Source organism: Ruegeria sp. YTSA105 (genome assembly GCF_059610225.1).
In genome coordinates this window covers 1-56,718 of sequence record NZ_JBXWNE010000018.1, presented here as the reverse complement: position 1 = coordinate 56,718, position 56,718 = coordinate 1, and the positions used below count along the sequence as shown (strand labels likewise).

Annotated in this window: 52 protein-coding genes and 3 tRNA genes (1 of these 55 only partly in view); 33 read left to right on the top strand and 22 right to left on the bottom strand. The window is 56.2% G+C overall.

Translation table 11 applies throughout. The features are described from left to right. From AC2FH2_RS17990 to fabI, 4 genes are all read right to left on the bottom strand, one after another. A protein-coding gene (locus tag AC2FH2_RS17990; protein WP_281994571.1) for a peptidylprolyl isomerase crosses the window boundary here: on the bottom strand, positions 1-1,376 show its 5' portion. It extends 466 nt beyond the left edge of the window; the window shows 1,376 of its 1,842 coding nt (coding positions 1-1,376); it begins with the start codon at positions 1,374-1,376; its stop codon lies beyond the left edge, outside the window. 81 nt (positions 1,377-1,457) lie between these two features. Next, on the bottom strand, positions 1,458-2,633 hold the full coding sequence (locus AC2FH2_RS17985) for an aminotransferase (RefSeq protein WP_496824694.1): 1,176 nt from the start codon (positions 2,631-2,633) through the stop codon (positions 1,458-1,460). A 36-nt stretch (positions 2,634-2,669) separates the two neighbouring features. After that, the gene (gene gpt / locus AC2FH2_RS17980) at positions 2,670-3,179 is read right to left on the bottom strand and encodes a xanthine phosphoribosyltransferase (RefSeq protein WP_142633622.1); all 510 of its coding nucleotides are present in this window, start codon (positions 3,177-3,179) and stop codon (positions 2,670-2,672) included. 3 nt (positions 3,180-3,182) lie between these two features. Then, a complete protein-coding gene (gene fabI / locus AC2FH2_RS17975; protein WP_142633624.1) occupies positions 3,183-3,989 on the bottom strand; it encodes an enoyl-ACP reductase FabI in 807 nt (268 codons plus the stop codon). 135 nt (positions 3,990-4,124) lie between these two features. On the opposite strand from fabI, the gene pdxH reads away from it, so the two are divergent. The 4 genes from pdxH (at position 4,125) to AC2FH2_RS17955 (ending at position 5,973) form a co-directional block, all read left to right on the top strand. Beyond that, positions 4,125-4,730 carry a pyridoxamine 5'-phosphate oxidase gene (gene pdxH / locus AC2FH2_RS17970; protein WP_271947254.1) on the top strand — a complete coding sequence of 202 codons (606 nt, stop codon included), beginning with the start codon at positions 4,125-4,127 and terminating at the stop codon, positions 4,728-4,730. Between the two features lie 142 nt (positions 4,731-4,872). Beyond that, positions 4,873-5,379: a cold-shock protein gene (locus AC2FH2_RS17965; protein WP_282021219.1), complete on the top strand. Its 507-nt coding sequence runs from the start codon at positions 4,873-4,875 to the stop codon at positions 5,377-5,379. A gap of 6 nt (positions 5,380-5,385) precedes the next feature. Next, positions 5,386-5,853, top strand: coding sequence for a DUF192 domain-containing protein (locus tag AC2FH2_RS17960; protein WP_496824692.1), 468 nt, complete (start codon positions 5,386-5,388; stop codon positions 5,851-5,853). Between the two features lie 43 nt (positions 5,854-5,896). Beyond that, positions 5,897-5,973: transfer RNA gene (locus AC2FH2_RS17955), tRNA-Pro, on the top strand. Between the two features lie 12 nt (positions 5,974-5,985). Here the strand turns inward: AC2FH2_RS17955 and AC2FH2_RS17950 are convergent. Continuing rightward, on the bottom strand, positions 5,986-6,420 hold the full coding sequence (locus tag AC2FH2_RS17950) for a hypothetical protein (protein WP_496675753.1): 435 nt from the start codon (positions 6,418-6,420) through the stop codon (positions 5,986-5,988). Positions 6,421-6,953: 533 nt separating this feature from the next. Here AC2FH2_RS17950 and AC2FH2_RS17945 point away from each other — a divergent pair. Both AC2FH2_RS17945 and AC2FH2_RS17940 read left to right on the top strand, forming a co-directional pair. After that, entirely contained in the window at positions 6,954-10,574 is a 3,621-nt protein-coding gene (locus AC2FH2_RS17945; protein WP_496824690.1) for a vitamin B12-dependent ribonucleotide reductase, read from the top strand. A gap of 539 nt (positions 10,575-11,113) precedes the next feature. Continuing rightward, the gene (locus AC2FH2_RS17940) at positions 11,114-11,359 is read left to right on the top strand and encodes an EF-hand domain-containing protein (RefSeq protein WP_281972051.1); all 246 of its coding nucleotides are present in this window, start codon (positions 11,114-11,116) and stop codon (positions 11,357-11,359) included. Between the two features lie 53 nt (positions 11,360-11,412). Here AC2FH2_RS17940 and AC2FH2_RS17935 read toward each other — a convergent pair whose 3' ends face one another. After that, complete coding sequence (locus AC2FH2_RS17935; protein WP_142633641.1) at positions 11,413-12,957, bottom strand: trimethylamine methyltransferase family protein; 1,545 nt, start codon at positions 12,955-12,957, stop codon at positions 11,413-11,415. A gap of 409 nt (positions 12,958-13,366) precedes the next feature. Between AC2FH2_RS17935 and AC2FH2_RS17930 the strand changes: the two genes are divergently transcribed. From AC2FH2_RS17930 to AC2FH2_RS17915, 4 genes are all read left to right on the top strand, one after another. Continuing rightward, a complete protein-coding gene (locus AC2FH2_RS17930) occupies positions 13,367-13,879 on the top strand; it encodes an outer membrane protein (protein ID WP_142633643.1) in 513 nt (170 codons plus the stop codon). Positions 13,880-14,197: 318 nt separating this feature from the next. Next, the gene (gene cysS / locus AC2FH2_RS17925) at positions 14,198-15,598 is read left to right on the top strand and encodes a cysteine--tRNA ligase (RefSeq protein WP_496688172.1); all 1,401 of its coding nucleotides are present in this window, start codon (positions 14,198-14,200) and stop codon (positions 15,596-15,598) included. Next, positions 15,595-17,229 carry a citramalate synthase gene (gene cimA / locus AC2FH2_RS17920; RefSeq protein WP_496688170.1) on the top strand — a complete coding sequence of 545 codons (1,635 nt, stop codon included), beginning with the start codon at positions 15,595-15,597 and terminating at the stop codon, positions 17,227-17,229. The genes cysS and cimA overlap by 4 nt, the downstream gene beginning before the upstream one ends. A 2-nt stretch (positions 17,230-17,231) precedes the next feature. After that, positions 17,232-18,008: a squalene/phytoene synthase family protein gene (locus AC2FH2_RS17915; protein ID WP_282027478.1), complete on the top strand. Its 777-nt coding sequence runs from the start codon at positions 17,232-17,234 to the stop codon at positions 18,006-18,008. A 3-nt stretch (positions 18,009-18,011) separates the two neighbouring features. On the opposite strand, the gene AC2FH2_RS17910 is transcribed toward AC2FH2_RS17915, so the two are convergent. Then, complete coding sequence (locus AC2FH2_RS17910; protein ID WP_282027388.1) at positions 18,012-19,238, bottom strand: MFS transporter; 1,227 nt, start codon at positions 19,236-19,238, stop codon at positions 18,012-18,014. 96 nt (positions 19,239-19,334) lie between these two features. Between AC2FH2_RS17910 and AC2FH2_RS17905 the strand changes: the two genes are divergently transcribed. Genes AC2FH2_RS17905 through AC2FH2_RS17890 form a run of 4 tightly spaced genes read left to right on the top strand, consistent with a single transcriptional unit; the run spans position 19,335 to position 21,432 of the window. Continuing rightward, on the top strand, positions 19,335-19,967 hold the full coding sequence (locus AC2FH2_RS17905) for a DNA-3-methyladenine glycosylase family protein (RefSeq protein WP_496824686.1): 633 nt from the start codon (positions 19,335-19,337) through the stop codon (positions 19,965-19,967). Then, positions 19,964-20,629, top strand: a complete 666-nt coding sequence (locus AC2FH2_RS17900) for an alpha/beta hydrolase (protein ID WP_142633653.1) — start codon at positions 19,964-19,966, stop codon at positions 20,627-20,629. Before AC2FH2_RS17905 ends, AC2FH2_RS17900 begins: the two co-directional genes overlap by 4 nt. Before the next feature lie 3 nt (positions 20,630-20,632). Further along, positions 20,633-21,136: a GNAT family N-acetyltransferase gene (locus AC2FH2_RS17895; RefSeq protein WP_496693490.1), complete on the top strand. Its 504-nt coding sequence runs from the start codon at positions 20,633-20,635 to the stop codon at positions 21,134-21,136. Then, a complete protein-coding gene (locus AC2FH2_RS17890) occupies positions 21,130-21,432 on the top strand; it encodes a putative quinol monooxygenase (RefSeq protein ID WP_496824683.1) in 303 nt (100 codons plus the stop codon). Before AC2FH2_RS17895 ends, AC2FH2_RS17890 begins: the two co-directional genes overlap by 7 nt. 2 nt (positions 21,433-21,434) lie before the next feature. Here AC2FH2_RS17890 and AC2FH2_RS17885 read toward each other — a convergent pair whose 3' ends face one another. Both AC2FH2_RS17885 and AC2FH2_RS17880 read right to left on the bottom strand, forming a co-directional pair. After that, on the bottom strand, positions 21,435-21,860 hold the full coding sequence (locus AC2FH2_RS17885; protein WP_281994582.1) for a VOC family protein: 426 nt from the start codon (positions 21,858-21,860) through the stop codon (positions 21,435-21,437). A 31-nt stretch (positions 21,861-21,891) separates the two neighbouring features. Continuing rightward, positions 21,892-22,497 (bottom strand): pseudouridine synthase, encoded by a 606-nt coding sequence (locus tag AC2FH2_RS17880; RefSeq protein WP_496710308.1) that lies wholly within the window; start codon positions 22,495-22,497, stop codon positions 21,892-21,894. 210 nt (positions 22,498-22,707) lie between these two features. Between AC2FH2_RS17880 and AC2FH2_RS17875 the strand changes: the two genes are divergently transcribed. After that, a complete protein-coding gene (locus AC2FH2_RS17875) occupies positions 22,708-23,295 on the top strand; it encodes an HNH endonuclease (RefSeq protein WP_142633663.1) in 588 nt (195 codons plus the stop codon). Here the strand turns inward: AC2FH2_RS17875 and AC2FH2_RS17870 are convergent. Beyond that, on the bottom strand, positions 23,292-23,759 hold the full coding sequence (locus tag AC2FH2_RS17870; RefSeq protein WP_496824681.1) for a disulfide bond formation protein B: 468 nt from the start codon (positions 23,757-23,759) through the stop codon (positions 23,292-23,294). The two genes, AC2FH2_RS17875 and AC2FH2_RS17870, sit on opposite strands and share 4 nt — an antisense overlap. Further along, a complete protein-coding gene (locus tag AC2FH2_RS17865; RefSeq protein WP_281972062.1) occupies positions 23,756-24,334 on the bottom strand; it encodes a YqaA family protein in 579 nt (192 codons plus the stop codon). Before AC2FH2_RS17865 ends, AC2FH2_RS17870 begins: the two co-directional genes overlap by 4 nt. 145 nt (positions 24,335-24,479) lie before the next feature. Between AC2FH2_RS17865 and AC2FH2_RS17860 the strand changes: the two genes are divergently transcribed. The 4 genes from AC2FH2_RS17860 to AC2FH2_RS17845 all read left to right on the top strand — a co-directional run bounded on the left by AC2FH2_RS17860 (position 24,480) and on the right by AC2FH2_RS17845 (position 29,071). Continuing rightward, positions 24,480-24,565, top strand: a tRNA-Leu gene (locus AC2FH2_RS17860). A gap of 398 nt (positions 24,566-24,963) precedes the next feature. Next, on the top strand, positions 24,964-25,932 hold the full coding sequence (locus AC2FH2_RS17855; RefSeq protein ID WP_142633669.1) for a TAXI family TRAP transporter solute-binding subunit: 969 nt from the start codon (positions 24,964-24,966) through the stop codon (positions 25,930-25,932). A gap of 101 nt (positions 25,933-26,033) precedes the next feature. Continuing rightward, entirely contained in the window at positions 26,034-28,643 is a 2,610-nt protein-coding gene (locus AC2FH2_RS17850) for a TRAP transporter permease (protein ID WP_496707788.1), read from the top strand. Next, complete coding sequence (locus AC2FH2_RS17845; RefSeq protein ID WP_142633674.1) at positions 28,640-29,071, top strand: universal stress protein; 432 nt, start codon at positions 28,640-28,642, stop codon at positions 29,069-29,071. Before AC2FH2_RS17850 ends, AC2FH2_RS17845 begins: the two co-directional genes overlap by 4 nt. Before the next feature lies 1 nt (position 29,072). On the opposite strand, the gene AC2FH2_RS17840 is transcribed toward AC2FH2_RS17845, so the two are convergent. The 3 genes from AC2FH2_RS17840 to AC2FH2_RS17830 are packed head-to-tail and all read right to left on the bottom strand — an operon-like array spanning position 29,073 to position 33,161. After that, a complete protein-coding gene (locus AC2FH2_RS17840; protein ID WP_496824678.1) occupies positions 29,073-30,113 on the bottom strand; it encodes a lipocalin-like domain-containing protein in 1,041 nt (346 codons plus the stop codon). Further along, a complete protein-coding gene (locus AC2FH2_RS17835; protein WP_496824676.1) occupies positions 30,103-32,517 on the bottom strand; it encodes an ABC transporter permease in 2,415 nt (804 codons plus the stop codon). Before AC2FH2_RS17835 ends, AC2FH2_RS17840 begins: the two co-directional genes overlap by 11 nt. Then, complete coding sequence (locus AC2FH2_RS17830) at positions 32,514-33,161, bottom strand: ABC transporter ATP-binding protein (protein ID WP_496824674.1); 648 nt, start codon at positions 33,159-33,161, stop codon at positions 32,514-32,516. Before AC2FH2_RS17830 ends, AC2FH2_RS17835 begins: the two co-directional genes overlap by 4 nt. 160 nt (positions 33,162-33,321) lie before the next feature. Between AC2FH2_RS17830 and AC2FH2_RS17825 the strand changes: the two genes are divergently transcribed. Next, positions 33,322-33,756, top strand: coding sequence for an ion channel (locus tag AC2FH2_RS17825; RefSeq protein ID WP_142633682.1), 435 nt, complete (start codon positions 33,322-33,324; stop codon positions 33,754-33,756). Here the strand turns inward: AC2FH2_RS17825 and cls are convergent. Together cls and AC2FH2_RS17815 are read right to left on the bottom strand one after the other, a co-directional pair. After that, entirely contained in the window at positions 33,753-35,165 is a 1,413-nt protein-coding gene (cls, locus tag AC2FH2_RS17820; protein WP_142633684.1) for a cardiolipin synthase, read from the bottom strand. The two genes, AC2FH2_RS17825 and cls, sit on opposite strands and share 4 nt — an antisense overlap. A gap of 59 nt (positions 35,166-35,224) precedes the next feature. Then, entirely contained in the window at positions 35,225-36,313 is a 1,089-nt protein-coding gene (locus tag AC2FH2_RS17815; RefSeq protein WP_142633686.1) for an AI-2E family transporter, read from the bottom strand. Positions 36,314-36,460: 147 nt separating this feature from the next. Between AC2FH2_RS17815 and AC2FH2_RS17810 the strand changes: the two genes are divergently transcribed. Next, on the top strand, positions 36,461-37,324 hold the full coding sequence (locus AC2FH2_RS17810; protein WP_496748908.1) for a YihY/virulence factor BrkB family protein: 864 nt from the start codon (positions 36,461-36,463) through the stop codon (positions 37,322-37,324). Between the two features lie 120 nt (positions 37,325-37,444). After that, positions 37,445-37,630: a hypothetical protein gene (locus AC2FH2_RS17805; RefSeq protein ID WP_142633690.1), complete on the top strand. Its 186-nt coding sequence runs from the start codon at positions 37,445-37,447 to the stop codon at positions 37,628-37,630. 2 nt (positions 37,631-37,632) lie between these two features. Here AC2FH2_RS17805 and AC2FH2_RS17800 read toward each other — a convergent pair whose 3' ends face one another. Both AC2FH2_RS17800 and AC2FH2_RS17795 read right to left on the bottom strand, forming a co-directional pair. Then, positions 37,633-38,349 (bottom strand): RlmE family RNA methyltransferase, encoded by a 717-nt coding sequence (locus AC2FH2_RS17800; RefSeq protein ID WP_142633692.1) that lies wholly within the window; start codon positions 38,347-38,349, stop codon positions 37,633-37,635. Further along, entirely contained in the window at positions 38,349-39,461 is a 1,113-nt protein-coding gene (locus AC2FH2_RS17795) for a Ppx/GppA phosphatase family protein (protein WP_142633694.1), read from the bottom strand. The genes AC2FH2_RS17800 and AC2FH2_RS17795 overlap by 1 nt, the downstream gene beginning before the upstream one ends. A 241-nt stretch (positions 39,462-39,702) precedes the next feature. Between AC2FH2_RS17795 and AC2FH2_RS17790 the strand changes: the two genes are divergently transcribed. The 4 genes from AC2FH2_RS17790 (at position 39,703) to AC2FH2_RS17775 (ending at position 42,229) form a co-directional block, all read left to right on the top strand. Further along, positions 39,703-39,999 (top strand): virulence factor, encoded by a 297-nt coding sequence (locus AC2FH2_RS17790; protein WP_142633696.1) that lies wholly within the window; start codon positions 39,703-39,705, stop codon positions 39,997-39,999. A 26-nt stretch (positions 40,000-40,025) separates the two neighbouring features. Continuing rightward, complete coding sequence (locus AC2FH2_RS17785) at positions 40,026-40,952, top strand: methylenetetrahydrofolate reductase (RefSeq protein WP_281995000.1); 927 nt, start codon at positions 40,026-40,028, stop codon at positions 40,950-40,952. A 9-nt stretch (positions 40,953-40,961) separates the two neighbouring features. Beyond that, positions 40,962-42,023, top strand: a complete 1,062-nt coding sequence (locus tag AC2FH2_RS17780) for a methyltetrahydrofolate cobalamin methyltransferase (protein WP_496824672.1) — start codon at positions 40,962-40,964, stop codon at positions 42,021-42,023. Between the two features lie 132 nt (positions 42,024-42,155). Then, a tRNA-Gly gene (locus tag AC2FH2_RS17775) sits at positions 42,156-42,229 on the top strand. A gap of 1 nt (position 42,230) precedes the next feature. Here AC2FH2_RS17775 and AC2FH2_RS17770 read toward each other — a convergent pair. Together AC2FH2_RS17770 and AC2FH2_RS17765 are read right to left on the bottom strand one after the other, a co-directional pair. Beyond that, positions 42,231-43,088, bottom strand: coding sequence for a class I SAM-dependent methyltransferase (locus AC2FH2_RS17770; protein ID WP_496688152.1), 858 nt, complete (start codon positions 43,086-43,088; stop codon positions 42,231-42,233). Between the two features lie 24 nt (positions 43,089-43,112). Next, positions 43,113-45,158, bottom strand: a complete 2,046-nt coding sequence (locus tag AC2FH2_RS17765) for an ASKHA domain-containing protein (RefSeq protein ID WP_496824670.1) — start codon at positions 45,156-45,158, stop codon at positions 43,113-43,115. Between the two features lie 217 nt (positions 45,159-45,375). On the opposite strand from AC2FH2_RS17765, the gene guaB reads away from it, so the two are divergent. The 3 genes from guaB (at position 45,376) to AC2FH2_RS17750 (ending at position 50,458) form a co-directional block, all read left to right on the top strand. Beyond that, positions 45,376-46,824 (top strand): IMP dehydrogenase, encoded by a 1,449-nt coding sequence (gene guaB, locus AC2FH2_RS17760; RefSeq protein ID WP_496675678.1) that lies wholly within the window; start codon positions 45,376-45,378, stop codon positions 46,822-46,824. 78 nt (positions 46,825-46,902) lie between these two features. Further along, positions 46,903-48,060: an RsmB/NOP family class I SAM-dependent RNA methyltransferase gene (locus AC2FH2_RS17755; RefSeq protein ID WP_496688148.1), complete on the top strand. Its 1,158-nt coding sequence runs from the start codon at positions 46,903-46,905 to the stop codon at positions 48,058-48,060. A 106-nt stretch (positions 48,061-48,166) separates the two neighbouring features. After that, positions 48,167-50,458, top strand: a complete 2,292-nt coding sequence (locus tag AC2FH2_RS17750; protein ID WP_496824667.1) for an ATP-binding protein — start codon at positions 48,167-48,169, stop codon at positions 50,456-50,458. Positions 50,459-50,462: 4 nt separating this feature from the next. Here the strand turns inward: AC2FH2_RS17750 and AC2FH2_RS17745 are convergent, their stop codons facing one another. After that, on the bottom strand, positions 50,463-51,056 hold the full coding sequence (locus AC2FH2_RS17745; protein ID WP_281972075.1) for a sulfotransferase family 2 domain-containing protein: 594 nt from the start codon (positions 51,054-51,056) through the stop codon (positions 50,463-50,465). 192 nt (positions 51,057-51,248) lie between these two features. Here AC2FH2_RS17745 and recA point away from each other — a divergent pair, with 192 nt between their 5' ends. The 4 genes from recA to AC2FH2_RS17725 all read left to right on the top strand — a co-directional run bounded on the left by recA (position 51,249) and on the right by AC2FH2_RS17725 (position 56,444). Further along, positions 51,249-52,313 (top strand): recombinase RecA, encoded by a 1,065-nt coding sequence (recA, locus tag AC2FH2_RS17740; RefSeq protein WP_142633714.1) that lies wholly within the window; start codon positions 51,249-51,251, stop codon positions 52,311-52,313. A 175-nt stretch (positions 52,314-52,488) separates the two neighbouring features. Continuing rightward, a complete protein-coding gene (gene alaS, locus AC2FH2_RS17735) occupies positions 52,489-55,161 on the top strand; it encodes an alanine--tRNA ligase (protein ID WP_496688143.1) in 2,673 nt (890 codons plus the stop codon). 4 nt (positions 55,162-55,165) lie between these two features. After that, a complete protein-coding gene (locus tag AC2FH2_RS17730) occupies positions 55,166-55,453 on the top strand; it encodes a DUF1330 domain-containing protein (RefSeq protein ID WP_142633718.1) in 288 nt (95 codons plus the stop codon). A 316-nt stretch (positions 55,454-55,769) separates the two neighbouring features. Then, on the top strand, positions 55,770-56,444 hold the full coding sequence (locus AC2FH2_RS17725) for a transglutaminase-like cysteine peptidase (RefSeq protein ID WP_496824665.1): 675 nt from the start codon (positions 55,770-55,772) through the stop codon (positions 56,442-56,444). A 79-nt stretch (positions 56,445-56,523) separates the two neighbouring features. Here AC2FH2_RS17725 and AC2FH2_RS17720 read toward each other — a convergent pair. Then, positions 56,524-56,718 (bottom strand): hypothetical protein (locus AC2FH2_RS17720; protein WP_496824663.1); only part of this gene is annotated, 195 nt, incomplete at its 5' end.

Sequence of the window (56,718 nt, the reverse complement as noted above, 5' to 3'; positions counted from 1 at the left end):
GGCAGCGTTTCGTTCAGGCGCAGCGCAAAGATCGAACCGTCCTCCAGGAATGCAATCTCGGGAAAATCCCCGTCTTGCACGGCTTCGGCTGCACTGCGGAAACCGTCATATGCGGCCACGCCATCCTGACTGGCGCGAGTCCAGTCGATCTGTCCCAGCTCCATCCCGGTCTCGGCTGCTAACTCCTCGAGTGTTGCCCCGCCTGCAAGCAGGTCATTGATGTCTTCGGACTGAGCCTCGATCTGGCGGCGCGCACGGTCTGCGGCCAACTCTTCGCGCAGAGCTGGGGCGGCGTCTTCGAAGGGAGTGTTGTTCTCAGCCAGCGAGCCGTTGATACGAAAAAGGGCAGGGCCGAATACCGAGGGCAGAGGTCCAACAACAGTGTCCAGTTCAGCCGCGAAAATGGCCTCGGCCGCATCGCCTAGGTCGTCGCGGGTAACGTCGCCCAGATCCACGTCGCTCAGCTCAAGCTCACGGTCACGGACAAGTTGTTCGAAGGTTGTCCCGCCAACTTCAATCTGTGCCATGGCATCTTGCGCAGCGGCGTCATCAGAAAAAGAAAGGCGTTCAACAAGGCGGCGCTCGGGTTGCTGAAACTCGTCTGCGCGCTGTTCGAAAAGCCGGAGAACTGAATCTTCGTCCACCTCGACACTATCCAGCAGCATATTGGGCGACAGAATCGTATAGGTCAGCTTTTTGGTGCGGGGCAGGGAAAACTGGTCCTGGTTCTCGTCGTAATAGGCCTGGATTTGTTCATCGGTTGGGGTTGCAACCGGCTCTGCCAAAACTTCGGGTGAAACGGTTGCAACAGTAAAGCTGCGGCGGGCACCGACAAAGTCTGTCAGAACTTCAGTCAGGATCGAGGGCATTTCTACTCCGCTGACCACGGCATCCTGCACGATGGTCCGTGCGGATTCTTTCCTCAGATCGGTTTCAAACTCGGTGTCGGTCATGCCAACCTGTTCAAGCTGAAAGCGATATGCCTCACGGTCGAAAGAACCATCAGGCCCCTGAAACGCAGGGATCGAGACGATTTCTTCCTGCAAATTTTCATCGCCGATCGAAATACCCAGCAGACCAACTTCGTTATCCAAAGCAGCCAGCGCGGTGAGGCGCGACAGAGCCAGCTGGTCCAAGCCAAAATCGCGGGCCTGTGACATTTGCAGGGGCTGGCCGGTCTGGCTTTCGACCGCGCGGATTTCGCGCTGAAGTTCGCGGACGTAATCGTCAATCGAGATATCTTCGTTGCCCACCTGTGCTACAGTGCGCACAGTTCCAGTCAGGCTGGTCGCGCCAAATCCTGCAAGGCCCAGCATCAAAAGACCCATGAGGATCCAGACAAAGGTCTTTGATAGATTTTTCATGCCTGCGGCCATGGTGCCCTCTTGTTTTATTCGGCAAGTATTTGCCCTGTCGGTTGCGGCCCTGAATACGACGCGCACCGCCGGGGGGCAAGCTTAGAAGGAGAGAGCGTGCAGGCGGTCAAACAATTCCGTAATTCCGTTGCGATCAAGATTGGCAAATGCGATGCGGACTTGTCGTTTCCCGGCCGGGTCGTGATCGGGCATGAACATCGTGCCTGGCAGCAACAGAATGCTGGCATCCGTGACCAGCCGACGGGCTAAATCATCCGAAGAGATGTCAAACGGGTGTTCGAAATAGGCAAAATAGGCGCCCAACCCAAGCAACCGCCATCCTTTACTGGTCAGTTTGGGAAGTTGTCTTGTAATGACAGCGCGACGGTCGAGGATTTCCCTTCGTTCATCGGCCAGCCATTGCGACAGGTTTTGCATCCCCCAGAGCGCACCAAACTGACCGATTTGGTTTGGACAGATCGCGACGGTATCCAGAAATTTCTCAATCTCAGACAGCAGAGAGGGACTGGTCGCAACAGCACCTACTCGGTGACCGGTCAGACGGTAGGCCTTTGAAAACGAATATAGATGAATCAGAGTGTCATCCCAGCCCGGCTGAGCGAACAGATCATGGGGCGGGCCGCTGCGGCTGTCAAAATCGCGGTAGGTCTCATCCACCAAGAGCTTAATTCCGGTTTCGCGTGCCAGGTTGAAGAATGCGCTTAGCAGTTCGGCGGGATATTCGACGCCTCCGGGATTGTTCGGGGTGACCAGGGCAATGGCCCGAGTCCTTTCGGTGATCAAATCTCTTGCCGCGTTCGCGTCTGGCAACAGGTCATCATCAGTTCTCAGATCAATGGCATTAACACCTGTCATATCCAGCCACATTTTATGGTTGAAATACCACGGCGTGGGCAGAATGACCTCATCCCCTTGGTCTGTGATGGAGGAAATCGCAGCGGCGAAGGCCTGATTGCAGCCAGAAGTAATGGCAACCTGTTCCAGTGCGACAGGTGCGCCATAATGAACCGTAATCTGGCTGGCCAGTTCAGACCTGAGGGCGCTGTTGCCCAGAACCGGGCCATAGAGATGAGCGGAATCCTCGGTCGACGCATAAGCCGCCATCGCCTGACGCATCTCAAGTGGAGGCGGATCGACGGGGGCCGCCTGACTTACGTTTATCAAGGGCCGCTCTTCAGGGAAGGTCACGCCTTCGATCCACCGGCGCGCCTCCATGACTGGGGGCGGAAAGGTGGCGGCGGTGCGTGTCCGGGTCATCTCTGCGCCCCAGTCAGTTGCTGCGCTTGGGCCGGATCAATCCGTGCCCCGGTAGGGTTCGACATATTGCAAAGCCATATCCCACGGGAAGAAAATCCAGGTGTCCTGGCTGACTTCGGTGATGAAAGTGTCAACCATCGGGCGGCCTTTCGGCTTGGCATAAACCGTCGCGAAATGCGCCTTGGGATACATCGCCCGCACCAGTTCCAGAGTTTTGCCACTGTCGACCAGATCGTCGACAATCAGGATTCCGGTGCCGTCGCCCATGAGGTCAGCGTCGGGTGCTTTGAGCACTTCGGCTTCGCCTTGATCCTGGTGATGGTAGGAGCGCACGCTGATCGTGTCGACTGTGCGAATGTCCAGCTCGCGGCTGACAATCATCGCCGGTGCCATACCGCCACGGGTAATGGCAACGACGCCACGCCAGGCCCCATCATTCGGACCTTGCCCATCCAGCCGCCAAGCGAGCGCTCGGGAATCGCGGTGAATCTGATCCCAGCTGATGTGAAAGCCTTTTTCGTGGGGCAGGCGGTCCTTGGCACTCATGATTCAACCCTTCTCAACGTCTGGAGCATCAACGGCTTTCATACCGACGATGTGGTATCCCGAATCCACATGCAGGTTCTCACCAGTGACACCGCCGCTTAGATCGGAAAGCAGATACAGCGCCGAGTTGCCCACATCGTCGATGGTCACATTGCGGCGCAGGGGTGAGTTATATTCGTTCCACTTCATGATATAGCGGAAGTCGCCGATACCGCTGGCGGCCAGTGTCTTGATCGGCCCGGCCGAGATCGCATTCACACGAATGCCGTCCTTGCCTAAATCCTCGGCCAGATATTTGACCGATGCTTCCAGCGCGGCTTTGGCAACGCCCATGACATTATAATGCGGCATCACCTGTTCGGCGCCGTAATAGGTCAGGGTGATGGCGCTGCCGCCTTCGGTCATCATCTTTTCGGCACGCTGCATCACGGCGGTAAAGGAATAAACCGACACGTCCATCGTGAGGTTGAAATTCGCCCGCGACGTATCAACGTAGCGCCCGCGTAGCTCATTCTTGTCTGAAAAACCGATTGCGTGGACAACAAAGTCCAGCTTTCCCCATTTCTCGGACAGCGCATCGAACAATCCGTCGATCGAGGCTTCATCGCTGACATCGCAGGGCAGGACGATTTCACTGCCCAGCTGTGCCGCCAGTGGGTCAACGCGCTTTTTCAAGGCATCCCCTTGATATGAGAATGCTAACTCGGCCCCGGCCTCGGACAAGGCGCGGGCGATTCCCCATGCGATTGATTTGTCATTGGCCAGTCCCATGATGAGGCCGCGCTTTCCGGCCATCAACTGATTTGACATGTTCGGTTCTCCGCCTGTCTTCGCGTTATGTTGCGTTGGTTTATGCCATTGGCTGGTCTGCTTCAAGGCCGTGCACTCTTGCCCGTGGCGGGAACTCGCCCTAGGGTATCCCTCAATAGTTTCCAGGGGATGGAAATGAGCGAACGTGATGGCATCTTCGCAGGAACCGACCCATTTGCAATAGCAGGGCGGTGGCTGGGTGAAGCTGTGAAGAGTGAACCCAACGATCCTAACGCGATTGCACTGGCAACCGTGGGCGAAGATGGTATGCCCAATGTACGAATGGTGCTGTTGAAAGAGATCGAAGCCGACGCCTTCGTTTTCTACACAAATTACGAAAGTGCCAAGGCAGGCGAGTTGGACAATGCTGGCAAGGCGGCCTTCGTGATGCATTGGAAATCTTTGCGGCGTCAAATCCGCGTTCGTGGTACAATCACGCGCGAGGATGGACCAAAGGCTGATGAATATTATGCCTCCAGGTCCTTGAAAAGTCGGCTTGGTGCATGGGCGTCCAAGCAATCTCAGCCGCTTAGCAGCCGTTCCGCGCTGATGGCGGATGTGGCGAAAGTGACCGCAAGGCTTGGCCCTAACCCTCCGCGCCCTAAATTTTGGGGTGGTTACCGGCTTGTGCCGACGGAAATTGAATTCTGGGCAGACGGCGCATTTCGTCTGCATGACAGGTTCAGGTGGTGCCGGGATGACGCTGATTCCGAATGGCAGATTCAGAGGTTGAATCCATGACGTTCACGTGTCGCGAATTGCAATGCGCAGATAACAAAGGGATTTTTCACCTTGAATTTGCGCGTCAATCCCATACACATCGGACCCTTAACAAAGTGAAAAAAAACGCAGTGGGACCACAGTGCCAGAAGATCTGAACAACATGTACCGCGTCCGAGGACACGTTAAATGGTTCGACCCTGCCAAAGGATACGGCTTTGTCGTATCGGATGAAGGTGGGCCGGATATTCTGCTGCACGTAAACGTTTTGCGTAATTTCGGTCAAAGCTCGGTTGCAGACGGGGCGGGCATCGAAATTATGACGCATCGCACTGATCGCGGTGTGCAAGCTGTCGAAGTCATCAGCGTCGATCCGCCAGCGCGCGCCGATACGATGATGCTCGCGGATTTTGCTGAACTTGATCCAGTTGAGATTGCAGCGGCCCCTTTGGTGGCTGCGCGGGTTAAGTGGTTCGACAAGGGCAAGGGGTTTGGCTTCGCTAATGTATTCGGGCGTGGCGAGGATGTGTTCCTGCATATTGAGGTTCTACGCCGTTCGGGGCTTGCGGATCTGCAACCCGGTGAAGCATTGGCCATGCGGGTCATAGACGGACAGCGTGGTCGGATGGCGGCCCAGGTTATGGCCTGGGAAGCAGCTATGGATGACTGATCTGCCATGGCAGGGCTTTTCAAGGTTCTGACTGTCGTCTTGTTACTTTGGGCCGGTGGCGCAGAAGCCGCCTGTCGTACAGATCGTGTTAGCCTGAAAAATGATAAGTCCCAAATCGGCTTTGATATTGAACTCGCCGTGTCGCCACAGGAGCGATCGCGCGGACTCATGTTTCGAGAATCGCTTCCGGTACGTTCAGGGATGCTGTTTGTATTCGACCCGCCGCAACCTGTTGCGTTCTGGATGAAGAACACGCTGATTCCTCTGGACCTGATCTTCATAGATAAGACGGGTATGGTAACGAAAGTTCATCACAACGCGATTCCCGGTGATTTGACCCCCATCGGAGGGGGCGATTCGGTATTTGCGGTGTTGGAAATCAACGCTGGTCTCGCAGATCGTTATCTGATCACGCCCGGAACACAGATCCAGCACAAAGTTTTTTCACAAGGTCCGGCAATTTGGCCCTGTTAGGGCTTTTCAAATCAGAACGGCACGGTTAGGAAGGCGCACGGTTCGGGGCGTGGCGCAGTCTGGTAGCGCACCTGTTTTGGGTACAGGGGGTCGTAGGTTCGAATCCTGCCGCCCCGACCACTTCTTCAAAAATTAAAATGGCGACCCACCCATCGTTCGATAGATGGCGCTAAGGGTTTTATCCAATTCTTTGCTTTCTACAGGGACTTTTGCAGCAGGCCCTGTTTCGCGCGGCACATTAAAAAACAGATCCGCTTCAACTAGATAGCCACCTGCGTTTTTTTCGGCGGTCAGCCGAGTCACACTTTTGGGTAGGTTCTGTGGATAGCCGTCATAGTTGAGAATCAGGTAGGCTGTGGTCTTCGGAGGCAGGAGTTCCTGACACTCGAACTGACGATTTCCGATTTTCCTAAATTCCTCACCCGGGCCGTTGCAAGATGTCTCGAACGTAGCAAACAACTTGTCGGGAAAGGCTGAGAACTGCGCGCTGCGCGATGTGGCGGGCGTTTCTTGTGGCGTGCAGGCCACGATCAGGGCAAACAGGGAAATTATTCGAAACGCGGTCATTGATCGGTCTGCCCTTTGTTGGATGTGCTTTTAAGCGCACCTCTGAGTAATGTCGAAATCGGCCGGATGCTGATTCTATTTCAACCTAGACATCTTAAGGCTGGTTTATCAAATCGCGATAAGTAAGCCGGAAAGAACGGTTAATCGTATTGCGGACTTGGCCAGGTGATGGCGAACCATGGCGGATAACTCTGTGGAGGAATCGGAAACTGTCCTTCACCAGTTTGTCTATGCGGATTGGTCAACATAAAAGATTCCAAAAATGGCGGAAAAAGGCCGTTGACGATCTATGTGTGAATACGCCAGATTGTATAGGCCGAAAGTGCTGCCACTAAATCTGGTAGAAAATCCAGAACGTGGCACAGGGCGAGGGCTGGAGAGCACATCATACTTACGTGCGTCCGTCGGAACGGGGTCACGCTGCTTCGGGCAGCGGCCGGTTTCCTGCGCCCAAGATTTTCGGTTAGGGCAGATGGTCCGTTTATTGGGATCAAAAGCCAAGGGACAAGTTGATTGAATCTAGGGCGGCGGACATGAAGATTGACAGAAAATTTACCAAATCGGGACAGGATGCTTATGCAGAGCTTAAGTTCGCTTCTGCGACGTCAGAAATCCGAAACCCGGATGGGACCATCGTTTTCCGCCTAGACGATATCGAGGTTCCAACCAGCTGGAGCCAGGTCGCAAGCGACGTCATCGCGCAGAAGTATTTCCGCAAGGCAGGCGTTCCAACCAAGCTGAAGAAGGTCAAGGAAAAGGATGTCCCAGAATTTCTGTGGCGTTCTGTTCCGGCTGAGGACGCTGAATTTGGGGGCGAAATCTCGTCCAAACAGGTGTTTGACCGTCTTGCCGGCGCCTGGGCCTATTGGGGCTGGAAAGGTGGCTATTTCTCGACCGAGGATGACGCGAGCGCCTATTTCGACGAGATGCGTTATATGCTGGCGACTCAGCGCGCTGCGCCGAACAGCCCGCAATGGTTCAATACCGGCCTGCACTGGGCTTACGGAATCGATGGCCCGGCACAGGGGCACCACTATGTCGATTATAAGTCAGGCAAGCTGACCAAATCGAAATCCGCCTATGAACATCCGCAGCCGCATGCGTGTTTCATCCAGTCCGTAGATGATGATTTGGTGAACGAGGGTGGCATTATGGACCTGTGGGTCCGCGAGGCGCGCCTGTTCAAATACGGAAGCGGAACCGGGACCAACTTTAGCCACCTGCGTGGCGAGGGCGAGGCACTGTCGGGTGGCGGTAAATCCTCGGGTTTGATGGGCTTTCTCAAGATCGGCGACCGCGCCGCTGGCGCGATTAAATCAGGCGGCACGACCCGTCGAGCAGCAAAGATGGTCATCGTCGATGCAGATCACCCAGACATCGAGAAATTCATCGAATGGAAGGTGATCGAAGAGCAGAAGGTGGCCTCGATCGTTGCCGGATCGAAGATGCACGAGAAGATGCTGAACGGCATTTTCGAGGCCATCCGCAGCTGGGACGGCGCGCAGGAAGACGCGTATGATCCCAAGACGAATGACAGCCTGAAAAAGGCGGTTCGCGAGGCGAAAAATGTTGCGATCCCAGAGACTTACATCAAACGCGTTCTGGATTACGCCAAGCAGGGCCACGATAGCATCGAATTCCCGACCTACGATACGGATTGGGATTCGGAAGCCTACAGCTCGGTTTCGGGCCAGAACTCGAACAACTCGATTCGCGTAACCAACGCCTTCCTGACCGCTGTCGAGAAGGACGCGGACTGGGAGCTTATCAACCGCACAAACGGGAAAGTCGCCAAGACCGTCAAGGCGCGCGACCTGTGGGAAAAGGTTGGCCACGCGGCCTGGGCCTGCGCCGATCCCGGCATCCAGTTTCACGACACAGTCAACGAGTGGCATACATGCCCCAAAGATGGGGAGATTCGCGGATCGAACCCATGTTCGGAATATATGTTCCTCGATGATACGGCCTGTAATCTTGCGTCGATGAACTTGCTGACTTTCCTCAAGGATGATGAGTTCCAGGCAGTGGACTATATGCATGCCTCGCGCTTGTGGACCCTAACGCTGGAAATCTCGGTGACCATGGCGCAGTTCCCGTCCAAGGAAATCGCGCAGCTGTCCTATGACTTCCGCACTTTGGGTTTGGGCTATGCCAATATCGGCGGTCTGCTGATGAACATGGGCTATAGCTATGACTCGGATGAAGGCCGCGCGATCTGTGGCGCGCTGACCGCGATCATGACCGGTGTAGCCTATGCAACCTCGGCCGAGATCGCCGGCGAATTGGGTCCGTTCAATGGCTATGAGCGCAACGCCGATAACATGCTTCGGGTCATCCGCAACCACCGACGCGCATCTCAGGGTGTGACTGAAGGGTATGAGAAACTGGCAGTGAAGCCTGTACCTCTGGACCATGGCAACTGCCCGGATAAACGTTTGGTTGATCTGGCGATGTCAGCTTGGGATGAAGCGCTGAGCCTGGGTGAGCAGAACGGTTATCGCAACGCGCAGGCCACTGTGATTGCGCCAACAGGAACCATCGGTCTGGTGATGGATTGCGACACCACTGGGATCGAGCCGGACTTTGCTTTGGTGAAGTTCAAGAAACTGGCCGGTGGCGGGTATTTCAAAATCATCAACCGCTCGGTGCCTGCAGCGCTGGAAAAGCAGGGGTATTCCTCGGCTCAGATTGAAGAGATCGTCAGCTACGCGGTTGGTCATGGCACCATCGGCAACGCTCCGGGGATCAACCACACCTCGCTGACGGGTCACGGCTTTGGCCCCAATGAACTGGCCAAAGTGGATGCCGCGCTCGAAAGCGCCTTCGACATCCGGTTCGTGTTCAACCAGTGGACTCTGGGCGAGGATTTCTGCACCGGTGTTCTCGGCATTCCTGCGACCAAGCTGAATGACCCGACCTTCGATCTGCTGCGCCATCTGGGCTTTACCAAAGCGGATATCGACGCGGCCAACGACCACGTTTGCGGAACCATGACGCTGGAAGGCGCGCCGCATCTGAAGGAAGAGCATTATTCGATCTTCGACTGTGCCAATCCGTGCGGCAAAAAAGGCAAGCGTTTCCTGGGTGTTGATAGCCACATCACGATGATGGCCGCCGCGCAGAGCTTTATTTCAGGCGCGATCAGCAAGACGATCAACATGCCGAATGACGCCACCATCGAAGACTGCCAGAAGGCCTATGAGCTTTCCTGGTCGCTGGGTGTGAAGGCCAACGCGCTGTATCGCGACGGCTCGAAACTGTCGCAGCCATTGGCAGCCGCGCTGGTCGAGGATGACGAAGAGGCAGCAGAAGTTCTGGAAACCGGGACGCCGCAGGAAAAAGCCGTCGTTCTGGCCGAGAAGGTGATCGAGAAGGTTGTGGTCAAGGAAATGATCCGCAGCCATCGCGAAAAACTGCCCCATCGCCGCAAGGGCTATACGCAAAAAGCGATTGTCGGCGGCCACAAGGTCTATCTGCGCACCGGTGAGTTCGAAGACGGCCAACTGGGTGAGATCTTCATCGACATGCACAAGGAAGGCGCGGGCTTCCGGGCGATGATGAACAACTTTGCCATCGCCGTGTCGGTTGGCCTGCAATATGGCGTGCCGCTGGAAGAGTTCGTGGATGCCTTTACCTTCACCAAGTTCGAGCCCGCCGGGATGGTACAAGGCAACGACTCGATCAAAAACGCGACGTCGATCCTGGATTACATCTTCCGCGAATTGGCCGTGTCCTATCTGGACCGCACCGATCTGGCCCATGTGAAACCCGAAGGCGCAAGCTTTGACGATCTGGGTCGGGGTGAGGAAGAGGGCGTCTCGAACGTGTCCGAGATCAGCGAAAGCGCTGCATCCAAGTCTTTGGAAGTTCTGAAACAAATCAGCTCGACCGGGTATCTGCGCAAACGGATGCCGCAGGAACTGATGGTTCTCAATGGCGGACAAACCGTAGTTAACGGCATGGCCGAAACCGCAGCCACTTTCGAAGCTCCGGTGGTTGAATCCGCCGCCGCAACCGGAATGGATGCCCGCACCAAAGCCAAGATGCAGGGCTATGAGGGCGATCCCTGCGGTGAATGCGGAAACTACACGTTGGTGCGCAACGGCACTTGCATGAAATGCAACACCTGCGGCTCAACAAGCGGGTGTAGCTGAGTTAAGCGCCCCGGCAACCCGGGGCGCAGGGGTCGGAAGCTGCCACAGTTGCCGGCCCCGACGAATACGGATCAAGGCGCAGAGACTTACCTTCGATGCCTTGGTCCACTCGGCCGACATGCCCGTGTTGGCCGGGAACAGGGTGGGGCGGAATATTTGCTCTTTCCCACTCTTTCACGGAACGGGTGCGCTCGTTCCATGCGACGTCCAGGCCGCAGGCAAACAAAACACCGGGCGGTCAACGAATGGAGCCTGGATGGCGAAACTGACAGGGGGCTTCGGCCCCCTTTCTTTTTGTCCTAAAGCCGTTAACTCGGCAGAGCCTCGCCATATTGCCTGTTTCCCATCGGGCAAGAACCGCCGACCGTGTTTGGGGGAGTTTTACCCAGCGACAGACCGCGGATGCGACTCTGGCAAACACGCGGAGTTTGGCGCGAAATCAAAGCGATGGTACTCAGTGGCTGACAACTGGTGGTGATTGCGTGTTCTTGATGCTTGTCCGGACACAAAACACACAAACTCTATCAGGAGGCATCACAATGAAACTGAATACTCTGGTCACATTTTCCACACTTGCTTTTGCTCTGCCGACTTTGGCTGTCGCGCAGTCTGCGGCGGATACCAATGGGGACGGCGTTCTGACAATCGAAGAAGTTCAGGCCGTCGTGCCAGACGTTGATGCAAACGGATTTGCAGCAATGGATGCAAATGGCGACGGCGCGCTGGATCAGGATGAAATTGCAATCGCGCAGGAAGCCGGGTTGCTGCCATCTACAAACGGCTGATCAACAAATTATCAAGGCGGCCAGACGAAAATTCTGGCCGCCTTTCTAGGTGTTTATCTGGGTAGGTGAATGTTGAATTTACTGCGAATCTGCGCATCCAATGCCGGATCGAACTGTGCCGGAGAAGAGGTCGACAGGATTTCCAGTTTTCGCGCGGTCGCTTTTTCGATCAAGTCAGGTTTGCCAAGCTCGACCCATTCTTTCGGAGACGTTCGATCTCCATGTGCGGGATACACATAATCGGCCTGCATGCGCCCAAGTGTGGCATCGGTTCCCAAATAGTGACCGGGCCCACCAAGGCAAACCTCGGCCATCTGATCCAATGCCAGTGTTTCGTCAGATACTTCGATCCCGCGGACGCAGCGCATCGCCTGTCCGATAAGATCATCCCCTAAGATCAAGCTTTCAAAGCAAAAACCCAACAGAGACGAGTGCATCCCGGCGGATTCATAAACCATATTCAGGCCCGACAGGCCGGCCATGACGTTCGAGCACATCTGCTCCCATCCCGCTTGCATATCGGGCAATTTGGAATCCGACGCGCCTGCGGCGGCTCCGCCTGGCAGATCATAAAACTTGTGCATTTGGGCACAGCCAGCGCTGAGCAGAGCCTGTTCACCTGATCCTACGGACATGGCGCCTGTCCGAAGGTCCAACCCAAAGGGCCAGGTTCCAAAAATCGCCGGTGCACCTGGCTTTACGGCATTTACATAAACCAAACCGGCAAGACATTCTGCTGTCGCCTGGGCAATGGCGCCTGCGATTGTGGACGGAGCAGTTGCACCTGCCATTCCGGCCGAAAGAAGAAGAACAGGCATTCCTGCCTTGATGCATTCCTCCATCACCTGACAGCTTTCAGTGGCAAACTTCATGGGCGGTACGACAAAGCAGTTCGAGTTCGAGATGAATGGCCGCTCGCGCCACTTGTCTTCACCGCCTGCGATCATGTGGATTAGTTCCATCGCTGGCGCGACATAACTAGGATCGGTGAACGATGTGCCGATATGCTTGTAAGTGCCAGAACTACAAGCATAAATCGTGTTCAGGTCCATCTCGAGATTGTCGGAAATATCGCGACAAACCATCGGGCGTTGGACAAAATGGATGTTATCCAGCTGTTGGCAAATCCGCGCGGCATCGTGCAGATCCTGCACAGTCGAATCGCGGTATTCGCGGCCGTTGACTTCAACCATACTGACAGCGGCACCGGCGGTCCCATAGTGAACCTTTGCCCCCGACAATTCCAGGTCAGTTTGACCATCCCGGCTGAACAATGTGACCGAGCGGTTGGCTTTGGCAATGGTGTCTTCAACCAGCGCGCGCGGAAACCGGATGCGTCCGTCGTCGCCAAGTGTGCAGCCCGCGCCAACCAGATAGTCGATCCCGCTTTGCGGAGCATCCGCCAGACCTATGGTTTCAAGCGCCTGCAGCGCGGCCTCGTGAATGCGTTCGACTTGTGGCTGAGTCAGTGGCTTGTAGCGTCCGCCCTCCATTCCCGGGCGGATAGGGCGCAGATGATCAGGCAGAGCAGATGCGCGGGCAGCACGACGCGCAGCACGTCCGCCACTGCGGGAAGAGTTACGGGGTTGGTCGTTCATGTTTAGGATCCAATAGTGAGAAACGTATTTTGAGAGGCCTTACAAAAAGCCTGAAGGACGCCCCCTGGCAGCACGTCCCCGATCCGCGCCGATTGTGCGGCTGATCAGGTGGATTTTCCAAAATTCGTTCTGCATTTGGTTCCTCATCCAGTGGCCGCAGTGTTCCAATTCAGAACGGCATTATCTGTTCTATTTGCGACCTTGATGCCGAAAAGCGAAGCAAATTCTCAAGTGATTGTTGCCTAAAGATATTTTTCCCCGAGGCGGTCGAAATCTGCTATAATTTCTCTGCTTACTTGAATTGGGCCACTAGGCTAAACACTTTTTTAACGAATGCGGCCCAGTTTGTAGCAAATTGATCTGAATACTCGAAAGCATTGCTGAAAGGTTTTTGGTGAATCGTAGGAAGGTGCATATCGCATTAATTGTTGCTCTGGCGACATCCGGCTTCTCACCGGCTTTGGCCGAGGATTGGAGCGGTGCCTATGCGGGATTCAGCTTTGGCTATGCTGATGCAGACGGGCCGAATGGTTCAAGCGGCAGCGACACCAGCTTTGGTCCTCATCTCGGGTATGACTTTGATTTCGGCAAGTTCGTGTTGGGTGGTGAGCTTGAGTATAACCGGCTGTCGCTGAATCTTGGTCAGGGCGAAGGTAGCCTGGATAGCATGACCCGGCTGAAATTGCGCGGCGGATACGATTTCGGCAATGCGTTGGGATATGTGGTTATCGGTGCGGCGCGCGTGGATTCCACGGTCGAAAACGATACCGCAGCGGTTTATGGCATTGGTGTCGCTTATCCGATTGGCAATAATTTCGTCATCAGCGGTGAGGCGCTGCGCCAGAATTTCAATGACGTTACCCGATCGAATGGGGGGCTGGATTCGAATGTGTTCAATCTGCGTACGACATTTCGGTTCTAGCAAGATTTCCAGATTGAATCTGATCTGAGCTGCCGAATTCACGACTATGAAGGTCTGGCGTTTGCGGAGCATGGCGTCGATTTCCTGTTCCAATTCAGGGCGTTCGCCAATCACTCCCCGGTCATGATAGAACGTAAGGCTTGGCGCGGCGGGATAGCCGTGCTAGAGGATGATCCATGAACCGGATGACCTGCATCATTATCTGCTGCATTACCTGCTGATTTATCAAGCGGGCCGGTTTCTTTCGTTTTCTTCCCTGAGACAAGTTGCTAAGCCCGCGCCAACGCGAGACGCTATGCCGTTCTTAGGAGCCGACAGATGAAGACGATCAAACTGCACAACACACGGACACGGACAAAAGAGGATTTCGTTCCGATCAGCGCCGACAATGTGCGGATGTATGTCTGTGGACCTACCGTCTATGACCGTGCCCATCTGGGTAACGCGCGGCCCGTGGTCGTGTTTGATGTGCTCTATCGTTTGCTGCGGCATGTTTATGGCGCAGATCATGTGACCTATGTGCGCAATTTCACCGATGTGGATGACAAGATCAACGCGACCGCGTTGTCTCGACAGAAGGCCGGGGCCAAAGGGTCGCTGGAGGATTTGGTGCAGGAACGATCGGATGAAACCATTGGCTGGTATCTGCACGACATGGGCGCGCTGGGGGCGTTGGAGCCGACCGAGATGCCGCGCGCGACGCAATATATTACTCAAATGGTCGCGATGATCGAGGATCTGATTGCCAAGGGTCACGCCTATGCGGCCGAAGGGCATGTTCTGTTCGCGGTGGACAGTTGGAAAGAGCAGTACGGAGCCCTGTCCGGTCGGTCCGTGGATGATATGATCGCGGGTGCTCGGGTCGAAGTTGCGCCGTATAAGAAGAACCCGATGGATTTCGTTCTGTGGAAACCGTCTACCGACGAGTTGCCCGGGTGGGAGTCTCCTTGGGGTCGAGGGCGTCCGGGTTGGCATATCGAATGCTCGGCCATGAGCTATGAGCTGTTGGGTGAGAGCTTTGACATTCACGGTGGTGGCAACGATCTGATGTTTCCGCACCATGAAAACGAGATCGCCCAGAGCAAATGCGCCCACCCGCATGGCGAGTTTGCGCGCGTTTGGCTGCACAATGAGATGTTGCAGGTCGAAGGCAAGAAAATGTCCAAATCGCTGGGCAACTTCTTCACCGTGCACGATCTTCTGGAGCAGGGCGTGCCCGGTGAGGTGATCCGCTTTGTCTTTTTGCAGACCCATTATCGCAAGCCGATGGACTGGACCGAGAAAAAGGCGCGTGAAGCCGAGGCAACGCTGCGCAAGTGGCGGGCGCTGACAGCAGACATCGAGCCCGCCGCCAGCGCGGCGCCCGCGGTCATCGCTGCGCTGAGCGATGATCTGAACACAGCGGGCGCCATCACCGAGCTATACCGGCTGGCGTCCGAAGGTGACCATGCAAGCCTGTTGGCTGGCGCCCAGGTTATGGGGCTGTTGATGCCCGAAATGGGTGCATGGGCCGATCTGGCCTCAGTGGATTTGGGGTCGTATGCGGATAAACTGGCAGAAGCGCGGGCCGGGGCGATGCAGAGCAAGGATTTCTCAGAGGTGGATCGCCTGAAAGCAGTATATGTGGCAGCTGGCCTTGAAGTGCGGATGAGCAAAGAAGGTGTAGAGTTGGTTCCTGGTACCGGCTTTGACCTTACCAAGTTGGAGGGAGTGTTATGACAAAAACTCGCCTCTACCTCTACGACACCACCTTGCGCGATGGGCAGCAGACGCAGGGCGTGCAGTTCTCGACCGCTGAGAAGGTGCAGATCGCGCAGGCGCTGGACGAGTTGGGTGTGGATTACATCGAAGGTGGTTGGCCCGGTGCGAACCCGACTGACAGTGCGTTTTTTGATGCCGCGCCGAAAACTGCGGCGCGGTTGACCGCTTTTGGGATGACCAAACGCGCGGGTCGGTCGGCTGAGAATGACGATGTTCTTGCGGCGGTGATGAACGCTGGCACGAAGGCAGTGTGTCTTGTGGGCAAGTCGCATGATTACCACGTGACCCAGGCGCTGGGGATCACTCTGGAGGAGAATGTCGAGAACGTGCGCGCCTCGGTTGCGCATATCGTGGCGCAGGGGCGTGAGGCGCTTTTTGACGCCGAGCATTTCTTTGATGGCTACAGGGACAATCCCGGATATGCGGTCCAGGTTTGCAAGGCCGCTTTAGAGGCCGGAGCTCGCTGGGTTGTTCTGTGTGACACCAATGGGGGCGCATTGCCCGGTGAAGTGTCGCGGGTTGTGGCCGAGGTGATTGCCGCAGGCCTGCCCGGGGATCGTTTGGGCATTCATACGCATAATGATACGGAAAATGCGGTTGCATGCTCTCTGGCTGCTGTGGATGCGGGCGTGCGTCAGGTTCAGGGAACGCTGAACGGGTTGGGCGAGCGTTGCGGGAATGCAAATCTGACCGCCTTGATCCCGACCTTGTTGCTGAAAGAGCCTTATGTGTCGCAGTTTGATATCGGGGTCAGCGTCGGGGCCTTGGCGGGTCTGACTCGGGTCAGCCGTATGTTGGACGAAATCCTGAACCGGGTGCCCAGCAAGCAGGCGGCCTATGTGGGTGCGTCGGCTTTTGCACATAAGGCGGGGCTGCATGCCAGCGCGATCCTGAAGGATCCGTCGACATACGAACATGTCGATCCGGCGACTGTCGGCAATGCACGGATCATCCCGATGTCGAACCAGGCGGGGCAGTCGAATCTGCGTAAACGCCTGACTGAGGCCGGCCTGAGCGTGGAAAGTGGTGATCCGGCGCTGGGGCGCATTCTTGACCGGATCAAGCAACGCGAGGCCGAAGGCTATTCTTATGACACAGCCCAGGCCAGTTTTGAGCTGTTGGCGCGCGATGAGCTGGGCCAGTTGCCCGCGTTTTTCGAGGTCAAACGCTATAAGGTCACGGTCGAGCGGCGTAAGAACAAATACGACAAGATGGTCAGCCTGTCCGAGGCCGTTGTCGTGGTAAAAGTCGACGGGGAAAAGAAGCTGTCGGTCAGTGAATCTCTGGACGAAGATGGCAGCGACCGGGGTCCGGTGAACGCTTTGGCCAAGGCTCTGGCCAAGGATCTGGGGCAATATTCGCGGATATTGGACGACATGCATCTGGTCGATTTCAAGGTGCGGATCACCCAAGGCGGAACCGAGGCCGTGACGCGGGTCATCATCGACAGCGAAGACGGGCAGGGGCGGCGCTGGTCAACTGTCGGGGTCAGCGCGAACATAGTGGATGCGTCGTTTGAGGCCCTATTGGATGCGATCCAGTGGAAGCTTGTACGGGATTGCCGTCCTCGGGCGGTGGTGGCCGAGTGACGGTGCAGTTCAATGACGATCTGAAGGCCTGTGCTGCATTGGTGCATCGCGCCGATCCGGACCGGTTCATGGCGGCGATGGCCGCGCCGGTTGCCGCACGTTCGGTTCTGTTTCCGATCTATGCCCTGAATGTCGAGGTCGCCCGAGCGCCCTGGGTCACGCAAGAGGCGATGATTGCCGAAATGCGCCTGCAATGGTGGCGCGATGCATTGCAGGAAATTGCTGAAGGTCCGACTGTGCGTCGACATGAGGTCGTGACGCCGTTATCGCAGGTTCTTTCCCCACATCTGGCGGTGATGCTGGATGAATACGTGGCCGTAAGGCGCTGGGATATTTATCGCGATCCTTTCGAGGACGAGGCCCATTTCGAGGCCTACCTCAATCACAGCTCAGCCAGTTTGATGGTCGCGTCGGCGCAATCTTTGGGTGAGGCCGACGAGCCTGTGTTGCGAGATTTCGGCTATGCCGTTGGCGTGGCGAACTGGTTGCGCGCAATCCCGGATCTTGAAGCGCGCAGGCGTATTCCTTTGTTGGATGGAACACCCGATGCAGTGCGCGCTCTGGCGCAAAAGGCTCTGAACCGGTTACGGCGCGCACAGGGACAGCGTCTGGCGATTTCACCAGAGGCGCGCCCGGCGCTTTTGGCGGGTTGGCAATCTGAATGGGTGTTGCGCAAGGCGATTGCTCAGCCAGATCGCGTGGCCGCAGGGAATTTGATGCAGGGTGAGGTTCGGCGCCGGGTTTCCCTGATGTGGAAGGTGGTCCGGGGTCGCTGGTAGACCTCAGACCGTTTCGGGCTCGGACGGGCGCAGAACCAACCAAAGCAATGCGCCCCCGGCCAGAGTCAACAATGGAACCATGGCAAGGTTTACCGCGGTCCAGCCTTCAACCGGTGAGCCGCCAGAGCAGTTCATCAATCCACCCGAAGCAAGCGAAGCCAGTGTTACGCCACCGAATACCAGCAGGTCGTTCAGACCCTGCATGCGGCCACGCTCGTTGATGTCATGCGATGCCGCCAACATGGTGGTCGCGCCAATAAAGCCAAAATTCCATCCGACGCCCAGCAAGATCAGAGCGATGAAGAAGTTCTCAAGCTCAACCCCTTGCAAGGCGACAACGCCAGCACCGGCAAGGATTGCCAGACCAAGAGCTACGATCTTTTCGACGCCAAAACGGGCAATCAACTGGCCGGTGAAGAAACTGGGGATGTACATGGCGAGAACGTGAAAAGAGACCACATCTGCCGCGTCATTGGCTGTGTAGCCACAACCAACCACTGCCAGCGGAGTGGATGTCATGACCAGATTCATCAACGCATAAGAAACCATTGCGCAGATGATGGCCACGGCGATGCGCGGCGTCTTTAGCATCTCAAGCCGGGTGCGTCCGGTCGGGGCCCCCTCAGCGGCTTTTGCAGGCGTGGGGATGTCCAGAAAGAAAAACAAGACCGAACCCAGAATGTTGAGCACAATCACCGCCAGATAGGTGCCCAGGAAAGGGATCACATAGGCGGTTGAGGTCAGCTTAACGATTTGGGGGCCAATGAGCGCGGCGGCCAGACCGCCGGCCATGACGTATGAGATTGCCTTAGGGCGAAAGGCGTCCGAGGCTGTGTCCGCGGCGGCAAAGCGATAGAACCCGTGCGCGCTCATATAGATGCCGGTCAGCAGACTGCCCGCCAGGAAGACCGGGAACGAGGCCAGATACAAACCGTAGGCACCAACCAGCCCCCCACAGGCACCTGCCGTTGCCCCAACCAGAAACCCTGCGCGCCGTCCCCAGCGTTGCATTATGGCCGAAATCGGTGTTGCCGCCAGCATTGACCCCAGCACGATCAACGAGATGGGCAGGGTTGCTAGACAGGCATTGGTGGCCAGCGACTGCCCGGCCAGACCGCCAACAATAAAGATCATCGGCATCTGCGATCCCAGAATGGCCTGAGCTGCGACCAGAACAGCGACATTACGCTTGGCCTGACTGTTATCCGGGATCGTGGGTGTCATTGTCATGCGCCAATGCGTAGCGATGAAAGCAGGGTCATACAAGACGGTTGCATCTGCGACAAAGCACCCTAACGTGCTGCTGACCAATTTGCCGGAGCGCGCATGTCCGTCGGACGTATCATTGAAACCCCCGATTGCGTGGCCGAGGGGGCCAAGTGGCTGGCCGAGACCTGTCCGCGCATGGCCTATGCGATGGACCAGACCGGGCCTTTGCCGCTGCGCCGTAAGCCTGACGGGTTTGCCCAGCTGCTAAGTGCGATTGTCAGCCAACAGGTCAGTGTGGCCTCGGCGAACGCCATCTGGAAACGACTGCAAGATGCAAAACTGACGGGCCCACGCAAAATCATGTGGGCCACCGATGAGGATTTGCGTGCGGTGGGCCTTAGCCGCCAAAAGATCAGATATGCCCGAGCGCTTGCGGAGGCTCGTATTGATTACAAGGCGTTACGCGACGCACCTGATGAGGATGTTGTGGCGATCCTGACCGAAATTTCAGGCATAGGCGTCTGGACTGCCGAGATTTACGCGATGTTTTCTCTGGGCCGTGCCGATGTGATTGCACCGGGCGACCTTGCGCTGCAAGAGGCCGCGCGCATCCTCTATGATTTACCCAAGCGCCCTACGGATAAAGAACTGCGCCGGATGGCCGAAGCGTGGTCACCCTGGCGGTCGGTTGCAGCGCGGGTGTTGTGGGCCTATTACCGGGTCGCAAAAGAACGAGAAGGGATCAGATGACACGGGTTTTGAATGCGCTCCGAAAAGAGCCGGTTTCGGGCGATACGCGCTCGGTCGTGGTGTTCGTGCATGGCTATGGCGCCAACGGGGCCGACTTGCTGGGGCTGGCCGATGTGTTGGGCGAGCACTTGCCGGACACGCTGTTCGTTGCCCCTGACGCGCCCGAGCAGATCCCGGGTATGCCCAATGGCTTTCAGTGGTTCCCGATCCCGTGGATTGATGGCTCTTCCGAAGAAGAATCGCGCCGCGGGATGGAAATGGCGGCGGATGACTTCGACGCTTTCCTCGATGCGTTGATGGTGGACGAAGACGTTCTGCCCGAGCAGGTGGTTCTGTTCGGATTTTCGCAAGGCACGATGATGAGCCTGCATGTCGCCCCGCGCCGCGAGGACCCAGTGGCCGGGATAGTAGCCATTTCAGGACGCCTTCTGGAACCCGATCTGCTGCCGGATGAAACAGTCAGCCGCATGCCGGTCCTACTGGTACATGGCGACGCAGATGACGTCGTGCCGCCACAATCATTGCCCGAAGCCGCCGAGGCCCTGCAAGCGGCTGAGTTCAAAGAGGTCTATGCCCATGTCATGAAGGGCACCGGCCACGGTATTGCCCCGGATGGTCTTAGCGTCGCACTGGCTTTCATGCGTGACAAGCTGAGCCTTTAAGCAATGATTGCGGTCCGCCCCATGATGCCCGAGGATGTCGCAGCAGCTTGCGATTTGCTCAACCAGATCATCGCCATTGGTGGTACGACTGCGAATGAAACCCCTTTCTCCGAGGCGCAGTTTGCGCAGAGTTATCTATTGGGTCTCGATAAGATTTGCAGCCATGTGGCGATGGATGCGCAAGGTGAGGTTGCCGGGTTTCAATGGCTTGGGGTGAATGACGCACTGCCCGACGATTGTGCTGACATTGCAACCTTCACCCGCCGCGAACCGGTTTTGAAGGGGGCAGGGCGTGCCTTGTTTGAAGAAACCGCCAAATTTGCCGTAGGGGTTGGGCTCGGTTCCATCAGCGCGACAATAAGGGCTGATAACCGGTTGGGCCTGAACTATTACGAGAAGATGGGATTCCAAGATTACTCGGTTGATTTTGGTGTGCCCCTTCGTGACGGCACGCCGGTCGACAGGATTACCAAACGGATTGATCTGAGATTGGAGATACCATGCTGATCGTAACCGGAACTATCGAAATTACGCCGGAAGGTGTCGAAGCTGCCAGAAAAGCTGCGCAGGAAATGGTTGCCGAGACGGTGAAGGAAGCAGGCTGCACGGTCTATGAATTCAGCCAGATTCTGGGTCATGCCAATCGGTTTCGGATCTACGAAGAATGGGGAAGTCAGGCCGCGCTCGAGGAGCATTTTGCCACACCGCACATGGCAACATTTCAGGCGGTGCTGGGCAAGGTCGGAGTGACTGAAAGTCTAATCTATCGGATCACGGGAGGTGACAAGAAACCGCTGCGGTGATCCTAGTCCCATAAGGAAGGCTCGGCGAATTCGATGGAATTCCCGGACGGGTCGCGAACGTATAGAGACAGTATTCCGTTCGGCCATTCAAATTCAGCGTCTACGGGCACGTTCCAGTCTATAAGATGTTTTCGCATCACCGCGATTTGCGCGCGCGCCATGCCAAAGCAGGCATGACCCGGACCTTGGGCGCCATGGGCGGGAACAGGCAGGCGCGGGTTGCCCGGAGGTTTTTCGGTCTCTGCCGCATTGAATAGCAGCAACACTGAACCACCCACCTTGTAGAACACATGCCGGTTGGCGACACGCTGGATTTGCTCAAGCGCCAGAACGTCCCCATAGAAATGCTCTGCAGCATCCAGGTCGTCGACATAAAGTGACGCTTCTAAAAGGCCGGTTGGCTGCGGAATGTCAGGTGATACCTTCATTCCTCTATCCTATCACAAATAGGCGTTTCGGTCACCGACGTGGGCGCCGGTCCCGTTTGCGCGAAGAAGATGGTGCGAGGGCAGGCATAGATAGGCTATCCCATTGCCCCGGCTCAAGCCCGTCCAATGTCCAGTCGCCTATCCGGGCGCGGATCAGTCGAAGGGTCGGGTGCCCAACGGCCGCCGTCATCCGGCGCACTTGCCTGTTTCGACCTTCTCGAAGGACCAGTTCGACCCAACAATCCGACACCGTCTGCCGCACTCTAATCGGCGGGTCGCGCGGCCATAATGCCTCGGGCTGATCCATCAATCGCGCCTTGGCAGGGCGGGTCAAGCCCTCCTTCAGCTCAACACCATCGCGCAGGGCTTTTAGGGCGGAGGCGTCTGGCTCCCCTTCGACCTGCACCCAATAGGTCTTAGCCATTTTATGCTTGGGATCGGCTATCTGCGCCTGCAGGCGACCATTGTCAGTCAACAGCATCAAACCTTCGCTATCGCGGTCCAATCGCCCGGCCGGATACACGTCCGGCAGATCAATGAAATCCGACAGCGTACTGCGCGGAGACTCCGCATTCGCGCGATCCGTGAACTGTGGCAATACATCAAATGGTTTATTGAAGCGGATGAACCAGGACATTACCCGCCATAGCCCGGCGATCGAATTGGTGCAACCTGTGGATAACTGTCATCGGCCTGTTACGGATTCGGAATACTCAATCCCCGAGATATTGTGGAAACTCAGGGCTTGTCAGAGCTTTAACACGATATATAGTAAAGCTAAGGCCGGGGCGGGGGTTCTCCGCTCTGATGTCAAAAGAGGCAGAGCAGAGCGTGGAGCGATTCTGATATGGACGGAGACTTCAGGACCGAATTTGTCAGGGAACCCGGTGCGCTCAAGCATCATCCGGCATTGGTTTTGAACGCCGATTACCGCCCCTTGTCCTACTATCCACTATCGCTCTGGCCGTGGCAGGAGGCCATAAAAGCTGCCTGGCTGGACAGGGTGGATATCGTCGCCGAATATGACGAAGTTGTCCGAAGCCCGAGCACCGAGATACGAATACCCTCGGTCGTTGTGCTGAAAGATTATGTAAAACCCAGAAAGCGCGTGGCCTTCACGCGCTTTAATTTATTTCTGAGGGATGAATTCCGCTGCCAATACTGTGGCAGCCGTGGGGATCTGACCTTTGATCACGTGATCCCGCGCGCGGCGGGCGGGGTGACAAGCTGGCAGAACGTTGTTGCGGCCTGTAGCCCATGTAACTTGCGCAAAGGGTCTAAATCACTGCGGCAAGCAGGAATGACATTGCGCAAGCCTCCGCGGCAGCCGGATGCCGAGGCTTTGCGCAACGTTGGACGAAAATTCCCACCGAACCACCTGCATGACAGTTGGATCGACTTTCTCTATTGGGATGCGGAACTGGACGAGCTCTAACGGCCTGCACGCCACGCGGCGAACCAGAGCAGAACCAGAACGAAAGACAAAGCGGCATTCCATCCGGCCATGGAAACACCAAATAACTCCCATGGAATATCATCACAGCGTACCAGTGGTGCCGACATGATCTGATCCAGCAGTTCTTCTGCCGACAGACCGCCGATGCTGCTTGATGTGCAGCTTGACGGACCTTCCCACAAACCGCGTTCTACACCAGCGTGATAGATACCAATGACCGCAGTAGACAGCGCCGCCAGTGCACCCAATAGGGGCAAGACAGACTGTCGTGGCAATGCCAGCGCCACAGCGCCGATCAGGATGGCGACGCCATGTGGATAGCGTTGCCAAATGCACAGTTTGCAAGGTGGAAGCCCGCCAAGATACTGAAAGGCAAAGGCGCCAAGTAACAACGCCATAGACCCAAGCGTCGCAATCAGGATCAGTAAATTTCGTCGTGTCATAAGAATTTCACCGCTAGGAAACCGCCAAACAGAAGGATGATAAACAGGGAAAACATTAGGCCCAGCCGCTTTTCTATAAAGCTGCGGATCGGCTCTCCGAAGCCCCAAAGCAAACCTGCGACAATGAAAAACCGTATCGCTCGGGCCAGAATCGAGGTGGCAATGAAGGTGCCCAGGGGCATCCCTGTCCAGCCGGACATGATGGTGATGACCTTATAGGGAAAAGGCGTAACCCCAGCGGCCAGAACAGCCCAGAAACCAAAGTCATTGAACCGTGTGTTGAACTCTTCCATGGCGTGGGCTTTGCCCATGGATTCAAGGATGGGCTGGCCGAGGCTTTCATAAAAGAACGCGCCGATTGCATAGCCTAACATTCCGCCCAAAACCGAAGCTACCAGTGCTACAGAAGCAATCAGCCAGGCCCGGGAGGGTCGGGCAAGGATCATGGGAATCATCAGAACGTCCGGCGGTATCGGAAAGAAAGAGCTTTCGATGAAGGAAACAATAGCCAGCGCCCACAAGGCATTCGGGTGTTCTGCCAGGCGAATGGTCCAGTCATAAAGAGGTCGCAGCATCAGGTGCAATTTCCCTGTACATGTGTTGGGTAAGCCAAACCATGCGCCCCGCAGGCCGTCAACCTTGCAGGCTGGAACATTCCTCAATCAGGGTGTTTTTTGCCTCTGGACCTTCTCGATTTTGAACGCTAATTCAGTGTCCGTGGCCCAAGTGGCGGAATGGTAGACGCAGGGGATTCAAAATCCCCCGGTAGTGATACCGTGCCGGTTCGAGTCCGGCCTTGGGTACCAAAGTAAAAACAGAGGGTTAGGGGAACCTGCCTTCTGTTTTTTCTTTCCGGTAGTTCTAATTGCTCGCATTCCCAACTCACACGTTCGCGTTTTGGTCAGAGTTCCCGATGTCAAAAGCGCATAATTGGATTTGTTTGCGGTCACTGCGGGGCAGATGCGCAAGAAAAGCGTCAAAGGCGGGGAAAATTCAGGGGGGCTTGTCAAATCTGAGGATACGCCTGCTTTGGTGACCTGCTGGCCTTGACAAGCTAATGCTCAGAATGAAACCTCTTACGGGTTGGGAGATTCTGAAAAATCAAAGATATGCCTGCTGCATAGCGGGCGTTGTTGCATATCGCAGGGCCATTTATCCGGCGCTTTGATGTGTCTCCCACCAGAAAAATAATGGGAGTTCACTTATGAAAAACAGCAGCAAGCTTAGCCTCGGCGCGGTTGTCACGGCGGCTCTGATGGCGCCTGCGGCCTATGCCGAAGAGTTTATCACGATCGGCACAGGTGGCGTGACCGGGGTGTATTACCCAACTGGCGGTGCAATCTGTCGTCTGGTCAACAAAGGGCGCAAGGAACATGGTGTGCGCTGCTCGGTCGAATCGACCGGCGGTTCCGTGTACAACATCAACACCATTCGCGAAGGCGAGCTGGAGTTTGGTGTTGCGCAGTCCGACTGGCAGTACCATGCCTATAACGGCAGCTCGAAATTCGAAGAGGCGGGCCCGTTTGAAAACCTGCGCGCCGTCTTCTCGGTTCACCCCGAACCGTTTACCGTTGTGGCCCGTGCCGATTCCGGTGTGACCAATTTCGAAGACCTGAAAGGCAAGCGCGTAAATATCGGTAACCCCGGTTCCGGTCAGCGTGGCACCATGGAGGTTCTGCTGGGCGAAATGGGCTGGTCCACTGACGATTTCGAACTGGCGACCGAGTTGAAGGCGGCGGAACAGTCTGCGGCGCTTTGCGACAACCAGATTGACGCAATGGTCTATACCGTGGGTCACCCCTCGGGCTCGATTCAAGAAGCCACCACGGCTTGCGACTCGGTTCTGGTCAATGTCAGCGGCGAGGCCGTGGACAAGCTGGTCAACGACAACTCGTTCTACCGTACAGCTACCATTCCCGGCGGCATGTACCGCGGGTCGGATGGTGATACCGCGACATTCGGCGTTGGCGCGACCTTCGTGACTTCGGCGGACGTGTCGGATGATGCGGTTTATGCGGTTGTCAGCTCGGTTTTCGAGAACTTTGATGACTTCAAAAAGCTTCACCCGGCATTTGCCAACCTCAAGCCCGAAGAGATGATCGCGGACGGCTTATCGGCTCCGCTGCATCCGGGTGCCGAGAAGTACTATAAAGAAAAAGGCTGGATTCAATAAGCCAGACCTGACGCGGGGTGCCCGTCGGGCGCCCCGCACAAAACCCGTATCAAGCGGGTGATTCAGAAGGCCGCAAATGGCCACGACGGGGAGACATTTTCATGAGTTCCGAGACACAATCGAACCGCCCGCTATCCGAAGAAGAACTACAGGATCTGGTCGCATCTTCAGATGCCGGAGGGCGTAATCCGGTTGGGAATGTAGGCGTTTTCCTTGCGATCGTGGCGGCGATCTGGTCGATCTTTCAGGTCGTACTTGCTTCGCCTCTGGCGAACTATGTGTTGCCCGGCAGCGTGGTTAACAATTCGCGTCAGTTTCACCTGGCCTTTGCGATGTTTCTGGCCTTTGCAGCCTATCCGGCGCTGAAATCCAGCCCACGGGATTATATCCCTGTGCATGATTGGATCATGGGGCTGCTGGGCGCGTTTGTGGCGCTGTACGGATATTTCTTCTACACCAAGATCGTTGATGCCGGAGGGCTGGCAGACGATACAGACAAATGGATCGCCCTGGGTGGGCTATTACTGTTGTTCGAGGCCGCGCGCCGCGCGCTTGGCCCGGCGATGGCGATTATTGCGACGATCTTTTTGGCCTATGTCTTCTTTGGATCATCCGAATGGGTGCCCGAAGTCATCCGCTGGAAGGGCGCCAGCCTGAAAAAGGCGATGAGCCATATGTGGATCACCTCCGAGGGCGTGTTCGGAATCGCCTTGGGTGTTTCGACCAAGTTTGTATTCCTGTTCGTTCTGTTTGGCGCCTTGCTGGATAAGGCCGGGGCAGGGAACTATTTCATCAAGATGGCCTTTGGCGCGCTGGGTCACCTGCGCGGCGGCCCCGCCAAGGCGGCGGTTGTGGGCTCAGCTGCGACCGGCCTGATCTCGGGCTCGTCCATCGCAAACGTTGTGACCACTGGTACCTTCACCATTCCATTGATGAAACGCGTTGGGTTCAGCAGCGAACAGGCAGGTTCGGTCGAGGTTGCCTCTTCGGTGAACGGGCAGATCATGCCACCCGTCATGGGCGCTGCAGCCTTCTTGATGGTAGAATATGTGGGAATTTCCTATGTCGAGGTGATCACCCACGCCTTCCTGCCAGCGGCGATCTCGTACATTGCTTTGGTCTATATCGTGCATCTCGAAGCCGTAAAGCGGAACATGCCCACGTTGGGCGACCGCGAAGTGAAACTGGCACGTACCGTGGTTGGTATGTTCTCGTTCTTCATTGTCTTTGCTGGGCTCTGCTATGGCTCTCAATTCCCTGTAGAAGCAGTGACAAATTGGATGCCGAACTCGGCCGGTCTGGTCCTCAGCCTGATCATCTGCGCAATTTACGTGGCGCTGCTGTACCTGGCCGCACAGGTGCCCGATCTGGAACCCGATGACCCGAATGCCAAAGAGGTGACGCTGCCGGTCATTAGCGAGATCTACAAGGCGGGCCTGCACTACCTTCTGCCGATCATCGTGCTGGTCTATTTCCTGATGATTGAACAGAAATCGCCCGGTCTTTCGGCCTTTTGGGCCACGTCCTTGCTGTTTGTGATCCTGCTGACGCAGAAACCGCTGAAGGCGATGTTCCGGGGGCAAAGCAACCTCTACAACGCGTTCATCGACGGTGTCGCGGATCTGTGGCAGGGCATGATCGACGGCGCGCGCAACATGATCGGTATCGCGCTGGCGACGGCCACGGCGGGTGTGATCGTTGGTACCGTGACCCTGACCGGTGTGGGCCAGGTGATGGCCGATCTGGTCGAGTTCCTGTCGGGTGGCAATCTGATCCTGATGCTGATCATGGTCGGTATCCTCAGCCTGATCCTGGGCATGGGCCTGCCGACCACTGCGAACTATATCGTCGTCAGTTCTTTGATGGCCGGTGTGGTCGTGGAGCTGGGCGCGCAGAGCGGGCTGATTGTGCCGCTGATCGCGGTGCATCTGTTCGTCTTCTACTTTGGCATCATGGCGGATGTGACACCGCCCGTGGGGCTGGCCAGTTTCGCGGCTGCGGCTGTATCGGGGGGCGATGCGATTAAGACCGGATTCATCGCCTTCTTCTATAGCCTGCGCACGGTCGCGTTGCCGTTTGTCTTCATCTTCAACACAGACCTTCTGTTGATTGATGTGACCTGGGTCGAAGGGATAATCGTTGCGATATTTGCGACGATAGCGATCCTTGTCTTTACGGCGGGCACGATGGGCTACTTCCTGACCCGCAGCCGGATCTATGAAAGCGTTGCCTTGGTCGCGGTTGCTTTCGCACTATTCCGTCCGGATTACTTTATGGACAGGATTTCACCCCCATATCAGACCGTTGAACCGGCTGCATTCACCGAAACGATCGGGGAAACACCGCCCGGAACCGAGGTGCGTCTGGTCATCAGCGGCCCGGATTTCGACACGCTTGAGATGGTGGATACCACGGTTGTCGTCTCTGTCGGTGACGAAGACGGCGGTCCTGCACGGGTTGATGCGATGGGTCTACTGCTGATCGAAGAGGACGGTCTGATCAAACTGGAAGAGCCGCTGTTCGGCGCGCCTGTTGCAGATGATCTGAGCATCTTCGACTATTACGGGGATGAGGCCGTGCGCCTGACCTCGGTCAGCCTGCCGTCAAGCCAGCCACCCAAGCAACTGGTGTATATCCCGGCGATGATCCTGTTGGGTCTGATCGCCTTCCTGCAACGCGGCCGTGCCGCCAGACAAGGGGTGCCCGCATGACACGTTCTGTTCTGTGTGCTGTTGATATCAGCAATGGAAAAATTGATGGCCCGGTCCTTCAAAAGGCCGCTGCATTGGCCGATTTGGAGGGGGCGCAGCTGGATGTGGTCAGTGTTCTGCCCGATTTTGGAGAAAGCTGGGTGTCCGGCTTTTTCCAGGCGGATTTTCATGAAAAGGCATTGGCTGAGGCGCAGAAACAACTGACCGAGCTGTGCGCATCAACATTGGGCAGTGAGCGCAATGAAAAGATCCGCCATGTGGTGGCCACGGGCACGGCCTATCAGGAGATCCTGAGAACCGCAGAAAGCGCCGGATCTGACCTGATCGTCATTGGGGCGCATAAGCCGGACTTCAAGGATTACCTGCTGGGTCCGAATGCTGCGCGCGTCGTGCGGCATTCGACAGTCTCGGTCTACGTGGTGCGATGATCTAATACCCGGTCATTTCAAGATAGCCACGGCCTGAATGGCTGCCTGAGACCGTAACGGGCCCCTCCCAATAAGCAAAGCGGGTTGCCATCCAGGCTTTGGGTGTCAGGGCGCTGACGACAATATCCACCCCGCGGGCGGGGAGTGTAACACGCCATTCAATCGGGATATCCCGGTCAGCGACATGAGCGGTCTGAAGCGGTTCAAAAGAAACAGAGCCATCGGCAAGCGCGGTGGTTTCGCCATCCTTGCCGATCCACGTTGCAGAGGTGAAATCCTCAGCCTCTCCGCGCAGGCGAAAGGCCATCAGCTTGTCGCCGCCTTCAAAGCTGAGCGAGAACCAATCCCATCCGCTTTGATCCTCGGCCAAGGGCTGCGAGGACCATTCCCGATCTAGCCAACCCTGTCCGGATACCGCAACATCCCCATCCGGCAGATGCACTGTGCCTGTCAGGTCGAAGAACGGCTGTGAATAGTAATGACTTGCCTGCCCCTGCGTAGACTTGACCGAATACCCGGCATCCCCGTGAAAGACCAAAGGCCCCGTTGCGCGCATTGACAGATCGTATCCGAACTCAGAACCGTTGGCCCGAAGCTTCAGCGCATTGAAGTCGGGTCCGCGCATGTACCATTCGTCGATCCAGGCTGCGAATGGGGCGGCGGTTACCCCGGCCTGACCGATACCGCCCCGCGACAGGCGTTCAGCAAAGTAATGGGCATCAGGGGTGGTCAATGCGGCATGGCCCAACCACAACTGCGGACTTTGCCAGGATTGCTCTTCATAGGGTTTCAGCGCCGAGCGGAACAAAGTCCATTGTACTCCGTAATCGCGCCCGTCTTCTCCTTTCAGGTTCGCGGTCAGATACCACCATTCGATCTTGAAAGTGGGATGGGGACCGTGATCCTGCGGAAAGCTCAACTGATACCCAAGCTGGGGGACGTCGAACCCGTCGGCCTCACCTCCAAGACCGGCAAAGCCCTGCGCCCGAAGTTGGGCGGGCAATAGCAGGGCCAGAATTAGGAACCAGACTTTAGCGTTCATTGGCAAACACTCTTAACAACTCGGCAGGCGGGATGCGCAGCAACCGAATGGCTGGAACCGCAGCGGCGATAACAGCGGCCAGTAAGGTCAGAAGAAATAGATAGAACCAGTCGCTTGGGAATAGGTACATTGGTAACCGCCAGCCAAACGCCTCGACATTGATGACCGTCAGCAACGTCCAGGCCAGAACCAACCCAAGCGGCAAGGCCAGCGCGGCGGTCAGAGAGGCGAGAAGCACGCTCTGCGTCAGTTCAAACCGCGCCAGCTGCGCCCGCGTCAGGCCAAGCGCCCAGACCGGTGCGATCTGTGGAAGCCGTTGCGTCCAAAGCGTCAGCAGGCTGGTCAGAATTGCAAATCCAGCAACCCCGAGCGTCAGGATATTCAGCGCAGAGGTCACCACAAATGTGTCTTCGAAGATTTCCGTGGATCGGGCCTTCATGTCTGCTTGATGAACGACTGCCTGCGGAGGAAGGTCAAATTCCGCCCGAAGCCTTTCGGCAACATCGCTGGCCTGATCAGGGGGCATGCGAACGCCATATCGCCGTTCCTCGGTATTGGGTGCGATGTCTTCCAAAAGCTCCATCGACACGATGGCTTGTCCGGTTGGATTGCCATAATCAGAATAGACCCCTGCAATGACCAGCTTGTGACCCGGGCGGAGCGTGATTTGATCTCCGGGCCACAAATTGGATCTGCGCGCAAGCTGTTCGTTGATCAGAACGGCGGTTCCGGACATCACCTGATCCCATACTCCGGGCACTGAGGCGATCAGCGGCCAGTTTTCTTGATAAACCGGATTGTTCACCACCCCGTAAAGAAACAAGGGGCCGCTTCCGTGCGCCAGCTCGACGTTTCGGATCGGCAAAACGGCGTCGACCTGAGGCAGCAGCCATTTCTTGATGTCCTGCGCCTGTTGTTCGTCGGCTGCGGTTATATACAGTTCTGATGTCAGTCGTTGGTCAAGCCACCCAGTAAATGTCAGCCGGAAACTCGACACCATGGTTCCAACGCCGATATTTGCGGCCAATGCCAACATCAATGCCATCAGGGCCAAAGAGAGACCGGGCAGTTGCGCCTGCATGTCGGCGAATACCCATTGTCTGACTGGGCCGTTCTGTAGCTTCTGAAGTCCGGTTACTGCGATCAGCAAGAGAAACGGTAAAATCAACGCAGAACCCGTCAGGATTCCGGCAACCAGCACGAACCCTGCGACCAAACCGTCGGCCACAAAGATTGAAACGATCCCCAACCCAATCAGGAATACTCCGATCAGAGCCAATCTTTTGGTTGCAGTGTCATCCCCCCGCCAGGCCTGCGGACCCGGGCTGGATAACAGCGGCAGCCGAGCCAATCGGAACAAAGCCTGAGAGCTGGCCAATAGCGTTCCGAACAGGGCCATGGCCAAGCCCGCGAGAACCCAGTGCAGTTGAAGCGAAAGCTGACCTTCAACTGGTGCACCATACAACCCGCGTAGGGTCGATGCCACGTCGGGCAGCAAGGCCCCGGCCAGCAGGAAACCCAGTACCAGACCGGCGCCCCCTCCAATCAGGGCCAGCAGCGAAAGCTCGGCCAGAATGATCCATACGATCTGACGCATCGGAACGCCCAGCGCACGTATTGTTCTGATAATTGCTCGGCGCTGTGCAAAGGCCAGCCCGACGGTGCCATGGACGATGAACAGCCCGACGGCAAAGGACAAAAGAGCAAAGGCAGACAGGTTGAGGTGGAAGCTCTCTGTCAGTTGCGCCGTGTCCAATCTGGTCGAGGCTGCAACGCGTGTCAGATCGGGGGCGATCTGCTCAAGCGATGGGATCGCTCGGGGCTGCTCTGGCAAGACGACCAGACGTGAAATCTGCCCCTTTTTGTCAAGCAGCTGTTCGGCAACGCCAATATCGGTAAAGACCAGATCCGGTGGCAGCGCGTCGCTGGACAGGATCGGGGGCAGGTTGCTGGCTTGCTGCAGAATCTGGGCCAGTTCCGGCGCGACCAGTATCCTGCCGGGCGCGGTCAGCATGTCTGCGGGATCAGGCGGCGTATCGCTTTGTTCCAGACGGCTGAGGGCGGGCAGGGGTGGAAAGGCGACCATGTCGATCCCCATGACCTGCAGATTGTGACCGCTATGGCGCCAACGCCCCTCAAGCACCGCGGCGATCTGCCAGCCAGCCCGACGCAAGCTGACATAATGGTCGATCGTCAAATTCCCCGAGGTGGCGTGCAATTCATCGTATTGACCAAATGAGAGTTGATCATTGGCCCGTTGATAGCTTGCCCGCGCCTCGGAATTTATGGCTTGAACGGCCGACCACAGCCCGGTCGCAAGCGCAATGCCGGTCAACAAGGTTAACAGCTGAAGCCAATGGGCACGCCAGTGCGACACCAACGCCTGTATGATGGCCAAAGTCACGAGATAAGGCCGCCGGACAGGCGGACCTGTTGGTCCAGACGGGCTGCTATGTCCTGCGAATGTGTCACCAAAAGCAGGGCTGCGCTGGTTTCGGCGACCAGCGCAAGCATCAAATCCAATACATTGGTGCTTGCGACCTCATCCAGATTTCCTGTTGGTTCATCCGCGAGCAAAAGACTGGGGCGCGGCGCAAGGGCGCGTCCGATGGCAACGCGTTGCTGCTGGCCGCCTGACAGGTTCTCGGGAAAGCGGTTCAGCAGGTCCCGCAATCCCAGTTTGTCGGCAAGATGATCGCACCAGTCCGGATCATGTTTACCGGCAAGCCGGGCATGGAAGGACAGGTTTTGGCCGACCGTCAACGACGGGATCAGATTGAACTGTTGGAATACCAGGGCCACACGCTCGCGCCGAAGGGCTGCGCGCCCGGTATCGTCTAGTTTGGACAGGTTGGTTCCGCCCAGTGAGATTTCGCCCGCATCGAATATGTCCAGCGCACCTGCGAGATTTAGAAGCGTGCTTTTGCCACTGCCACTTTCCCCGGTTAGGGCAAGCGTTTGGCCATGGTCCAACGACAGAGATACTCCGTTCAAAATCGGTCGACCGTTTGCATATGATTTATGGACATCAGTTATTTTAAGCAGCATTCATAGGCGCCCTGTATTCTGCCACTCACAATTTGCAGCCGACCGAAGCGGTGTCCAGTTCAATGGCGCTATCGTTTCCATTCGTCGCAGACGCAGGGTTGCCCAATCCTGCAATTGAAGCGATTGTGACGAGACTTAAAAACAGAGGGGATGGGCGCCGGTGACCTTATCCGAGCAGATTATCTGGGGAAGCGTTTATTTGGGTATCTGCTTTTTGATCGAAATTGCCCTGCTGACCTGGTGCATGCAGATCATCCGCGTGATGTCGATCAAACTGGAAAAAAGCAAAAGGTTTGTCACAATCGCCAGTCCGCTCTGTATCGCACTGATTTTTATCGTGATGATCCATACCTTTCAGGTCTGGCTTTGGGCGATTGTCTGGGTCTTTGGGGATGTTCTGGCGGACTGGAATTCGGCGCTGTATTTTTCCTTGGTGACGTTCACTACGCTGGGTTACGGCGACATTGTGTTAGGAGAGGGGCTGCGAATCTTTGGTGCATTTGCGTCGGTCACCGGGCTTTTGGCATTTGGGCTGTCCACAGCCTTTTTGGTCGCGGTCATGTCGCGGGTGCTGCAGGAAGAGTCGATCCTTTAAAGGATTGGTGCGAACAACCGCGCCAGAGGCGAGCCGAACCGAATATAGGCCGGTTGTTCGGGTAAGGTTTTGACCAGCTCATAGCTGGATTCAAAGTCCATTAGCAGCATGTCGTGAACTGCATGGGCCGCGTCCTTGTCAAAGAACAGGGCCATCGCCTCAAAATTCAGGCGGAAAGAGCGGTTGTCCAGATTGGTGGTGCCAACAGCGGTCAGGGTGTCGTCCACCAGAAATACTTTTTGATGCATGAATCCATCAGTGTACCGGTAGACCCGCGCGCCGCATTCCCTGATCTCGTCGAAATAGGCAAAGGCCGCCAGCCAAGGCAAGCGGTGATCAATCACGTCGGGAACCAGAATGCGAACATCTACCCCGCGCATTGCGGCGTGGCGTAGTGCGGTCATGATGTCGATATCAGGAACGAAATAGGGGGATGCGATCCACAATCGTTCCTTTGCTTCCGTGATTGCAGAAAAGAACATCATGGCGCCGGTTTCGGTTTCGTCCCCCGGACCTGTGGCGACGAGAAGGGCGTTCATGTCCTGATCAGATTCCTGACCCGCCCAGGCCAGTTGATCTATCAGGTCTTCTTGATGCGCCCAGTACCAGTCCTCTGTAAAGATCAGTTGTAGTTGGCGCACGATATGTCCAGTCAGCCTTATGTGTGTGTCCCGCCAATGTCCGAACTTTGCGGACTGACCGAGATATTCGTCGCCGACATTGTGGCCGCCGATAAAGCCGATTTCACCGTCTATGATCACCGTTTTCCTGTGATTGCGATAGTTTAGCTGAAATCGCTGTCCTGGATGACGCTTTTCATGCTGACCGGCAACGTGAATTCCCGCCGCGCGCAGCGACGTGATGTAGCTTGTCGGTAGGCCATAACTGCCTACGGCGTCGGTCATAAAGCGAACTTGCACGCCGCGCTCTGCGGCAGCGATCAGTTTGCTTTGCAGTTGCCGCCCCAATCCGTCATCACGCACGATGTAGAACTGGACAAGCACATAGTCCTGAGCCGCGTCGATAGCCTGAAAGATAGCGTCAAAGGTTGCCTGCCCATCGACAAGCAAATCTGCACCGTTGCCGCGTGATATGGGAAGATGCGCAAGCTCTTCGAAAGGGAGCGGATTGATCGTGATCATGCCCGGATCTGGGCGCGAAAAATCCGCAAAGCTTTTTATCCCTTCGACAACAGTCTCAGCGTGCTTTCGGGCCAGGCGATACCCGCGAAAACGATGATGTCCCAGAAACAAGTACAGCGGTACGCCAGCTATCGGCGCCGAGATCAAAAAGACCACCCATCCCACGGCACCCTGCGGTGTGCGCGCTGTTTGAGCGGCGCGTATCGAAAAGACCGCGGCGGTCAGGTACAAACATAGGACAAAGAGGGAAACAAAGAGTGTCAGCATGGAGGATTCGATCCTGGCATTTTCCTTAGTGTTTCAAGTTGCATTGGGGATTGGCCTGTTCAGACTGTATTCCCCGATGGCGGCCCTTCGTCGCCGAGTTCACCATTCAGGGACATTAAAATTGCGATCGGGCGCAATGCGGGAATATGGCTGAAGATGATCAGGATGCAGACGGTCAGCGGAACGCTCAGGAAGGCTCCGATCAGACCCCAGACCGTAGTCCAGAACATAAGTGCCAGAATGACCAGAAATGTCGACATGTTCAGCGATCGGCCCAGCATGGCCGGGTCCAGAAAATTACCGATCATGAACTGAAGCGTGCCACAGCCGAAAACTATGATCAGAAACGGCCCGATACTTTCAAATTGAACCAGTGCAATCGCCGCTGGAAACAAAACGGCAATAATGGACCCGATCGAGGGTATGAAATTCAGGGCAAAGGTCAGCACTGCCCATGTCTCGGAATACTCAAGACCAAGGGTCTTGAAGACCACATAGCTGATTCCAGCCGTTATCAGGCTGATAAAGGTCTTCACTCCGACATAACGCTGCAGACTAAAGGAAATCGCGTCCAGAACCAAAGCGAACTCGGCACCGGTTTTAGGGTCACCGGCGGCCATACGGATCTTTTTGCGGAACGCCAGACGTTCGGCCATCAGGAAGGCAACGTAAAGGCTGATGAGGAAAAACTGGTTCAGCAAGGACGTTGCGCTGCCCAGCAACATCCGGGCGACGAAAGACATATCAATGTTGACCAGATTGTCCCTGATGAAGGCCGTGATATCGTTGCCCACAAGGTCGTTTATGCGGTTAACGGCCTCGTCGAACTGGCTTTCATATGTATTGATCGAGCGTGCAAACTGCGTCGCCTGATTGCCCAGAATATACATGATCATGAACAACCCGACCAAAACCACGGTCACTCCAGCCAGGTTAGCCAACCAGACCGGAGCCTTGGTCAGCGCAATAACCCGGTCACTCAGCGCGATGATCAGGACGTTGATCAGCAAGGCCATGGTCAGCGGGATCAGAAAAGCGGAACCTGCATAAAGCCCCAATACGACCAGTGACACGACAATCGCGGTGTCGCGGACAACCGAAAGGCGCAACCTGTTCGGCATGCTTGGGTTCTGGTCGCTGGTTGGCATTTTTCGCCCGGCTTTGTGTAGGTTCCGTTTCGATCCTGCACGGGACAAAGGGATTATGCAATGCAACCAAACATTTGGAGTTGGTTAATTGCGTCCAGTCGGGTTTTGCCGGTTCTGGTTCGAATACAGTCAGGGTAGAGTTTTCGGATGACGACAAGTTTGATTCCCCTGACTGGAAGAGTAATTCGAGCCCTTTGGCTGGCCTTGGGTCGATTTGGGGCCAAAAACGGCATGGTCATGAGCAGCCACGTTGCCATGTCCCTGATGCTGGCCCTGTTTCCGTTTGTTCTGTTCACTGTAGCACTGGCTGGTACGCTGTCTCAGGATTATGTCACGGACGAGCTGATCGAACTGATCTTTGGCGCCTGGCCAAAAGATGTCGCCGGCCCGATTGTGGGAGAGTTGCGCTCGGTCCTGGCGGAATCAGGTTCGGGGGTAATCACCCTGGGCGGTTTGCTGGCCATTTTCTTTGCCTCAAACGGCGTAGTTGCGGTGCGGGCAGCCATGAATCAAGCCTATCATGATCATGACGCCTGGCCATTCTGGAAGACACGCTTGCTGTGCCTGGGATTGGTGATTGTTGGCGGGGCGGCCATTCTGGCCATCGCCGCCGTCGAAGTCGTCTTGCCGGTCTACACGCGCCTCGTGTCCGAAAAAACTGACGTCAACGTATCAGACTGGTTGTCTGTGGATCGATTGCGTTGGACCTTTACCGTGGCGGTTCCTGCGGGCACGGTTATCGTTGCACATCTTGTGCTGCCGACGCGCCGCCATCGGCTGTGGCAGATCCTTCCGGGCGTTGTTCTGACACTCGCTCTGTGGGCGATGGGCGGTTGGGGCTTTTCGATCTATATCGGACAGTTCGCCTCGTACAGCGCTACTTATGCTGGTCTTGCGGGGGCGATGGCTGCGTTGATTTTCCTGTATCTATGCGCGGCCATCCTGATTCTGGGCGCTGAATTCAACGGCGCGCTGATGGATTTGCAGGATCAAATTAACGGACAAACCTGAAGGGCAGGGTGGCTGGGGCTGTAAAATAGCAATTCAAAGCCCGGTTTGCGTCATGAAATCGGCACGTTTCTTACCCAAACTGCATGGACTGTGACCCCGTACGCATCAAGGTGAGGCCTCATGACCAAACTGCCCGAAAGCGCGAAATCGCAAAATCCATCGTCGCTGACCCGGCGGATTGAAGAATTACGGGCAAAACCGGCGACGGATATCAGTCACGGTGAGGCATTGTTGTTGCAAGGAAACGCAATATCTTCGCTGCGTGAACAGCGTCTTGCGCGTTCCCTGGCTGACTTCGCGGATTAACTTCAGCCGCGAAACCCTGTTGCTACAACGAATTTTTCCGAACTGTCCGCGCGGGATGCCGGTGGTTTGACATGCGCCACCTTGTCAAACTTCTGTTTCAGAATCTTCTGCAGATCCCCTTCGGCTCCTCCGGCCAAAACCTTGGCGACAAATGTGCCGCCCTGTTCCAGCACATCAAAGGCAAAATAGGCGGCGGTTTCGCACAGGGCCATGATCCGCAAATGGTCGGTTTGTTTATGCCCCGAGGACGCAGCAGCCATATCTGACATCACCACGTCAGCTTTGCCACCCAACCAGTCTTTGACCTTCTGGTCGGCATCGTCCTCCATAAAGTCCAACTGGTGAACCTCGGACCCGGCCACCGGTTCGACCTCTTGTATGTCGACACCCAGAACAGTGCCGATTTTCTTACCGCTTTTCTCACCCAATGCATTAACGCGTTGGACCGCAACCTGCAGCCAGCCGCCTGGGGCGCAACCCAGATCGACGATGCGCGCACCTGGAACCAGGAAGCGGAATTTATCGTCCAGTTCCAATATCTTGAACGCCGCGCGCCCACGATAGCCTTCGACCTGCGCGCGCTTGACATAGGGGTCATTCAGCTGACGTTCCAACCACCGGGTCGAGCTGATTTTGCGCCCGCGGGCGGTTTTGACCTTAACCTTCAGGTCGCGCTGCCCGCGGCCCGAATTGTTTTTGCCAGTAGGTGTCTTCGCCATCAGAACGGTCCGTCTTCCAATACACCGTCCGCGCTCATCTGCGCATAAAGCAGGCCTTCGCGCAGCCCCCGGTCCGCCACTGAAAGACGGTCGGTTGGCCAACATCGTAACAAAGCCTGCAATATGGCCGAGCCGGACATGATCAGGGCCTGGCGGTCATCGCCGATACGCGGATCTCTCCGCCGCCCCAGTGGGCCGAGTTCTAGATACCCGCGTATCACTTTGTCAATCTGATCGCTTGTCATGCGCAAACCGTCTACCTTGGTCCGGTCATACCGCTTCAATCCCAGATGTGAGGCTGCGACTGTCGTAACCGTGCCACTGGTGCCGACGATCTGAAAACCTTCGCGGGCTTGTTCATCCTTATAAGGCGCAAAATCGGCCAAGTTTTCTTCGAAAAACCAGCTCATCAAGGCAAACCGCGCCGCATCATCTTCGACATCATGGAACTGATCGCGCAGCGTCGCAACGCCGAGGGGAACACTGATCCAATCCACAACCTTGGCTGCAGGAAACGGGCTGTCTGTTGTATGAAATCCATTATGCAGACGCATAATCGCCGCCGGGCGATCCCGACGCGGAAGCGAGGATATGTCGATCCAGACAAGCTCTGTCGAACCGCCGCCAATATCCACAACCAACAACTGTTCTGTCTTAGTGGACACCAGCGGGGCACAGGATATTACGGCCAGACGCGCTTCTTCCTCGGGCTGGATGATCTCAAGCGTCAACCCGGTTTCACCCTTTACCTGGCGAATGAATTCACGTGAATTTTTTGCACGGCGACAAGCCTCGGTTGCGACTAGACGCATGCGCTTGACCTTGTTGCGTTTCAGCTTTTGCTGGCAAATGCGCAACGCCTGAATGGTGCGCGCCATCGACGACCGAGACAAACGCCCCGTCCGCTCTAAGCCCGCGCCCAACTGCACGGATTTAGAAAAACTGTCCACCACATGAAACCCGCTGCCCTTGGGCTGGGCAATTAACATGCGACAGCTATTTGTTCCCAAATCCAGCGCGGCATAAAGCGCATCAGGATCGGGTCTTGCCGGCGCGGGGCTTTCGACCGCCTTCGGGAACGCGCCCGCACCTTTGGGACGCTTGGGCGCCATCTTCAACGCCCTCCGATTTACGAGTTACCCCGACCATAGGTCGGCCTTTTGGTTCGTGCAAGATACTCATTAAAGTGATGAGAATTTTGAGGTGAGGTTTACAGGAACAATTCGTTACAAGCCGTGTATCCCGTTGTAGGTGAAAACGTCGTTTGAAATGCGCCTTGTGTCGAAAATCGACCGACCTGCGACCACATTGAAGTTTAGAACCGGTCCATCTGGTTAGGAGGAATCAAAGCAGATGCCTGACGTCACCATCGTATATTGGCGCGACATTCCCGCCCAAGTCATCGTCGGCAAGGGCCGCCGGGGCGCAAAACGGCAGTTGGAAGAACGGTTCGAGCAAGCCATTGACCGCGCCGCCATGAAGGTGAACGCCAAGGACAGCGATGCCTATCTGGCCGAATGGCGCAAGGCCGCGCCTTTCGCGGTTGAGGGCGATCCGTCCGAAATTGCCGAACAGCAGGCTGTGCGTTTGGAAACGGAATATGATCAGGACCGTATCAAGGCTCTGATCGCCAATGACGGTTGGGCATGAGCTCGAAATCTATATGGGAGGCCGCTATGGCTTTGCTGAACTTCAAGAAACGTGATGCCGCCGAAAACGGTCCGGTAAATCCAACCGTCGAAGCCTTCCTGCAGGGCTATTCGATTGAGGTGATGCCGCGCACCGCCGAGAAGGTCGAGGATTTTCGCGCTTTGTTGCCTGAAGGCACACGCGTCTATATTGCCCATATCGAAGGCACTCCGATCGAAGACATGGTCAAGACCGCCAAGCGCATCGCGGCGGACGGCTATCCTGTTATGCCGCATTTCCCGGCGCGGATCATTAAAGACACGGCGACGCTGGAAAACTGGATTTCTATGTACCAGGGTGAAGCAGGTGTGGATCAGGCGCTGTTGCTGGCCGGTGGTGTCGCGAATCCTCATGGTGATTTCGACAGCTCGATGCAGCTGCTGGAAACTGGTTTGTTCGACAAGGCCGGGTTCAAGCGTCTGCACGTCGCGGGCCACCCTGAAGGCAACAAGGACATCGACCCTGACGGATCGACCAAGAATGTTGACGATGCGCTGCGTTGGAAACAGAAGTTCTCTGAGACCACGGATGCCGAAATGGCGCTGGCCACTCAGTTCGCCTTTGACGCCAAACCGATCATCGCCTGGGCCGACAGCCTGAAAGAGGCGGGGATCGACATTCCGGTTCATATCGGCATCGCCGGTCCGGCAAAACTGCAAACACTGATCAAATTCGCCATCGCCTGCGGCGTTGGTCCATCGCTGAAGGTTCTGCAAAAGCGCGCTATGGACGTGTCCAAGCTGCTGCTGCCTTATGAGCCCACGGATGTGATCACCGAATTGGCCAACCACAAAGCAGCCAACCCTGATTTCAATATCACAAACGTACATTTCTTCCCGCTTGGTGGCATCAAGACAAACGCCAACTGGGCCATCAACAACGGCGGCGCTTCGGCAAAGCCTGTAACCTCCTAAGGATCGGACATGACCCGTACAGTCGTAGAATCAAAAACAAAAACCGCCGTCCTGGGCTTTGACGAACCGTTCTGCGTGATCGGTGAGCGGATTAACCCGACAGGCCGCAAGAAACTGGCGGCGGAACTGGAAGCAGGCGATTTTTCGACCGTTGAAAAGGACGCCCTCGCGCAGGTTGCCGCTGGCGCGACCGTTCTGGATATCAACGCGGGCGTTGTCTACAACTCGAACCCCAACCCGAACGAGACCGAGCCGCCGCTGATGCGCAAGATCGTTGAAATGGTGCAGGGGCTGGTCGAAGTGCCGCTGTGCATCGATTCATCGGTTCCGGGAGCTCTGGAAGCGGGTCTTGAGGCGGCAGAGGGCCGTCCTCTGTTGAATTCGGTCACAGGCGAAGAAGATCGTCTGGAGCTGGTTCTGCCGCTGGTCAAGAAATACAATGTCCCTGTGGTAGCGATCTCAAATGACGATACGGGGATTTCGGAAGATCCCGATGTGCGGTTCGAAGTGGCCAAAAAGATTGTCGAACGGGCCGCTGATTTCGGGATACCGGCCCATGACATCGTGGTCGATCCACTGGTGATGCCTATCGGCGCAATGGCAACTGCCGGTCAGCAGGTGTTTGCTCTGGTTCGTCGTTTGCGTGAGGAACTGGGCGTGAACACCACTTGCGGGGCGTCCAATGTCTCGTTCGGTCTGCCGAACCGTCATGGCATCAACAACGCCTTCCTGCCGATGGCAATGGGCGCTGGCATGACCTCGGCGATCATGAACCCCGTTGCCTTGCCGGTTGGTCCCAAGAAGCTGGCCGAGAAGAAGGCTGAAGTTGAAGCAAAGGGCATCATCCTGCCGGCGGACATGGATGATGAGACCTTCTGCCAGCTGTTTGGCCTGGGTTCGACCTTGCCGCGCGCCGGTAAAGAGATGGAGGCCATCCGCGCCGCCAACTTGCTGACCAATAACGATCCGCATGGCGGGGCTTGGATCAAATTCAACAAAGCCCCCAGCGAAGCCGGTGCTGAAGGGGCTGGAGGTGGTCGTCGCGGCGGTGGCCGTCGTCGCCGCGCATAAACGTTATAAAACAACATTCTGGCCGGATCTTTTGATCCGGCCTTTTTTCTCTTCGCCGTCGCAAATAGCCTGACGGTTTGGATCAAAACCGCTTGAACCTGATCTTGTACCGGTGATATTCAGCTAGCAGTGGCGGGTATGATGTAATGGTAGCCTGTCAGCTTCCCAAGCTGAACGCGCGGGTTCGATTCCCGCTACCCGCTCCATTCAGTTCGATCGACGCGCTTGGTACAGGTTTATCACCGCCGGGATGTGCAGGCCGGTTTCGGATGTGAACTGGGCGAATTCCTGACAGACCTCGTGCTGGATTGCTGCTGCGTCCTGTTCGGTGCCTTCGAAATGCGCGATGGTTCGCGCGGCGGGGCCGACGTGGGTGCACAAAGCGGCTATTTCCTCTGACCCGCCAGCGCCGGGCAGGTTTACGGAGATGGCTTGGGCCTGAATGTCCGACAGCCCCGCCTGTTGCATCATGCCGGTGACGTGATCCAGATCGTGAAACGCCAGCGGACCCGGCGCATAACGATCTACCCGAGGCGGCTGCCCAAGGCGTTTTACCGCAGCAATATGGGGTATTTTGAACCACGGGTTGTCATCCAATGGCCCCCAAGCTGCAAATGTCATCTGCCCGCCGGGTTTAAGTGCGCGGGCGATATTGGCGAATGCAGCAACCGTATCGTCAAAGAACATCACGCCGAACCGTGAAATCGCGGAGTCCAACTGATTGGCAGGAAACCCGAATATCTGCGCGTCAGCATGTTGGAAGCTGATGTTGCTCAGCCCGTTTTCCGAGGCTCGGGCGCTGGCACGATCAAGAAACGCTTGCGATATATCGGCGGCCAGAACATCGCCATCCGGCCCGACCAATCGCGCGGCTGCAAGAGAGCTTTCGCCAGTGCCACAGCCGATGTCGAGCACATGCATTCCTAGTTTAAGCTGGGCATTCTCCAGCACAAGGTCCAGAACCGAAGCCATCAGTTGATCCAACTGATCCTGATATGTCAGCCATTTGGCCCCGGATTCGGATTTTCCCCAGTATTCTGCCTGTTCCTCATTCACCGACTGCATCGTACCCCTCCGTTGTTGCCGCGACTATGACCTCCGGCGACGGCGGCGGCCAGAGTTTTCCTGATCTCCACCACCGGTGTTGAACGAGGGCGAGGGCAGGGTCGTCACTTTGGCCAATTCCGGGAATGGATCCGTCTTATGGGGGATCGCGTTCGCTGCCACGAAATGATCCTGAAACTTGGGCTCGATGGCGGTTTCAACCTTGGTGATTTCGCGCACTACGCGTTCAATCTCACTCCGCGATCCGATATTGCACAGTGCGATCCGAGCACCTGTACCGGCGGCGTTGCCCGCGCTTGAGACCTTGTTCAAGGGCGCATCCGGGATCATTCCCAGAACCATGGCATGTTTGGTCGAGATATGCGCGCCGAAGGCACCAGCAAGAACAATGCGGTCGACAGTATCCACGTTCATTTCGTCCATCAAAAGCCGCGCGCCTGCATAAAGCGCGGATTTCGCCAGTTGAATCGCGCGAATATCGCCCTGAGTGACTGTGATACGTGGGCCGCCTTCGGCGCTTGCGTCGTGGATCAGATAGGAATGGGTGCGCCCCTCGGGGACGTTGCGTGATGTGCCCGTTTGTTCTGCGGATCCGATCAGGCCGCTTTCATCCAGCAAACCCGCCATACGCATTTCCGCCACCGCTTCAATAATGCCTGATCCACAGATGCCACTGATGCCAGTGGTTGCGATGTCTTGATCAAAACCCTCTTCATCCGACCATTTCTCGGACCCGATGACGCGAAAACGGGGTTCTTTAGTGACAGGATCAATCTCGATCCGCTCAATCGCACCGGGGGCGGCACGCTGACCAGAGCTGATCTGCGCGCCTTCAAAGGCCGGGCCGGTCGGTGAGGAGCACGCCAGAACCCGGCTGGTATTGCCCAGCAAAATCTCAGCATTGGTGCCTACATCTACGATCAGAACCAGATCTTCGGATTTGCCGGGCTCTTCCGACAAGGCAACCGCCGCACAATCCGCACCCACATGACCCGCAATGCAGGGCAGGATGTAGACCTGCGCACGTGGGTTCATGTTGGTCAGATTCATTTCGCGCGCGGGCAAAGACATGCTTTCGGACGTAGCCAAGGCAAAGGGCGCTTGGCCCAGCTCGACCGGATCCAGCCCAAGCAGCAGATGGTGCATGACCGGGTTACAGACGAACACCGTTTCGACAATCAGGTTGGCGTCAATCCCGGCCTCATCCGCGATGGATGTTGTCAGATCGTTTATCGCTTCGCGAACGGCTCGGGTCATCTCTTTGTCGCCGCCGGGGTTCATCATCGAATAGGACACGCGGCTCATCAGGTCTTCGCCAAAGCGGATTTGGGGGTTCATAAGGCCCGAAGATGCCTTGACCTCGCCTGTGTCCAGATCGGTCAGGTGAGCTGCAATCGTGGTAGAGCCGAGGTCGATGGCCAGACCGAAAAGTCCGTTCTCGTGCAATCCAGGCCAGATTTCCACGATCCGTGCGACATCGTCCTTGTGACCTTTATGCACCGCAACGGTGACCTCCCACTTACCCTTGCGCAATATAGGCTGCAGTTTGGACAACAAGGAAAGATCAGCGGTTACGGCGTCGACGTTCCATTGCTCGCGCAGCGCGCGTTCCAGACGTTCCAGATCGCCGGTTGGTGAATGCATGTCGGGTTCTTCTACCGCAACAAAATACAGCCGGGTGGCCGGATCCATTGTGATGGTGCGTGCTGTGGCGGCCTTGCGTACGACCTGACGGTGCACCTGGCTTTCTGGTGGCACGTCGATCACCACATCCCCCTGAACCGTGGCCTGACATCCAAGACGGCGGCCGGGTTTCAATCCGCGCTTGTCGTCATAGCGCTGTTCAACCGCGTTCCATTCGCTTAGTGCACCGTCGGCTACGGTCACGCCGTGCTTGGGAAACTCGCCATAGCTTGGCGTGATCTGGCATTTCGAACAAATCCCGCGTCCACCGCAAACGGAATCCAGATCCACACCCAGTTGCCGTGCCGCAGTCAGAACCGGAGTGCCTACGGGAAAGTGCCCGCGTTTGCCCGATGGGGTAAAGACAACAAGAGGGTCGGTGGTCATGATTGGCCTGCCTTTTATATTCGCGCCTATGTCGGGCAAGATATGGTTTTGTACGCAAAGGGAAAGGCCATTCAGCGGCACGTTTTGTGTGCGTTGCGTCGTTTTTTGCCGCAGCACCGACCAGCAGGTAAAAACTAGTTTATGTCGGGGGCTTTTCCTTAGATGCAATCCATGCAATAGGGTCACCGTCAAACGGGCTTTTGCATGGGGTTAACAGATGCAGATTCGTGAGGCACTCACCTTTGACGACGTTCTTCTGGTTCCGGGCGCATCTTCTGTGCTGCCGGCCACGGCGGATACGACCACGCGCGTGACGCGGGAAATCACCATGAACATCCCACTGCTCAGCTCGGCGATGGACACGGTGACCGAGGCGCGCATGGCCATCGCCATGGCGCAGGCGGGTGGCATCGGCGTGGTTCACAAGAATCTGACGGTGGATGAACAGGCCCGCGAAGTGCGCCGGGTCAAACGGTTTGAATCCGGTATTGTTTACAACCCGGTGACACTGCGGGTGGATCAGACGCTGGCGGACGCCAACGCGTTGGTGCAGCGTTATAACTTCACCGGCTTTCCCGTGGTGGACGAAGAAGGCCGCGTGGTCGGTATTCTGACCAACCGTGATATGCGTTTTGCGACCTCGGATGATACGCCGGTTCACGCGATGATGACCTCGGACAATCTGGCGATGCTTCAGGAACCCGCCGATCTGGAAGAGGCCAAAAGCCTGATGCGCGCGCGTCGGATCGAAAAGCTTCTGGTTGTGGACGGGGCGGGCAAGCTGACGGGTCTGCTGACTTTAAAAGATACCGAACAGGCGGTGCTGAACCCAACGGCCTGCAAAGACCGGTTGGGGCGTCTGCGAGTCGCGGCAGCGACGTCGGTTGGAGACTCTGGTTTCGAACGATCCGAACAACTGGTGGATTCCGGTGTCGACATTATCGTTGTAGACACCGCTCATGGGCATTCTCAAGGGGTGCTGGACGCGGTGAAGCGGGTCAAGACCCTGTCGAACGAGGTGCAGATCATTGCCGGTAACGTCGCCACTGGGGACGCAACCAAGGCGCTGATCGACGCAGGCGCGGATGCCATCAAGGTGGGGATAGGGCCGGGTTCGATCTGTACTACGCGGATGGTTGCCGGTGTGGGCGTGCCGCAGCTGACTGCGATCATGGATTGCGCCGCGGCCGCCGGCGATGTGCCGGTTATCGCAGATGGTGGTATCAAATTCTCGGGCGATTTTGCCAAGGCGATTGCTGCGGGTGCGTCCTGTGCCATGGTTGGCTCAATGATCGCCGGAACAGATGAAAGCCCGGGCGAAGTGATCCTATATCAGGGCCGGTCGTTCAAATCTTATCGCGGCATGGGCAGCCTAGGCGCGATGGCACGTGGCTCTGCGGATCGCTATTTCCAGAAGGATGCCGCCAGCGACAAGCTGGTGCCCGAAGGGATCGAAGGGCAGGTACCTTACAAGGGCTCGGCCAGCGCGGTTGTGCATCAACTGGTCGGCGGCCTGCGCGCAGCCATGGGCTATACCGGCTGCGCCACGGTCGAAGAGATGCGAAAGAACTGCAACTTCGTCAGAATCACAGGGGCTGGCCTGAAGGAGAGCCATGTGCATGACGTGCAAATCACACGCGAAAGCCCGAATTATCGAGTGATGTAAATTGCCGGAACCTGAACTGCGGCGCCCCGGCGAGGGCGCCGCTTTGCGTTTTTGCCCTGCACCATATCGGAGAATAAAATGACCCCCGCCGCACGTGTTCAGGCCTCCATCGAAATTCTTGATCAGATTCTTTCGGGTGCCCCGGTCGAAAAGGCCCTGACCGGTTGGGCGCGGCGCAGCCGTTTCGCCGGTTCCAAAGACAGGGCTGCTATTCGCGACCATGTGTTTGGTGCTTTGCGGTGCAAAAGGTCATTTGCAGCGGCAGGTGGGACGGAAACCGGTAGGGGTTTGATGATTGGCGCGATGCGCATGCAAGAAGTCGATCTGGATCAGATATTCAATGGCGAAGGGTACGCACCAGCCAGTTTGGAAGAACACGAACAGGCTAAACCATGTGAATCCGACGCCCAGAAATACGACATACCGGAATGGCTTTGGCCAACCTTTCAAGAGTCTTTGGGTGATTTGACCCTTCCAGTGGCCGAGGCATTGCGAGCTCGGGCCCCGGTTCATTTGCGGGTCAATCTGATTAAGTCGAGTGTCGATCAGGCGGTCTCGGTCTTGCTGGCGGACGGCATCCAAGCGAGGCCACATCCCGCTTGTTCGACCGCACTCGAAGTTGTCGAGGGCGAGCGGAAAATCTCAGGAAGCCGCGCCTATACTGATGGGTTGGTCGAACTGCAGGATGCGGCGAGCCAGGCCGTAGTTGAATCATTGGACCTAAACCCCGGAATGCGGGTTCTGGACTATTGTTCCGGTGGTGGCGGCAAAGCCTTGGCCTTGGCCGCGCATCACGGTGTAGATGTTTTCGCGCATGACGTTAATGCGGCGCGAATGCGTGATTTGCCCGCCCGGGCCGAAAGAGCGGGTGCACAGATAACGCTCCTGACCAATGACGAGATCTCTGCGCAGGCGCCATTCGACATTGTGCTGACGGATGCCCCCTGTTCAGGCAGCGGATCCTGGCGTCGCGCCCCGGCGGGAAAATGGTCTCTTACACAAGATGGACTGAATCGGCTTACGGAAACGCAGCGGACGATCCTTGATGATGTCGCGCTTTTGGTGGGGCCAGCGGGTGTTCTTGCCTATGCAACATGTTCCATGCTCGAGGTCGAAAACGGTGCATTGGTCGATGCGTTCGTGGCGGCGCACTCCGAATGGACCGAGAAGTTTCGCAAAACGTGGTATGTATCACACGGTACTGACGGGTTTTTCACGTCACACTTGACGCGGTAGTCGGCGGACAAATAGCAACCTAAAGGAGAATTGCTCACTTTGTTAGTTAAGTGGGCGTTAACCCTTTTGCGTTGGGTTACACCTAGCCCGGCAAGTTGAGTTTTTAATGTCCGATACCGCAGATTTCTATTCTGACCCAAAGTTACGAAATTCACCAAGCGGTTTGCGTCTAGCACCATTGGTTGCGCTAGGGGTGTTGCTCTCACTGCTGCCGCTGGCAGGAATCATTCCCCAAGCCTGGAATCTCGGCCTTGTGGTGGCAGGTGTGTCTTTGCTTGCTGCATCACTGTTGGTCGTGGTGAGGGCGCTGATTTCCGACGACTCGGTACGTCGAGAGCTTAGGGTTATGGAGGTATTTGCCGAAGAAGAGCTGTACCCCTGCGCGATTGCCAATGCACAGGGTGATGTTCTGATTTGCAATTCTCATGCCCGGGCTCAGCTCCATGTTTTTCCCGGCAACCGGCTGGATGAAGGTCTAAAGTCTATTTTTGCGAACCCGTCGGCAATTCTGCTGCGCCTGCAGTCTTTGGCCGAGATTCATGGCCGTGCAAGAGAAGACGTTGTCACTTTGGAGACAACCGTACCGATTTCTGTTCTCGGTATTGGGAAAAACTTTTTCTTTTGGCGGTTTCATCTGGATGGAACAGGTCAGTGGGATGCTGTGCCTGTACCCATTTTGACCGAAGGCAGAAACGGAGCATTGCTGCGGATCAACGGGGCGGCAGAACAAATCCTGGGGCAACGACCCGACAACCTTGCACAGGTTCTGACTGGCGCGCCGCCCGAATTGGGAGAGGTTGTGCAGGTACAGACGGCACAGGGGCCAATTCCGGCTACGATGGCCGAACTGTCTCGGTCGGGAACCACGCGCGATCTGCTTGTTCTACCGCTTGATCGTGCACAGGAAAGTGGAATTGGCGCGTCATTTGTGGATCTTCCGGTCCCGGTAATGACCCTGTCTCCCGACGGGAGCATCCTTGAGGCCAACAGACTGGCAACGCGTCTTGTCGGAAACATAGAGCCCGGAGAATCCAATGTTGTGCATATCATGCATGGTCTGGGGTATCCGGTTCTGGATTGGCTGACGCAGGCTTCAAATGAGGGCGCCGTTCCACGGTCTGAATTCCTGAGGCTGACACGGGAAGACCGCGAGATATTCGTACAGGTCACATTGAAACGTGTGCTGAGCGAGGGAGAAGTCAGGCTGATTGCGGTTCTGAATGATGCTACCGAACTCAAGACTTTAGAGGCGCAATTTGTGCAGGGACAAAAAATGCAGGCCGTTGGCCAACTGGCTGGGGGTGTAGCGCATGATTTCAACAATTTGCTAACGGCGATTTCCGGACATTGCGATCTTCTGCTTTTGCGGCACGACCAGAATGACCCTGACTACGGGGATCTTGTACAAATCAATCAGAACGCAAACCGTGCTGCAGCTTTGGTGAGCCAACTGCTGGCCTTTTCGCGCAAACAGACTTTGCAGCCGGAAATCCTGGATCTCAGAGATACGATCTCAGACCTTATTCATCTGCTAAATCGTCTGGTCGGAGAAAAGATTAAGCTGACACTCAGCCACGATCCCGTTCTGAAAGCGGTTCGTGCGGATAAACGCCAGCTAGAGCAGGTGTTGATGAATCTTGTCGTAAATGCCCGCGATGCAATGCCTGAAGGTGGTGAGGTCAGGATCGAAACCGAAGTGGTCGTGCTGACAGAACGCTTCACAAGGGATCGCGCTACGGTACAACCTGGTGAATACGTCACCGTCAAAGTCATTGATAGCGGTACGGGGATTGCCCCCGATAAGCTACAGAAAGTGTTCGAGCCTTTCTTTACAACCAAACGCACGGGTGAGGGGACAGGTTTGGGCCTGTCGACTGTCTACGGAATTGTAAAGCAAACCGGCGGTTTTATTTTTGTCGACAGCATTCAGGGGAGAGGGACCGAGTTTATTGTGTACCTGCCGGTTTCAACCGCCCCCAAAAAAACCGAGGCAGCGCCTGCGCAATCCCCTGAGAATCCAACGGTTCGCCAGGGTGAGGGTGTCGTGCTGCTGGTCGAAGACGAAGCCCCGGTTCGGGCCTTTGCGACCCGCGCACTGAGGTTGAAAGGCTACACTGTGCTCGAGGCCGATTCGGGAGAAGAGGCTCTGAGGCTTCTCGAAGATGGCACATTGAATGTTGACGCATTCGTCACCGATGTGGTCATGCCCGGATTGGATGGTCCGACCTGGGTTCGTATGGCTAAGCAGAACAGGCCAGATGTCCGGGTCATATTCATGTCTGGATACACAGAGGGTGCGTTTGGCGATTCCGGACCAGAGATTTCCGATTCAACTTTCCTGCCCAAACCATTTTCACTAAACCAACTGACCGAAGCTGTTTTTCAGCAGATCAATTAGGGTTTCAAAGTGCCGAGGCGTGGCAATCGAATTCCGCGGAGTGTGTGTTGCGGAACTTGGTCAATGTCTCTGCGCCCAGTGTTAGGTCTCGTGTGGGTGACACGTTTTCGCGTTGCAGCCGGATATCCATATTCAAGCGGTTTTGCAGGAAATCGAGAATTTTGTCCTGGTTTTCATATTTGAAGACATGGGTGGCGCCACGCCCGTTGTTGCGGGTGCGAAAAAATTGGCTCTGACTGCCGACATCGGCAAATTCAGGTCGGGGTGTGCGCATATAGGCCTGGATGAAATCATCAAAGCTCAGGTCATGTGTTGAATGCGGGTGGTCAAGACGCTCTTGGCGGCCGCGAAACCTGTACCAACTGCCCAGCCAATCGACCGGTTCACGAACAACCGCCATGATTTCCATCTCAGTATCGTACATTTTACGGAAAATGTTCTGGAAAAACCGATCATACCGGCGGACAGGTGCGTGTTTCAGATCTGGCGGATCGGTGACAACCAGATCGGCACGGTCCCGCAAAGCCGTATGATAAGCGGTGCTGCCGGTTTTTGGGACAGCCAGAAACGCAAGGCGTTCTTCATAAAAAACAAGCATTTATTCGTCCATCGGCAGTAATTATCTCCAGCTCAGATTGGCGTAAACGACTCTTTAATACAATTACAGAACAGTAAGTAATGTAAGTTTTAGTTGAAATGTTCTCTTTTTGGTCCCATAAGGAACAAGAGGCGAACAAAGCAGCGATTGCCGCCCGTTCAAGGGTGTGACAAAAGGGAAGGCGACAGGACAATGGCGGATCTTCTGACGATGAGCGACAAGAAAAACGCAGATAAGCAAAAGGCGCTCGACAGCGCGCTGGCACAGATCGAACGGCAGTTCGGCAAAGGCTCGATCATGAAGCTGGGCGAGGATTCCAAGCAGGACATCGACGCCAGTTCGACCGGATCGCTGGGTCTGGATATCGCTCTGGGAATCGGCGGCCTGCCGATGGGCCGGATCGTTGAAATCTATGGCCCGGAAAGTTCAGGCAAAACTACGCTGACACTGCACTGCATCGCAGAACAGCAGAAACATGGCGGTGTATGCGCATTTGTCGATGCGGAACATGCGTTGGACCCGCAATATGCGCGCAAACTGGGCGTCGATCTGGACGAGTTGCTGATTTCGCAACCCGACACTGGCGAACAGGCGCTTGAGATTACCGATACGCTGGTCCGTTCGGGCGCGGTGAACATGGTCGTGGTTGACTCGGTCGCGGCGCTGACGCCGAAATCTGAACTCGAAGGCGATATGGGCGACAGCAGCGTTGGTGTGCAGGCCCGGCTGATGAGCCAGGCAATGCGTAAACTGACGGGTTCGATCAGCCGCTCGAACTGTATGGTGATCTTCATCAACCAAATCCGGATGAAAATCGGCGTGATGTTCGGCAGCCCGGAAACCACCACCGGTGGTAACGCCCTGAAATTCTACAGCTCGGTCCGTTTGGATATTCGTCGGATCGGTGCGATCAAGGACCGGGATGAGGTTGTTGGCAACCAGACCCGTGTGAAGGTCGTTAAAAACAAAGTGGCACCGCCCTTCAAGCAAGTTGAATTCGACATCATGTATGGCGAAGGCATCAGTAAAATGGGCGAGCTGCTGGATCTGGGCGTCAAGGCCGGTGTGGTCGAGAAGTCGGGCTCATGGTTCAGCTATGGTGATGAGCGGATCGGGCAGGGGCGTGAGAATGCCAAGCAGTATCTGCGCGACAACAACCGCATCGCGTTTGAGATCGAGGACAAGATTCGCGCGGCACATGGGCTGGAATTCGATGTGCCGCCCGGCGCGGAAGAGGATGATATCCTCGAGGCATAAGTGGTTCGGGAAGAAAGCGATTTTCGCTGCTCTTTCCTAAGAACGAACCATATTCCGAACAAGGCGGTCCGTCGGGGCCGCCTTGTTCCGTTCTGCGACGCTCGCCTGTGGACTATCCCGGGGGAGGCGGATAAACCCTTTTTGAAACAAACTGATCGCGCGCCGAGAGAGCCCTATGTCAACGTTGAACGAAATCCGATCGACCTTTTTGAACTACTTTGCCAAACAGGGGCACGAAGTAGTGGCATCCAGTCCCCTGGTGCCACGCAACGACCCGACGTTGATGTTCGTCAACTCGGGTATGGTGCAGTTCAAAAACCTGTTCACCGGGGTCGAAACCCGTGACTATCAGCGCGCGACGACAGCACAGAAATGTGTTCGGGCCGGTGGCAAGCACAACGACTTGGACAATGTCGGCTATACTGCGCGTCACCACACATTCTTTGAGATGTTGGGCAATTTTTCGTTCGGCGATTACTTCAAGCCCGAAGCAATTCCATTCGCATGGGAATTGATCACCAAAGAATTCGGGGTCGATAAAAACCGCCTTCTGACAACGGTTTACCACACCGATGACGAAGCGTTCGAGATGTGGAAGAAGGTGGGCGTTCCCGAAGATCGGATCATCCGTATCGCAACCAGTGACAATTTCTGGCAGATGGGTCCGACCGGCCCGTGCGGTCCCTGCACCGAGATTTTCTACGACCACGGGGATCATATCTGGGGCGGCCCTCCGGGTTCACCTGAGGAAGACGGTGATCGGTTCATCGAGATCTGGAACATCGTTTTCATGCAGAACGAACAGTTCGAAGACGGCTCGATGGTCGAGCTCGACATGCAGTCAATCGACACCGGGATGGGGCTGGAGCGGATTGGTGCCCTGTTGCAAGGAAGCCATGACAATTACGACACCGATCTGTTCAAGACCCTAATCGAGGCCTCGGCGAGTGCCACCAATGTCGATCCTTATGGGGATCAGAACGTACATCACCGCGTGATTGCGGATCACCTGCGGTCGACCTCGTTCCTGATTGCAGACGGGGTAATGCCCAGCAATGACGGGCGCGGCTATGTGCTGCGGCGGATCATGCGTCGTGCGATGCGGCATGCACATCTGTTGGGTGCGAAGGATCCGGTGATGTATCAGCTGGTACCGACATTGGTCCAACTGATGGGTGCCCAGTACACCGAACTTGGCCAGGCTCAGTCGCTGATCGAAGAGACGCTGTTGCTGGAAGAAACCCGCTTTAAGCAAACATTGGATCGCGGCCTGAAGTTGTTGGATGACGAGGTCTCTGACCTGCCAGAGGGTGCGGCACTGTCTGGAGAAGCCGCTTTCAAGCTGTATGATACATATGGTTTTCCGCTTGATCTGACGCAGGATGCACTGCGTGAGAAGGGCCGGACGGTTGATACCGACGGGTTTGATACGGCGATGGCCGAGCAAAAGGCCAAGGCACGCGCTGCCTGGGCTGGATCGGGGGAAGCAGCGGATCAAGCCGTTTGGTTTGACGTTCTGGATATTGCGGGCGCTACGGATTTTCTTGGATACGATACAGAAAAGGCTGAAGGACAGGTCGCGGCAATGGTCGTGGATGGCGCTTTGGTCGACAAGATCGAGACAGGTTGTTCCGGCTGGGTCGTTGTGAACCAAACCCCGTTTTATGGTGAATCCGGTGGTCAGATAGGCGACACCGGCGAAATTCGTCGTCTGGAAGAGCGTGATGATGTCGCGCGGGTCGAGGACACCCGGAAATTTGCGGATGGCAAAATCTATGCGCATCGGGTCAGGGTCGATCACGGTACCTTGTCCAAGGGAGACGCAGTTGAGCTTGAGGTAGACCATGTTCGCCGCACCGCCATCCGGGCCAACCATTCGGCCACACATTTGCTGCACGAAGCATTGCGGGAAACATTGGGTGACCACGTTGCGCAGCGTGGTTCTTTGAATGCGGCTGACCGGCTGCGGTTCGACTTTAGCCACGCGAAGGCGATGAGCCCCGAGGAAATTCGGCAAGTTGAACGCTCGGTCAACGCTTTCATCCGCCAGAACTCGACCGTCGAGACCCGGATCATGACACCGGATGATGCCCGGGAACTGGGTGCGCAGGCCCTTTTCGGTGAGAAATATGGCGACGAAGTTCGCGTGGTTTCGATGGGCAAAGCGCCAACCGGCAAAGGCCAGGATGGTGAGACCTGGTCGATCGAACTGTGTGGTGGAACGCATGTTCGCCAGACCGGTGATATTGGCGCGCTTGTTGTATTGGGGGATAGCGCCAGCAGTGCCGGTGTCCGGCGGATCGAAGCGCTTACCGGTGACGAAGCCATGGTTTACCTGACCGAACAGGACCAACGTTTGGGGCAGATCGCATCTGAACTGAAAGCGCAACCGGATGACGTTGTATCTCGTGTCAAAGCTCTGTTGGATGAACGTAAATCCCTTCAAAATGAAGTTGCGCAGCTGCGCCGCGATCTCGCGATGGCTGGTGGTTCGGGGCAGGGCGGTAGCGCTGAGGCCAAAACGGTAAACGGTATCTCGTTCCTGGCTCAGTCCCTTACTGGCGTATCTGGCAAGGACTTACCCGCGCTGATCGACGAACACAAAAGCCGACTTGGATCGGGTGCTGTGTTGCTGATAGCGGATACGGGCGGCAAAGCCGCCGTCGCGGCCGGTGTCACAGCTGATCTGACGGATGCAATCTCGGCCGTGGATCTGGTTCGGGCGGCGGTTGCTGAACTTGGTGGAAAAGGTGGCGGTGGACGCCCTGACATGGCGCAAGGTGGTGGCAAGGACGCTTCGAATGCTGATGCCGCGATCAAGGCTGCTGAGAATATTCTTGGAGGTTAACAAAATGTCCGCACTTTGGATTGCACATGTCAGTGTTACTGACGCCGAATCCTATGGAAAATATGCCGAGCTCGCCGGGCCAGCGATTGCCAAACACGGTGGTGCGTTTATCGCGCGTGCTGCGCGATACGTGCAGTTGGAAGGCAAAGAACGGCCGCGCAACGTTGTCGCCAAATTCCCCTCATTGGAAGCCGCTGTAGAGTGTTATAATTCGGTGGAATATCAGCAAGCACTGGATCACGCGCGTGGTGCAAGTGAGCGGGAATTGGTGGTCGTAGAGATCACAGATTAGAATCACCCCGTGCGATCAGGGATTTAATACCCCTGTCAGCTTATTCATTGGGCGGTTTTCAGCCAAAAGATGGCCGCCCAATTATGACGTTGCGGCAAGCGTCGACCTGAAGTCCCATAAATTTTTTATTTACAAGTAGTTAGCGGGTCTTGATGTCGGGCCTGCCAAGGGGTTCGTGTTTCGAATGTGGCGAGCAGCGCCAGATTCTTACCCAAAAATGCCATTTTCAATGACGGAATTCCGCCTCTTTTAGTTGCAAGATTTGAGACAGATTGCACAATTAGGCGTGTTTACCGATAGTTTCGGAAAACGGAATATGGTCCTGTTTTGCGGCAATCGCAGGGAAAACACGGATCGAGGGACAGGCATGGCGACCATGGGTACGGAATTTAGGGCCGTTAATGCGCGGATCTGGACTGGTTTTGGTAGAACTTTAGGAATCCTCGCATTGGTGTTGGGGTCCTCGGTTATGGCACCAGATGCGCAAGCGCGGGAAGGCAACTTTATCCGCACAGTCGCATCTTCGCCCCCGCCGTCTGGAGCGCGGCAACTGTGCCGTCAATACTCTTGGGCATGTTCCAGCAAGGCTTCGAATTCAATGTCGAGCCAGCAAGAGATGCAGATCATCAAAAAGGTCAACCGGCAGGTAAACGCAACCACCCGCTCGGTTACTGACCAAGCCCAATATAGAACACGGGAACGTTGGGCACTGCCGACTTCGCGCGGTGGGGATTGCGAAGACTTTGCTCTGTTGAAGAAAAGGGATCTTATCCGTGCGGGCGTCGATCCGAGCAAACTTTTGATCGCAACTGTACTGGATACGCAGCGAAATTCTCATGCGGTTTTGGTTTATCGCTCGGCCAGTGGCGATCTGGTTCTGGATAACTTGACCAACCGCATCAAACCCTGGTCGGCGACGCGATATCTGTTTCTGCGGATGCAGGACCCTCGGCGGCCCAGTAAATGGGTCGGGGTCTTCGGCAGAAGCTGAGGAAAGCTAATCTCAGCTGGTTAGAATGCAAAAATGGCGAAGCAGCAGCTTCGCCATTTTCTGTAGTGCCTAAATTTGCTTACTTGGGGTTGCCCGGATTGTTGGTACCGTTCGGGTTCTGAGATTGGCCGCCTGGATTGGTTCCGTCGCTATGGCCAGAACGGTTGCCCTTGGGTCCACCGTCACCACCTTCGCCGCCGTCACCACCTTCGCCGCCGTCACCACCTTCGCCGCCGTCACCACCTTCGCCGCCGTCACCACCTTCGCCGCCGTC

What these genes read in the sequence shown, in the direction of transcription:
- AC2FH2_RS17985 (WP_496824694.1), bottom strand. Translation starts at nt 2,633, where the DNA reads ATGACCCGGACACGCACCGCCGCCACCTTTCCGCCCCCAGTCATGGAG.
- gpt (WP_142633622.1), bottom strand. Translation starts at nt 3,179, where the DNA reads ATGAGTGCCAAGGACCGCCTGCCCCACGAAAAAGGCTTTCACATCAGC.
- fabI (WP_142633624.1), bottom strand. Translation starts at nt 3,989, where the DNA reads ATGTCAAATCAGTTGATGGCCGGAAAGCGCGGCCTCATCATGGGACTG.
- pdxH (WP_271947254.1), top strand. Translation starts at nt 4,125, where the DNA reads ATGAGCGAACGTGATGGCATCTTCGCAGGAACCGACCCATTTGCAATA.
- AC2FH2_RS17965 (WP_282021219.1), top strand. Translation starts at nt 4,873, where the DNA reads ATGTACCGCGTCCGAGGACACGTTAAATGGTTCGACCCTGCCAAAGGA.
- AC2FH2_RS17960 (WP_496824692.1), top strand. Translation starts at nt 5,386, where the DNA reads ATGGCAGGGCTTTTCAAGGTTCTGACTGTCGTCTTGTTACTTTGGGCC.
- AC2FH2_RS17950 (WP_496675753.1), bottom strand. Translation starts at nt 6,420, where the DNA reads ATGACCGCGTTTCGAATAATTTCCCTGTTTGCCCTGATCGTGGCCTGC.
- AC2FH2_RS17945 (WP_496824690.1), top strand. Translation starts at nt 6,954, where the DNA reads ATGAAGATTGACAGAAAATTTACCAAATCGGGACAGGATGCTTATGCA.
- AC2FH2_RS17940 (WP_281972051.1), top strand. Translation starts at nt 11,114, where the DNA reads ATGAAACTGAATACTCTGGTCACATTTTCCACACTTGCTTTTGCTCTG.
- AC2FH2_RS17935 (WP_142633641.1), bottom strand. Translation starts at nt 12,957, where the DNA reads ATGAACGACCAACCCCGTAACTCTTCCCGCAGTGGCGGACGTGCTGCG.
- cysS (WP_496688172.1), top strand. Translation starts at nt 14,198, where the DNA reads ATGAAGACGATCAAACTGCACAACACACGGACACGGACAAAAGAGGAT.
- cimA (WP_496688170.1), top strand. Translation starts at nt 15,595, where the DNA reads ATGACAAAAACTCGCCTCTACCTCTACGACACCACCTTGCGCGATGGG.
- AC2FH2_RS17910 (WP_282027388.1), bottom strand. Translation starts at nt 19,238, where the DNA reads ATGACAATGACACCCACGATCCCGGATAACAGTCAGGCCAAGCGTAAT.
- AC2FH2_RS17905 (WP_496824686.1), top strand. Translation starts at nt 19,335, where the DNA reads ATGTCCGTCGGACGTATCATTGAAACCCCCGATTGCGTGGCCGAGGGG.
- AC2FH2_RS17900 (WP_142633653.1), top strand. Translation starts at nt 19,964, where the DNA reads ATGACACGGGTTTTGAATGCGCTCCGAAAAGAGCCGGTTTCGGGCGAT.
- AC2FH2_RS17895 (WP_496693490.1), top strand. Translation starts at nt 20,633, where the DNA reads ATGATTGCGGTCCGCCCCATGATGCCCGAGGATGTCGCAGCAGCTTGC.
- AC2FH2_RS17890 (WP_496824683.1), top strand. Translation starts at nt 21,130, where the DNA reads ATGCTGATCGTAACCGGAACTATCGAAATTACGCCGGAAGGTGTCGAA.
- AC2FH2_RS17885 (WP_281994582.1), bottom strand. Translation starts at nt 21,860, where the DNA reads ATGAAGGTATCACCTGACATTCCGCAGCCAACCGGCCTTTTAGAAGCG.
- AC2FH2_RS17880 (WP_496710308.1), bottom strand. Translation starts at nt 22,497, where the DNA reads ATGTCCTGGTTCATCCGCTTCAATAAACCATTTGATGTATTGCCACAG.
- AC2FH2_RS17875 (WP_142633663.1), top strand. Translation starts at nt 22,708, where the DNA reads ATGGACGGAGACTTCAGGACCGAATTTGTCAGGGAACCCGGTGCGCTC.
- AC2FH2_RS17870 (WP_496824681.1), bottom strand. Translation starts at nt 23,759, where the DNA reads ATGACACGACGAAATTTACTGATCCTGATTGCGACGCTTGGGTCTATG.
- AC2FH2_RS17865 (WP_281972062.1), bottom strand. Translation starts at nt 24,334, where the DNA reads ATGCTGCGACCTCTTTATGACTGGACCATTCGCCTGGCAGAACACCCG.
- AC2FH2_RS17855 (WP_142633669.1), top strand. Translation starts at nt 24,964, where the DNA reads ATGAAAAACAGCAGCAAGCTTAGCCTCGGCGCGGTTGTCACGGCGGCT.
- AC2FH2_RS17850 (WP_496707788.1), top strand. Translation starts at nt 26,034, where the DNA reads ATGAGTTCCGAGACACAATCGAACCGCCCGCTATCCGAAGAAGAACTA.
- AC2FH2_RS17845 (WP_142633674.1), top strand. Translation starts at nt 28,640, where the DNA reads ATGACACGTTCTGTTCTGTGTGCTGTTGATATCAGCAATGGAAAAATT.
- AC2FH2_RS17840 (WP_496824678.1), bottom strand. Translation starts at nt 30,113, where the DNA reads ATGAACGCTAAAGTCTGGTTCCTAATTCTGGCCCTGCTATTGCCCGCC.
- AC2FH2_RS17830 (WP_496824674.1), bottom strand. Translation starts at nt 33,161, where the DNA reads ATGCTGCTTAAAATAACTGATGTCCATAAATCATATGCAAACGGTCGA.
- cls (WP_142633684.1), bottom strand. Translation starts at nt 35,165, where the DNA reads ATGCTGACACTCTTTGTTTCCCTCTTTGTCCTATGTTTGTACCTGACC.
- AC2FH2_RS17815 (WP_142633686.1), bottom strand. Translation starts at nt 36,313, where the DNA reads ATGCCAACCAGCGACCAGAACCCAAGCATGCCGAACAGGTTGCGCCTT.
- AC2FH2_RS17810 (WP_496748908.1), top strand. Translation starts at nt 36,461, where the DNA reads ATGACGACAAGTTTGATTCCCCTGACTGGAAGAGTAATTCGAGCCCTT.
- AC2FH2_RS17805 (WP_142633690.1), top strand. Translation starts at nt 37,445, where the DNA reads ATGACCAAACTGCCCGAAAGCGCGAAATCGCAAAATCCATCGTCGCTG.
- AC2FH2_RS17800 (WP_142633692.1), bottom strand. Translation starts at nt 38,349, where the DNA reads ATGGCGAAGACACCTACTGGCAAAAACAATTCGGGCCGCGGGCAGCGC.
- AC2FH2_RS17795 (WP_142633694.1), bottom strand. Translation starts at nt 39,461, where the DNA reads ATGGCGCCCAAGCGTCCCAAAGGTGCGGGCGCGTTCCCGAAGGCGGTC.
- AC2FH2_RS17790 (WP_142633696.1), top strand. Translation starts at nt 39,703, where the DNA reads ATGCCTGACGTCACCATCGTATATTGGCGCGACATTCCCGCCCAAGTC.
- AC2FH2_RS17785 (WP_281995000.1), top strand. Translation starts at nt 40,026, where the DNA reads ATGGCTTTGCTGAACTTCAAGAAACGTGATGCCGCCGAAAACGGTCCG.
- AC2FH2_RS17780 (WP_496824672.1), top strand. Translation starts at nt 40,962, where the DNA reads ATGACCCGTACAGTCGTAGAATCAAAAACAAAAACCGCCGTCCTGGGC.
- AC2FH2_RS17770 (WP_496688152.1), bottom strand. Translation starts at nt 43,088, where the DNA reads ATGCAGTCGGTGAATGAGGAACAGGCAGAATACTGGGGAAAATCCGAA.
- AC2FH2_RS17765 (WP_496824670.1), bottom strand. Translation starts at nt 45,158, where the DNA reads ATGACCACCGACCCTCTTGTTGTCTTTACCCCATCGGGCAAACGCGGG.
- guaB (WP_496675678.1), top strand. Translation starts at nt 45,376, where the DNA reads ATGCAGATTCGTGAGGCACTCACCTTTGACGACGTTCTTCTGGTTCCG.
- AC2FH2_RS17755 (WP_496688148.1), top strand. Translation starts at nt 46,903, where the DNA reads ATGACCCCCGCCGCACGTGTTCAGGCCTCCATCGAAATTCTTGATCAG.
- AC2FH2_RS17750 (WP_496824667.1), top strand. Translation starts at nt 48,167, where the DNA reads ATGTCCGATACCGCAGATTTCTATTCTGACCCAAAGTTACGAAATTCA.
- AC2FH2_RS17745 (WP_281972075.1), bottom strand. Translation starts at nt 51,056, where the DNA reads ATGCTTGTTTTTTATGAAGAACGCCTTGCGTTTCTGGCTGTCCCAAAA.
- recA (WP_142633714.1), top strand. Translation starts at nt 51,249, where the DNA reads ATGGCGGATCTTCTGACGATGAGCGACAAGAAAAACGCAGATAAGCAA.
- alaS (WP_496688143.1), top strand. Translation starts at nt 52,489, where the DNA reads ATGTCAACGTTGAACGAAATCCGATCGACCTTTTTGAACTACTTTGCC.
- AC2FH2_RS17730 (WP_142633718.1), top strand. Translation starts at nt 55,166, where the DNA reads ATGTCCGCACTTTGGATTGCACATGTCAGTGTTACTGACGCCGAATCC.
- AC2FH2_RS17725 (WP_496824665.1), top strand. Translation starts at nt 55,770, where the DNA reads ATGGTCCTGTTTTGCGGCAATCGCAGGGAAAACACGGATCGAGGGACA.